The 55,652-nt window shown below is 68.7% G+C and carries 55 protein-coding genes and 1 tRNA gene (1 of these 56 running past the window's edge); 31 read left to right on the top strand and 25 right to left on the bottom strand.

What is annotated here, in order from left to right; all coding sequences use genetic code 11:
- Positions 1 to 1,635 (bottom strand): M3 family metallopeptidase (locus ACFE65_RS02560; protein ID WP_375380773.1); only part of this gene is annotated, 1,635 nt, incomplete at its 3' end.
- 180 nt (positions 1,636 to 1,815) lie between these two features.
- On the opposite strand from ACFE65_RS02560, the gene ACFE65_RS02565 reads away from it, so the two are divergent.
- A complete protein-coding gene (locus ACFE65_RS02565) occupies positions 1,816 to 2,937 on the top strand; it encodes an AI-2E family transporter (protein ID WP_375380774.1) in 1,122 nt (373 codons plus the stop codon).
- 90 nt (positions 2,938 to 3,027) lie between these two features.
- Here ACFE65_RS02565 and ACFE65_RS02570 read toward each other — a convergent pair whose 3' ends face one another.
- The 11 genes from ACFE65_RS02570 to ACFE65_RS02620 all read right to left on the bottom strand — a co-directional run bounded on the left by ACFE65_RS02570 (position 3,028) and on the right by ACFE65_RS02620 (position 15,417).
- Positions 3,028 to 3,591 (bottom strand): membrane integrity-associated transporter subunit PqiC, encoded by a 564-nt coding sequence (locus ACFE65_RS02570; protein WP_375380775.1) that lies wholly within the window; start codon positions 3,589 to 3,591, stop codon positions 3,028 to 3,030.
- A 2-nt stretch (positions 3,592 to 3,593) separates the two neighbouring features.
- On the bottom strand, positions 3,594 to 5,330 hold the full coding sequence (locus tag ACFE65_RS02575) for an intermembrane transport protein PqiB (protein WP_375380776.1): 1,737 nt from the start codon (positions 5,328 to 5,330) through the stop codon (positions 3,594 to 3,596).
- Positions 5,327 to 6,550 (bottom strand): paraquat-inducible protein A, encoded by a 1,224-nt coding sequence (locus ACFE65_RS02580; protein ID WP_375380777.1) that lies wholly within the window; start codon positions 6,548 to 6,550, stop codon positions 5,327 to 5,329. The genes ACFE65_RS02575 and ACFE65_RS02580 overlap by 4 nt, the downstream gene beginning before the upstream one ends.
- Positions 6,551 to 6,748: 198 nt before the next feature.
- Positions 6,749 to 8,611, bottom strand: coding sequence for an ABC-F family ATP-binding cassette domain-containing protein (locus ACFE65_RS02585; protein ID WP_375380778.1), 1,863 nt, complete (start codon positions 8,609 to 8,611; stop codon positions 6,749 to 6,751).
- 171 nt (positions 8,612 to 8,782) lie between these two features.
- Complete coding sequence (locus ACFE65_RS02590) at positions 8,783 to 9,871, bottom strand: anhydro-N-acetylmuramic acid kinase (protein WP_375380779.1); 1,089 nt, start codon at positions 9,869 to 9,871, stop codon at positions 8,783 to 8,785.
- A gap of 138 nt (positions 9,872 to 10,009) precedes the next feature.
- A complete protein-coding gene (locus ACFE65_RS02595) occupies positions 10,010 to 10,234 on the bottom strand; it encodes a hypothetical protein (protein ID WP_375380780.1) in 225 nt (74 codons plus the stop codon).
- 189 nt (positions 10,235 to 10,423) lie between these two features.
- Entirely contained in the window at positions 10,424 to 11,794 is a 1,371-nt protein-coding gene (locus ACFE65_RS02600) for a sensor histidine kinase (protein WP_375380781.1), read from the bottom strand.
- Positions 11,791 to 12,528 (bottom strand): response regulator, encoded by a 738-nt coding sequence (locus tag ACFE65_RS02605; protein ID WP_375380934.1) that lies wholly within the window; start codon positions 12,526 to 12,528, stop codon positions 11,791 to 11,793. The genes ACFE65_RS02600 and ACFE65_RS02605 overlap by 4 nt, the downstream gene beginning before the upstream one ends.
- A gap of 78 nt (positions 12,529 to 12,606) precedes the next feature.
- On the bottom strand, positions 12,607 to 13,203 hold the full coding sequence (locus ACFE65_RS02610; RefSeq protein ID WP_375380782.1) for a hypothetical protein: 597 nt from the start codon (positions 13,201 to 13,203) through the stop codon (positions 12,607 to 12,609).
- Between the two features lie 146 nt (positions 13,204 to 13,349).
- On the bottom strand, positions 13,350 to 14,126 hold the full coding sequence (locus tag ACFE65_RS02615) for a thioesterase family protein (RefSeq protein WP_375380783.1): 777 nt from the start codon (positions 14,124 to 14,126) through the stop codon (positions 13,350 to 13,352).
- Positions 14,127 to 14,202: 76 nt separating this feature from the next.
- Positions 14,203 to 15,417 carry an MFS transporter gene (locus tag ACFE65_RS02620; protein ID WP_375380784.1) on the bottom strand — a complete coding sequence of 405 codons (1,215 nt, stop codon included), beginning with the start codon at positions 15,415 to 15,417 and terminating at the stop codon, positions 14,203 to 14,205.
- A gap of 139 nt (positions 15,418 to 15,556) precedes the next feature.
- On the opposite strand from ACFE65_RS02620, the gene ACFE65_RS02625 reads away from it, so the two are divergent.
- The 3 genes from ACFE65_RS02625 to ACFE65_RS02635 all read left to right on the top strand — a co-directional run bounded on the left by ACFE65_RS02625 (position 15,557) and on the right by ACFE65_RS02635 (position 18,226).
- Positions 15,557 to 16,789, top strand: coding sequence for an acyl-CoA dehydrogenase family protein (locus tag ACFE65_RS02625; RefSeq protein ID WP_375380785.1), 1,233 nt, complete (start codon positions 15,557 to 15,559; stop codon positions 16,787 to 16,789).
- Positions 16,790 to 16,886: 97 nt separating this feature from the next.
- Entirely contained in the window at positions 16,887 to 17,954 is a 1,068-nt protein-coding gene (locus ACFE65_RS02630; RefSeq protein WP_375380786.1) for an acyl-CoA dehydrogenase family protein, read from the top strand.
- Between the two features lie 53 nt (positions 17,955 to 18,007).
- Positions 18,008 to 18,226, top strand: coding sequence for a hypothetical protein (locus ACFE65_RS02635; protein ID WP_375380787.1), 219 nt, complete (start codon positions 18,008 to 18,010; stop codon positions 18,224 to 18,226).
- 85 nt (positions 18,227 to 18,311) lie between these two features.
- On the opposite strand, the gene ACFE65_RS02640 is transcribed toward ACFE65_RS02635, so the two are convergent.
- Positions 18,312 to 19,571: a TetR/AcrR family transcriptional regulator gene (locus ACFE65_RS02640; protein ID WP_375380788.1), complete on the bottom strand. Its 1,260-nt coding sequence runs from the start codon at positions 19,569 to 19,571 to the stop codon at positions 18,312 to 18,314.
- Between the two features lie 130 nt (positions 19,572 to 19,701).
- Between ACFE65_RS02640 and ACFE65_RS02645 the strand changes: the two genes are divergently transcribed.
- The 5 genes from ACFE65_RS02645 (at position 19,702) to ACFE65_RS02665 (ending at position 24,962) form a co-directional block, all read left to right on the top strand.
- Positions 19,702 to 20,979: an acyl-CoA dehydrogenase family protein gene (locus ACFE65_RS02645; protein ID WP_375380789.1), complete on the top strand. Its 1,278-nt coding sequence runs from the start codon at positions 19,702 to 19,704 to the stop codon at positions 20,977 to 20,979.
- A 95-nt stretch (positions 20,980 to 21,074) separates the two neighbouring features.
- Positions 21,075 to 22,157: a Zn-dependent alcohol dehydrogenase gene (locus tag ACFE65_RS02650; RefSeq protein WP_375380790.1), complete on the top strand. Its 1,083-nt coding sequence runs from the start codon at positions 21,075 to 21,077 to the stop codon at positions 22,155 to 22,157.
- A complete protein-coding gene (locus ACFE65_RS02655; protein ID WP_375380791.1) occupies positions 22,157 to 23,200 on the top strand; it encodes a phosphotransferase family protein in 1,044 nt (347 codons plus the stop codon). Before ACFE65_RS02650 ends, ACFE65_RS02655 begins: the two co-directional genes overlap by 1 nt.
- A gap of 109 nt (positions 23,201 to 23,309) precedes the next feature.
- The gene (locus ACFE65_RS02660) at positions 23,310 to 24,074 is read left to right on the top strand and encodes an SDR family oxidoreductase (protein ID WP_375380792.1); all 765 of its coding nucleotides are present in this window, start codon (positions 23,310 to 23,312) and stop codon (positions 24,072 to 24,074) included.
- Between the two features lie 87 nt (positions 24,075 to 24,161).
- Positions 24,162 to 24,962, top strand: a complete 801-nt coding sequence (locus tag ACFE65_RS02665) for an SDR family NAD(P)-dependent oxidoreductase (RefSeq protein ID WP_375380793.1) — start codon at positions 24,162 to 24,164, stop codon at positions 24,960 to 24,962.
- A 9-nt stretch (positions 24,963 to 24,971) separates the two neighbouring features.
- Here the strand turns inward: ACFE65_RS02665 and ACFE65_RS02670 are convergent, their stop codons facing one another.
- The 5 genes from ACFE65_RS02670 to ACFE65_RS02690 form a co-directional block, all read right to left on the bottom strand.
- Positions 24,972 to 25,859 carry an acyl-CoA thioesterase gene (locus ACFE65_RS02670; RefSeq protein ID WP_375380794.1) on the bottom strand — a complete coding sequence of 296 codons (888 nt, stop codon included), beginning with the start codon at positions 25,857 to 25,859 and terminating at the stop codon, positions 24,972 to 24,974.
- 117 nt (positions 25,860 to 25,976) lie between these two features.
- A complete protein-coding gene (locus ACFE65_RS02675) occupies positions 25,977 to 27,104 on the bottom strand; it encodes an acyl-CoA dehydrogenase family protein (protein WP_375380795.1) in 1,128 nt (375 codons plus the stop codon).
- Positions 27,105 to 27,208: 104 nt separating this feature from the next.
- Positions 27,209 to 28,390 (bottom strand): acyl-CoA dehydrogenase family protein, encoded by a 1,182-nt coding sequence (locus ACFE65_RS02680; RefSeq protein WP_375380796.1) that lies wholly within the window; start codon positions 28,388 to 28,390, stop codon positions 27,209 to 27,211.
- A gap of 104 nt (positions 28,391 to 28,494) precedes the next feature.
- Complete coding sequence (locus ACFE65_RS02685; protein ID WP_375380797.1) at positions 28,495 to 30,537, bottom strand: 3-hydroxyacyl-CoA dehydrogenase NAD-binding domain-containing protein; 2,043 nt, start codon at positions 30,535 to 30,537, stop codon at positions 28,495 to 28,497.
- A gap of 31 nt (positions 30,538 to 30,568) precedes the next feature.
- Entirely contained in the window at positions 30,569 to 31,801 is a 1,233-nt protein-coding gene (locus ACFE65_RS02690) for a serine hydrolase domain-containing protein (RefSeq protein WP_375380798.1), read from the bottom strand.
- Positions 31,802 to 31,979: 178 nt separating this feature from the next.
- Here ACFE65_RS02690 and ACFE65_RS02695 point away from each other — a divergent pair, with 178 nt between their 5' ends.
- Positions 31,980 to 33,668 (top strand): class I adenylate-forming enzyme family protein, encoded by a 1,689-nt coding sequence (locus ACFE65_RS02695; protein WP_375380935.1) that lies wholly within the window; start codon positions 31,980 to 31,982, stop codon positions 33,666 to 33,668.
- Between the two features lie 110 nt (positions 33,669 to 33,778).
- On the opposite strand, the gene ACFE65_RS02700 is transcribed toward ACFE65_RS02695, so the two are convergent.
- Together ACFE65_RS02700 and gntA are read right to left on the bottom strand one after the other, a co-directional pair.
- Positions 33,779 to 34,375, bottom strand: a complete 597-nt coding sequence (locus tag ACFE65_RS02700; protein WP_375380799.1) for a DUF1989 domain-containing protein — start codon at positions 34,373 to 34,375, stop codon at positions 33,779 to 33,781.
- Positions 34,365 to 35,087 carry a guanitoxin biosynthesis heme-dependent pre-guanitoxin N-hydroxylase GntA gene (gene gntA / locus ACFE65_RS02705; protein WP_375380800.1) on the bottom strand — a complete coding sequence of 241 codons (723 nt, stop codon included), beginning with the start codon at positions 35,085 to 35,087 and terminating at the stop codon, positions 34,365 to 34,367. The genes ACFE65_RS02700 and gntA overlap by 11 nt, the downstream gene beginning before the upstream one ends.
- Positions 35,088 to 35,197: 110 nt before the next feature.
- Between gntA and ACFE65_RS02710 the strand changes: the two genes are divergently transcribed.
- The 3 genes from ACFE65_RS02710 to ACFE65_RS02720 all read left to right on the top strand — a co-directional run bounded on the left by ACFE65_RS02710 (position 35,198) and on the right by ACFE65_RS02720 (position 37,410).
- Complete coding sequence (locus tag ACFE65_RS02710; RefSeq protein ID WP_375380801.1) at positions 35,198 to 35,947, top strand: Crp/Fnr family transcriptional regulator; 750 nt, start codon at positions 35,198 to 35,200, stop codon at positions 35,945 to 35,947.
- 121 nt (positions 35,948 to 36,068) lie between these two features.
- Complete coding sequence (locus tag ACFE65_RS02715) at positions 36,069 to 37,262, top strand: AI-2E family transporter (protein ID WP_375380936.1); 1,194 nt, start codon at positions 36,069 to 36,071, stop codon at positions 37,260 to 37,262.
- 71 nt (positions 37,263 to 37,333) lie between these two features.
- Positions 37,334 to 37,410, top strand: a tRNA-Asp gene (locus ACFE65_RS02720).
- Positions 37,411 to 37,441: 31 nt separating this feature from the next.
- On the opposite strand, the gene ACFE65_RS02725 is transcribed toward ACFE65_RS02720, so the two are convergent.
- The 4 genes from ACFE65_RS02725 to ACFE65_RS02740 form a co-directional block, all read right to left on the bottom strand.
- Entirely contained in the window at positions 37,442 to 37,660 is a 219-nt protein-coding gene (locus tag ACFE65_RS02725; protein ID WP_375380802.1) for a DUF2842 domain-containing protein, read from the bottom strand.
- Entirely contained in the window at positions 37,648 to 38,190 is a 543-nt protein-coding gene (locus ACFE65_RS02730; protein WP_375380803.1) for a 5-formyltetrahydrofolate cyclo-ligase, read from the bottom strand. Before ACFE65_RS02730 ends, ACFE65_RS02725 begins: the two co-directional genes overlap by 13 nt.
- Positions 38,191 to 38,386: 196 nt before the next feature.
- A complete protein-coding gene (locus tag ACFE65_RS02735) occupies positions 38,387 to 38,695 on the bottom strand; it encodes a cell division protein ZapA (protein WP_375380804.1) in 309 nt (102 codons plus the stop codon).
- Positions 38,695 to 38,925 (bottom strand): hypothetical protein, encoded by a 231-nt coding sequence (locus ACFE65_RS02740; protein WP_375380805.1) that lies wholly within the window; start codon positions 38,923 to 38,925, stop codon positions 38,695 to 38,697. The genes ACFE65_RS02735 and ACFE65_RS02740 overlap by 1 nt, the downstream gene beginning before the upstream one ends.
- 151 nt (positions 38,926 to 39,076) lie before the next feature.
- Between ACFE65_RS02740 and gap the strand changes: the two genes are divergently transcribed.
- Genes gap through ACFE65_RS02755 form a run of 3 tightly spaced genes read left to right on the top strand, consistent with a single transcriptional unit; the run spans position 39,077 to position 41,825 of the window.
- Positions 39,077 to 40,087, top strand: a complete 1,011-nt coding sequence (gene gap, locus ACFE65_RS02745) for a type I glyceraldehyde-3-phosphate dehydrogenase (protein WP_375380806.1) — start codon at positions 39,077 to 39,079, stop codon at positions 40,085 to 40,087.
- Positions 40,087 to 40,638 carry an MOSC domain-containing protein gene (locus tag ACFE65_RS02750; protein ID WP_375380807.1) on the top strand — a complete coding sequence of 184 codons (552 nt, stop codon included), beginning with the start codon at positions 40,087 to 40,089 and terminating at the stop codon, positions 40,636 to 40,638. The genes gap and ACFE65_RS02750 overlap by 1 nt, the downstream gene beginning before the upstream one ends.
- On the top strand, positions 40,635 to 41,825 hold the full coding sequence (locus tag ACFE65_RS02755; protein WP_375380808.1) for a phosphoglycerate kinase: 1,191 nt from the start codon (positions 40,635 to 40,637) through the stop codon (positions 41,823 to 41,825). The genes ACFE65_RS02750 and ACFE65_RS02755 overlap by 4 nt, the downstream gene beginning before the upstream one ends.
- Before the next feature lie 133 nt (positions 41,826 to 41,958).
- Here ACFE65_RS02755 and ACFE65_RS02760 read toward each other — a convergent pair whose 3' ends face one another.
- The gene (locus tag ACFE65_RS02760; RefSeq protein ID WP_375380809.1) at positions 41,959 to 42,522 is read right to left on the bottom strand and encodes a TlpA family protein disulfide reductase; all 564 of its coding nucleotides are present in this window, start codon (positions 42,520 to 42,522) and stop codon (positions 41,959 to 41,961) included.
- A gap of 151 nt (positions 42,523 to 42,673) precedes the next feature.
- Between ACFE65_RS02760 and ACFE65_RS02765 the strand changes: the two genes are divergently transcribed.
- From ACFE65_RS02765 to nuoG, 15 genes are all read left to right on the top strand, one after another.
- Positions 42,674 to 43,585, top strand: coding sequence for a fructose bisphosphate aldolase (locus ACFE65_RS02765; protein WP_375380810.1), 912 nt, complete (start codon positions 42,674 to 42,676; stop codon positions 43,583 to 43,585).
- Entirely contained in the window at positions 43,582 to 44,289 is a 708-nt protein-coding gene (gene thiE / locus ACFE65_RS02770; protein ID WP_375380811.1) for a thiamine phosphate synthase, read from the top strand. Before ACFE65_RS02765 ends, thiE begins: the two co-directional genes overlap by 4 nt.
- 73 nt (positions 44,290 to 44,362) lie before the next feature.
- The gene (locus ACFE65_RS02775) at positions 44,363 to 45,433 is read left to right on the top strand and encodes a L,D-transpeptidase family protein (protein WP_375380812.1); all 1,071 of its coding nucleotides are present in this window, start codon (positions 44,363 to 44,365) and stop codon (positions 45,431 to 45,433) included.
- A 21-nt stretch (positions 45,434 to 45,454) separates the two neighbouring features.
- Positions 45,455 to 46,060, top strand: coding sequence for a M23 family metallopeptidase (locus ACFE65_RS02780; protein WP_375380813.1), 606 nt, complete (start codon positions 45,455 to 45,457; stop codon positions 46,058 to 46,060).
- Between the two features lie 130 nt (positions 46,061 to 46,190).
- Positions 46,191 to 46,754 (top strand): elongation factor P, encoded by a 564-nt coding sequence (efp, locus tag ACFE65_RS02785; RefSeq protein ID WP_375380814.1) that lies wholly within the window; start codon positions 46,191 to 46,193, stop codon positions 46,752 to 46,754.
- Between the two features lie 154 nt (positions 46,755 to 46,908).
- The gene (locus ACFE65_RS02790) at positions 46,909 to 47,721 is read left to right on the top strand and encodes an inositol monophosphatase family protein (RefSeq protein WP_375380815.1); all 813 of its coding nucleotides are present in this window, start codon (positions 46,909 to 46,911) and stop codon (positions 47,719 to 47,721) included.
- Positions 47,722 to 47,850: 129 nt separating this feature from the next.
- Complete coding sequence (ndhC, locus tag ACFE65_RS02795; protein ID WP_375380816.1) at positions 47,851 to 48,225, top strand: NADH-quinone oxidoreductase subunit A; 375 nt, start codon at positions 47,851 to 47,853, stop codon at positions 48,223 to 48,225.
- The gene (locus tag ACFE65_RS02800) at positions 48,216 to 48,764 is read left to right on the top strand and encodes a NuoB/complex I 20 kDa subunit family protein (RefSeq protein ID WP_375380817.1); all 549 of its coding nucleotides are present in this window, start codon (positions 48,216 to 48,218) and stop codon (positions 48,762 to 48,764) included. Before ndhC ends, ACFE65_RS02800 begins: the two co-directional genes overlap by 10 nt.
- A complete protein-coding gene (locus ACFE65_RS02805; RefSeq protein WP_375380818.1) occupies positions 48,761 to 49,621 on the top strand; it encodes an NADH-quinone oxidoreductase subunit C in 861 nt (286 codons plus the stop codon). The genes ACFE65_RS02800 and ACFE65_RS02805 overlap by 4 nt, the downstream gene beginning before the upstream one ends.
- Entirely contained in the window at positions 49,618 to 50,910 is a 1,293-nt protein-coding gene (locus ACFE65_RS02810) for an NADH-quinone oxidoreductase subunit D (RefSeq protein ID WP_375380819.1), read from the top strand. The genes ACFE65_RS02805 and ACFE65_RS02810 overlap by 4 nt, the downstream gene beginning before the upstream one ends.
- On the top strand, positions 50,907 to 51,137 hold the full coding sequence (locus ACFE65_RS02815) for a hypothetical protein (RefSeq protein ID WP_375380820.1): 231 nt from the start codon (positions 50,907 to 50,909) through the stop codon (positions 51,135 to 51,137). The genes ACFE65_RS02810 and ACFE65_RS02815 overlap by 4 nt, the downstream gene beginning before the upstream one ends.
- Positions 51,137 to 51,835: a complex I 24 kDa subunit family protein gene (locus tag ACFE65_RS02820; protein WP_375380821.1), complete on the top strand. Its 699-nt coding sequence runs from the start codon at positions 51,137 to 51,139 to the stop codon at positions 51,833 to 51,835. The genes ACFE65_RS02815 and ACFE65_RS02820 overlap by 1 nt, the downstream gene beginning before the upstream one ends.
- A complete protein-coding gene (gene nuoF, locus ACFE65_RS02825) occupies positions 51,835 to 53,142 on the top strand; it encodes an NADH-quinone oxidoreductase subunit NuoF (protein ID WP_375380822.1) in 1,308 nt (435 codons plus the stop codon). Before ACFE65_RS02820 ends, nuoF begins: the two co-directional genes overlap by 1 nt.
- Positions 53,143 to 53,285: 143 nt before the next feature.
- The gene (locus tag ACFE65_RS02830) at positions 53,286 to 53,786 is read left to right on the top strand and encodes a hypothetical protein (protein ID WP_375380823.1); all 501 of its coding nucleotides are present in this window, start codon (positions 53,286 to 53,288) and stop codon (positions 53,784 to 53,786) included.
- Positions 53,786 to 55,652, top strand: the 5' portion of a protein-coding gene (gene nuoG / locus ACFE65_RS02835) for an NADH-quinone oxidoreductase subunit NuoG (RefSeq protein WP_375380824.1). 143 nt of this gene lie beyond the right edge of the window; only the first 1,867 of its 2,010 coding nucleotides appear in the window; the start codon lies at positions 53,786 to 53,788; its stop codon lies off the right edge, out of view. The genes ACFE65_RS02830 and nuoG overlap by 1 nt, the downstream gene beginning before the upstream one ends.

A 55,652-nucleotide genomic window follows, 5' to 3' on the forward strand; every position in this document is an offset into this window, starting at 1 on the left:
ATCGAGCGCCCAATGCTCGTTGAACTGCGACGGGAACTCGACGAAGTCGCGCGCCGTGCCACCGAGCGAGGGATAGTCGATGGTCGAGAACAGCGCGTGCAGCGCATGGCCGAACTCGTGGAACATCGTCGTCACGTCGTCGAAGCTGATGAGCGCCGGCTGGCCGGCCGCGGGCTTGGGCAGGTTGGCGACGTTGTAGACGACCGGCGACGTCCCGAGCAGTGCCGACTGGCCGACGAAGCTGCTCATCCAGGCGCCGCCCTGCTTGTTGTCGCGCTTGAAGTAATCGCAATAGAACAGGCCGAGATGCTTGCCGTCGCGATCGAATACCTCGAACACGCGAACGTCGGGTTGATAGACGGGGATGTCGTGGCGTTCCTTGAACGTCACGCCGTAAAGCTGGGTGGCGGCGAAGAAGACGCCCTTTTCCAGCACCGCGTTCAGCTCGAAATACGGCTTCACCTGATTGGGATCGAGGTCGAAGCGCGCGTGGCGCACCTGTTCGGCGTAGCGGTCCCAATCCCACGGCTGGACGGTGAAGCCGCCGCCCCCGGTCTTGCTCTCCTGGGTCTTGATGACCGCGTCGATCGCCGCCGCCTCGCGCCGCTCCTGCGCGGCGGTGGCCGGGATCAGCTTGGCCATGAAGGCTTCCGCGGCGGCCGGGGTCTTCGCCATCTGGTCGGCGAGCACGTACGACGCCCAGTCGGGGAAGCCCAGCAGCGCGGCCTTGCGCGCGCGGAGCTGCGCGATGGTGGCCGCGGTGTCGCGCGTGTCGTTGGCGTCGCCGCGTTCGCTGCGCATCCAGCTCCGCTCGAACAGGCGCTCGCGCGTGGCCCGGTCGCTCAGCGACGCCAGCGCGGGCTGCTGCGTGGTGTTCTGCAGCGGCACGACCCACTTGCCGGGCAGCCCGCGCTGCCGGCCGGCCTCCGCCGCCGCCGCGATGCCACCGTCGCCCAGGCCGGCGAGCGCCGCCGGATCGTCGACGACGAGCGCGCCGGCCTTGGTCGCCGCCAGCAGTTTCTGGACGAACGCGGTCTGCAGCATCGACAACTGGCCATTGAGATCGCGCAACGTCGCCTTGTCCGCCGCCGACAGCTGCGCGCCCGCGCGGATGAAGCGCTGGTAGATGATGTCGAGCACCTGCCGCTGCTGCGGATCGAGGCCCGACGTCTCGCGCGCGTCGTACAGCCGCTTCACGCGCGCGAACAGCGCCGGGTCGAGGTAGATCGCGTCGTTGTGCGCGGCGAGCCTGGGCGCCATCGCCTTCTGCACCGCCTGCCGCGCCGGATTGGTGTCGGCCTGGTTGACCGCGCCGAACGCCGCCGAAACGCGGCGCAGGATCGCGCCGGACCGTTCCATCGCGGCGATCGTGTTGTCAAAGGTCGGCGCCGCGGGATCGGCGGCGATCCGGCGCATCTCGGCGAGCTGTTCGGCCATGCCCGCCTCGAACCCCGGCTGATAATCCGCGTCGGTGATCCGGTCGAACGGCGGCGCCTCGAACGGCAGCGTGCTGCGCGTCGCGAACGGACCATCGGACGCCGGCACCGGCGCCGCGCCGATCGTGGCCCCGATCGTAGCCAGGGCGGAAGCCACCAGGAACATCGACCGCTTCATCATCTGTTGCACATCCCTCATGCCGGCCGGTGCATGGTCACCGCCGTCGCGTCGATGGCAACGTGCATCGGTGGCGTCACCGCGTCCACCAGATAAGCGGGCGACCGACCTGTGCCGTTCGGGCGCGTTCCAATCCTCGCCAATGATCGCTACGGGAGCACCAAACTGCGGTAGGGGCCGCGATCGACAGAGGGCGACGACATGGATGATGCTGCAGCGGGTGGGGCCCCGATCACGCCGCACGACGAGGCGCGGGCGGTGCGCAACCGGCAATTGTGGCTGACGCTGTTGATCCTGGCGCTGGCCGGGTGGCTGGCGTCCGCGTTCCTGACGCCGATCGCCTGGGGCGCGGTGCTGGCGATCGCCGAATGGCCGCTGTTCCGCCGGGCGGCCGTGCGGATGCCGGGCCGGCCGGGCCTGCTCGCGACGGGCTTCACGCTCGCGACCGCGCTGCTGGTGATCCTGCCGCTGTCGTTCGCCGCCGTCACGCTCGCGCAGGAGAGCCAGGGCGCGATCGACTGGGTGCAGCATGTGCAGCGGTCGGGCCTGTCGCAGCCGTCGTGGCTGGCGGGCCTGCCGCTGGTCGGCAGCCGCGCCGCCGGCTGGTGGCAGGGGCATCTGGGCACGCCGCAGGGCGCCAATGCGCTGCTGGGGGGCCTCAGCGCCGGGTCGATCCTCGGCTGGACGCGGTCGATCGGCGGCGAGGTGGCACGGGGATCGGCGATGTTCCTCATCACGCTCTTGGCGCTCGTGTCGCTGCTCGCGCGGGGTGACGCGATCGCGGAGCAGGGCCGGCTGGTCGCGGTCCGCATGTTCGGCGCGTTCGGGGGCGATTTCCTTACCCGCATGACCGCGGCGGTGCGCGCGACCGTCAACGGCACGGTGCTGGTGTCGGTGGGTGAGGGCGCGCTGATCGGCGTGGGCTATGCGGTGGCCGGCGTGCCGCAGCCGCTGCTGTTCGCGACCTTCACCGTCGTGCTGGCGCTCGTGCCGTTCGGCGCCTGGCTGGCGTTCGGACTCGCGACGCTGATCCTGCTGGGCACCGCGCACCTGCTGGCGGCGGCGCTGCTGTTCGGGTTCGGCGCGGTGGTGATGACGATCGGCGACAACGTGATCCAGCCGAGCGTGATCGGCAGCGCGGTGGAACTGCCGTTCCTGCTCGCGATGATCGGTGCGTTCGGCGGGCTCGACGAGATGGGGCTGGTGGGCCTGTTCGTCGGCCCCGTGGTGATGGCCGCGCTGCTGCTGGTATGGCGCCAGTGGATGACGCCGCCGCAGGAGGCGACGGCGGTGCCGCAGGAGGCGACGGCGCCGGCCGCCTGACCCTCCCCGCCGTCATCCCAGCGAAGGCTGGGATCTCTTCGAGGCGGGTATTCTACGTCGCAGCGACCCCAGCGTTCGCTGGGGTGACGGTCAATGTGGCGCCGGCAGGTCCGTCACGATCCGGTCGGCGAGCTGCCCCACCAGCGCGCTCCACGCCTGCGCCGCAGCGACCGGCGTCGGCCCGGCGAGCGGTGCCTGAAGCTGGACGACGCGCGGCACGGGCGAGAGGCCGACACGGTAAGAGACGGTCATCGTCGCCGTGGTGCCCGCCGGCGTGAAGTCCAGCACCGTCGCCTGGACCATCACCTCCGGCTTGGCGGGCGCCGCGTCGGGCGCGAGCACCGATCCCGCGGGCAGCCGCTGGACGAGATCGCGGATCAGCGTGTCGCGCGCGAGCCGGCCGAGCGGCGCGGACCAGCGCGCGAAATCGTCGACCGCCAGCGTGCCCGCCGCCACCTGATGCACGAACTCGGGCCGGTCGAGCGTCGCCGGCACATGGACGAACGGCACCCTCAGCGGCGGGCCGGCATAGGCGGCGGACGCGCCGACGGCGGGCGGCGCGGGATCGATCGTCAGGAACGTCGCCGCCGGGCTATGGCCGCACCCGCTCAGGAGAAGCGCGCCCGCGACTGCGACAGGAAGAGCGTAGCGCACCGTCATTTCTCCTTCGCCCGTTCCTGGGTCTTGCCGCGCAGCAGCGCCTCCGGGTGCCGGCCGAGATAGTCGGTCAGCGCGCGGATCGAACGGCCCGCCTCCGTCATCTGGCGCACCGCCTCGGGCAGGCTCTCGTCCTGATTGGCGCCGCCGCCGCCAAGCATGTCCTTCGCAGCCGCGGCGGTCTGTTGCAGCTCAGCCGCCGTGTCGTTCAATTTGGCCATCAGCGGCCCGATCTGCGGCTGGGCCACCTTCGTGATGCCGTCGAGCTGCTTCAGCGTCGCGTCGAGATGGACCAGGCTGTCCTGCACCTGCGGCGATCCGGTGATCCGGCCGAGGTTCGCCGTCAGCGCGCGCACATTGTCGCCGATCTGCTCCAGCGGCATGCGGTTGACCTTGGCGAGCACCGCATTGGCCTGGTCCACCAGCCCGCCGACGTCACCCGGAGCCGGCGCGACCGGGATGACCGGATTGCCCGCGCCCGCCATCAGCGTCGCGGGGCCCTGTCGTCCCGCGACCTGAGCCAAGGTGATCGCATGGCCGCCCACCAGCGGGATCGTCTGCACCAGCGTCGCGCGATAGCCCTGCGTCAGCAGCCGCCGCACGGCGTCGTCGGTGGATCGGCGCCACGTCGCGTCGGGCGTCCCGTCCGGCTGCCGCACGTCGAGCTTGAGCGGATAGAGCGCGATCGTCGCGGCGGTGTAGGGCCGGCGCGATCCCGGCGCGAAAACGAGGCTGGCCGAGCGGACCTCGCCCACCTTATACCCCAGCAGCGACACGGGTGCGCCGTTGGTCAGGTCCCCGGCCGCGCCCTGCAGCACCAGGTCGTAGCGCTGTTCCGGCCCGGTCGGCCCGCTGCGGGCATCGCCTTCGCCGTCGTAGAGCGGGAACGACGTCCCCGCCGGCACGGGCGCGCCGCCGCGGGCGGCGGGGGGCAGGTCGAACTGGATCGATCCCTGGAACACGCTGGACGGCGAGGCGATCTGCGTCGACAGCCCGCCGCCGCCCAGCGACACCTTGAACGGACTGCCGCGCCAGAACAGCGCGCCGGGGCGCACGAGCTTCTGGAACGGACCGTTGATGAACAGCTGGATGCGGAACCGGTCGAGGCCGGCGAAGCCGGTGTTCGTCACCGTGCCGATGTTCTCGCCCTCGTACAGCACCGCCGCGCCCTGCTGCACGCCACCCAGCGTCTTGGTGTCGAGGTAGTAATATCCGCCCTTGACGCCCGGCATCACCGGCGGCGCGCGGTCGAGGCCCGCGAAATGGTGGCTGGGCGTGCCGCCGGTGCCGGGTGCGAGGCCCACGATCAGGCCCGCGATCGCGGCGCGGACTGATTGCAGGTCGGTGATCGACGGCTGCTCGCCGATCAGCCAGAAGCGCGACGCGGTGTTCAGCGCGGGCTCCGCTTGGCTGGTCATGCTGAGCGTCAGGACGACCTTGCCGTCGCCGGTCGGCGCGACGCGCGTGACGTGGCCGACCTCCACGCCGTTCTCCAGCACCTTGGTGTCGCCGGGCGTCACGCCCTCCGCGTCGGCGAACGTCACCGTCACCTCCGTGCCGCGCGTCGTCAGCCAGCGGATGCCGAGATAGGCGACGACCAGCAACGCCGCGAGCGGGATCGCCCAGACGAGCCCTGGCCAGCGGCGACGCACGCGGTGCGCGGTCGGCCAGTGGCGCCCCGCTTCGTGCCCGGCCTCGTCGTCGTGCGGGTCTGGGCCGGTTCGCTCGTCCGTCACTGCTTCCTCCTGCCCGCGTCCCACATCAGCCGCGGGTCGAACGTCCTGGCGCTGATGATGGTCAGGATCACCACCGCGGTAAAGGGCATGGCGGCGGGCTCTGCGCGGCCATAGATCAGCGCGTTGTAATGCATCACCGGCACGAAGCAGCCGATGACGAACGGATCGACCATCGACCAGCGGCCGATCTCCTCCACCACGCGATAGGCGCGCGTCTTGGGGACCAGGCGCTTGTCGGATCGGCGCAGCACCGACGTCACGCACCAGGCCAGCCCGGCGAGCTTCAACGCGGGGATCGCGAAGCTGGCGGTGAATACCAGCAGCGCCAGGCCCAGCAGATGCGCCTGGACGAGGTCGATCACGCCCTGCAGCACGGTGTATTTCACGGGGCGGAAGTTGATCGGCAGCGTCGCGAGCGGATAGAGGTTCGCCGGGATGTAGAGCAGCACCGCCGCGATCGTCAGCGCGAGCGTGCGGGGCAGGGACTCCTTCAGCCGCCGCCGCAACGTCCGGCCGCAGCGGCTGCACGGGTGGCGCGTGCGATCGGCGGGGTGCAACTGCTCGCAGGCGTGGCAGGAGACGCTCTGGACGTCGGGCGGGACGTCGGTGTCGGGCGCAATGCGGCGCCACACCTCCGCCTTGTCGAGCGTCGCGCGCACGAACAGCGAGAGCACGCCCGCGAAGATGTAACAGAGCGCGCCGGCGCCCAGATGGACGGCGATCGAGGCGTGCAGCCGCGCATAGGCGACCGCTAGCCCGATCAGGAACACGTCGGGCATCGCCCAGGTCTCGAGCGCGTTGGCCCACCGGAATGCGCGGCCGAGCCAGGGCGGGTTCGCGCCGCGCTCGATCAGGCCCAACACCAGCGTCAGCAGCGCGAACCGCACGATCGGGAACACGACCGCGAACAGCAGGATCGCCAGCGCGAGCAGCGGCCATCCGTCCCGGTACATCGCCGTGCCCGCCGACGCGACGACGCTGTGCCGCGACACGCCCAGCGCTTCGGTGACGAGGAATGTGCCGATATTGCCCGGGATCAGCAGGATCAGCGTCGCCGCCGAACAGGCGAGGGCGCCGGTCACGCTGCGCCCGTGCGTGCGCTCCAGGATGTTGCGGCAGGCGACGCACTCCGCGATGCTGTCCCGCGCGCGCGGCGGCAGCATCTGCCGCGTCCCGCAATCGACGCACGCGATCGTGCTGGCCGAGAGAGCGGCGGTCATGGGCGAGTAGGGCGCGATTTCGGCGGTGGGGTCAAGAGGACGGCGCAGCCGTGATCGTGGGCGCAAACCTAATCCTCCCCCGCAAGGGGGAGGGGGACCAGCGAAGCTGGTGGAGGGGGAGGACTGGCTGACGTTTGGGGTGCCTCCCCCTCCGTCCGGCTGCGCCGGCCACCTCCCTCTGGCGGGGGAGGATGAACTTTACGCCGTCACCAGTTCCAACTCCTCGGTCACCGCCAGCCACGCCGCCTCCGCCGCGTCGATCTGCGCCTGGAGGTCCGCGCGCCGCTTCATCAGCTCGGTCATCGTCAGCTTCGCGAGCTCCGGCGCCGCCGCCCTGGGATCGCCCATCGCGCGGTCGATCGCGGCCAGCCGGTCCTGCAGCTTGCCCAGCGCCGCCTCCGCGTCCTTCGCCTGCTTGCCTAGCGCCGCGCGCTGCTCGCGGGCCTTCGCCTCCCGCTTCTTGTCCTTCTTGCCCGATCCCTTGCCGCCGCCGCTCGCGCCATCGCCCTTTAGGATCAGCGCGATGTAATCGTCGAGGCTGCCGTCGAAGTCCTTGGCGGTGCCCTGGTCGACTAGCACCAGGCGGTCCGCCGTCATCTCCAGCATGTGCCGGTCGTGGCTGACGATCACCACCGCGCCCGTATAGGCGTTGAGCGCCTGGATCAGCGCCTCGCGCGCATCGACGTCGAGGTGGTTGGTCGGCTCGTCGAGGATCAGCATGTGCGGCGCATCGCGGGTGATGAGGCCCAAGGCCAGCCGCGCGCGCTCGCCGCCCGACAGCTTGCCGACGCGGGTCGTCGCCTTGTCGCCCGAGAAGCCGAACCGGCCGAGCTGGCCCCGGACTGCCGACTGGCTCGCGCCCTTCATCAGCCGGGTCATGTGCTCGAGCGGCGTGTCGTTGCGGTCGAGTTCCTCCACCTGATATTGGGTGAAATAGCCGACGCGCATCTTGCCCGACGCCGCCATGTCGCCCTCCATGGGGCTGAGCTGCGCCGCCAGCAGCCGGGCGAGCGTCGTCTTGCCGTTGCCGTTGCGGCCGAGCAGCGCGACGCGGTCGTCGGGATCGAGCCGGAAGTTCAGCCGCTTGAGGATCGGCGTCTGCGCATAGCCGACGCTCGCCATGTCGAGCGTGACGAGCGGCGGGCGCAGCTCGTCGGGGTTTGGGAACTGGAACGACAAGGACGGATCGTCAAGCACCGCCGCGATCGGCTGCATTCTGGCAAGTGCTTTCTGGCGCGACTGAGCCTGTTTGGCGGTGGAGGCGCGGGCGGAGTTGCGGGCGATATAGTCCTTGAGCTTGTCGACCTCGGCGAGCTGCTTGACGCGCGAGGCGGCTTGTTGCGCCTGCTGCTCGGCGCGCTGGCGCTCGAAGGCGTCGTAGCCGCCGGGATAGAGCGTCAGCTTGCCGCGATCGAGGTGGAGGATGTGGTCGACGACGTTGTTGAGGAAGTCCCGCTCGTGGCTGACGAGCAGGATCGTCGCGGGGTAGGACTTGAGGAAGTCCTCCAGCCACATCACTGCTTCGAGGTCGAGGTGGTTGGACGGCTCGTCGAGCAGCAGCACGTCGGGGGCGGAGAACAGCAGGGACGCGAGCGCGACGCGCATCTTCCACCCGCCCGAGAAGCTGTCGAGTGGGCGGCCCTGCATGTCCTCGTCGAAGCCCAGGCCGACGAGGATGCCCGCCGCGCGCGCCGGCGCGGTATAGGCGTCGATCGCGGCCAGCCGCTCGTAGAGGTCGCCGAGCCGATCGGGGTCCTCGCACGTCTCGCTCTCCGCCATCAGCGCCTCGCGCTCGGTGTCGGCGGCGAGCACCGTGTCGAACGGGGTGGCGATGCCGTGAGGGGCTTCCTGCTCCAGATAGCCGAGCCGGGTGCGGCGCGGCATCTCGGCGGTGCCGGTGTCGGGATCGAGCTGACCGGCGATCACGCGCACCAGCGTCGACTTGCCCGCACCGTTGCGGCCGATCAGCCCGACCCGGCTGCGCGGCGGCAACGCGGCGGACGCGCCGTCGAGGATCGTGCGGCCGCCGAGGCGCACGGTGATGTCGGACAGGGTGAGCATCCGGCGCCGTTAGCAGATGCAGCGAAAACGCCCAAGCCTCGCGGACCGACGCACCGTCCACACGGCACCAACCGTCACCCCAGCGCACGCTGGGGTCTCCCCGACGTAGTACCGAACCTCGCAGCGATCCCAGCTTTCGCTGGGATGACGGATGATGAGACCAGGGTGTCCTTACCTCGCCCCAAACACCTCACCCCCCGTCGTCGGCGCCGCTACCCCCGTCGTGCCCGGAAACGTAATCGGCAGCCCGCGCACCGATCGCGCTGCCAGGAAGGCGAACGCCTCCGCCTCCAGGAAATCGCCGCGCAAGCCCAGCGTGTCGGCGTCGTCCACCTGTCCCAGTCGCTCGCGCAACGCCGCCATCAGCACCGGATTGTGCCGGCCCCCGCCGCACACGATCCAGCGCCGGGGCGCGGCGGGCAGGTGGCGCACGCAGGCGGCGACGCTGGCGGCGGTGAAGGTGGTGAGCGTCGCGGCGGCGTCCTCGACTGACAGCGCGGCGACCGCGTCGAGCGAGAAATCGTAGCGGTCGAGCGACTTGGGGCCGGGCCGATCGAGATACGGGCTCGCCAGCATCGCGGCCAGCGCGCCCGCATCGACGCGCCCCGCCGCGGCGATCCGGCCGCCGTCGTCGTAGCGCTCGCCGGTGCGCTGCTGGAGCATCAGGTCGATCAGGCCGTTGCCGGGGCCAGTGTCGAACGCGACCAGTTCGCCAGCGGCCCCGATGAAGCTGACGTTCGCGACCCCGCCCACATTGAGGAACGCGACCGGCAGCTCCGCTCCGAGCCAGCCGGCGAGCGCCGCGTGGTACACCGGCACCAGCGGCGCGCCCTGGCCACCGGCGGCGAGGTCCCTCTGCCGCAACCGCGCCACCACCGGCACCCCCAGCGCCGCGGCGAGCGCGGCCGGGTCGCCGAGCTGGATCGACAGCCCGCGCTCGGGCCGGTGCAGGACGGTCTGGCCGTGGAAGCCGACCAGCTCGATCGTCCCCGCGTCAGGTCTCGCCAGCAGGGCACGGGCGGCGCGGACATGGGCGGCGATGATCGCGTCGCTCGCCTCGGCGAAGCTCGCCGGCCACGGCTCGGCGCCGTCGCCGGCCAGCGCATCGGCGGTGGCGCGCAACAGCAGCGCGCGCTCGGCGTCGGAGAAGGCGAGCAGCAGCGCCGGACCGAAGCCGGTCACGACCTCCCCATCCGTTTCTAGGATCGCCGCATCGACACCGTCGAGCGAGGTGCCGCTCATGAACCCCAGAACGCGCATGATGCCCTTCTCCTCCGAACTCTTCCAATCCCCAAGACCGTTCGTGTCGAGCGAAGTCGAGACACCTCTTCCGGTCGGTTCATGTCCCTCGACTTCGCTCGGGACGAACGGAATTGATATGCGAACCGATCGAAGTGCCTAGCCGACGATCGGATACCGCAGCCGCAACTCATCCGCGACGCGCTCCACCTCCGCGACCTCGTCGACCGTCCCCGTCGGCGCGATCGACCAGTTGCAGTGGGGATGCGTGGCGACGTCGTGCAGACGGACCGCGCCCAGCACCAGCCGCCACCGCCGCCGATTGCCACCCGCTACGCGCGCCAGTTGGGCGAGGAAACGATCGATCAGGTCGGCGTCGGTCATCGCCGCCGCTTGCGATGTTGGAACGACGATGACAAGCTTGCCAAGCTTCGCGTCGGGTCCTGGTCCGTCGCCCGCTCTTTCGATCGCCGAAACCTGTTCCTTGCTGGCGGTATCCGCGCCTCCGGCCAAATGCGTTTTGGTGTTACCTACTGTTACCTACTTTTTCCGGGATGCTTGGCCCGCGACCGCTCAAGCCTCCATCCGCGACCGGCGCGGCAGGACGATCGTGGCGTCGAGCCCGCCGCCCGCCCGGTTCGCCAGCCGCACGTCGCCGCCCGCGTCGCGAACGATCGCCTGCGCGAGCGCCAGGCCAAGCCCGATGCCGCCGGTGTCGCGGTTGCGCGATCCCTCCAGCCGGGTGAACGGGTCGAACACGGCCGCGATCCGGTCCTCGGGGATGCCGGGCCCGGCATCGGCCACCACGATCGACACCGCGTCCGTGCCCGGCACGAGCGTCACCGTCGCAGCCTCGCCGTATTTGACGGCGTTCTCGATCAGGTTGCGGACCGCGCGCCGCATCAGCGACGGGCGCAGCCGCATCGTCAGCCGGTTCGCCAGCGGATCCGGGGGGACGAACGTCACTTCGCACCCCAGATCGCGGAAATCCTCCACCACCGCATCGACCAGCGCCGCAAGGTCGACGTCGGTCATCGGCTCGCTCGGGTGGCCGACGCGGGCGAGCGACAGGATGTCGTCGAGCGTCCGGCTCATCTCCGCGATCGTGTCGGCCATGCGCGCGCGGTCGGTCTCGTCCTCCACCGACTCGATCCGGACGCGCAGCGCGGCGAGTGGCGTGCGCAGGTCGTGGCCGATCGCGCCGAGCATCCGGTCCTTCTCCTCCAGCATCGCGGTGACGCGCAGGCGCAGCGCGTTGAACGCGGCGATCAGCGCGCGCACGTCGGGCGGCCCCGCCTCGCCGAGCGGCTCCGCCCGACCGCCGGGCGCGAACGCGCGGGCGGCGTCGGCGAGATCGCGCAGCGGCCGGGCGATGCCGCGCGCGATCCACAGCATCGGCAGCAGCACGACGATGTAGAGGATCAGCGTCTGGCCCGCGAGCCGCCAGATCAGCCCGCCGTCGAACCGGGTCCACGGCGCGCTCTGCACCAGCCAGCCGCGGCCGGGCTGTTCCACCGCGATCTGGATCTCGGAGCCGTAGCGCAGCAACCGTTCACGCTGCGGCGGCGGGATGCGGATCAGCCACGGTTCCGCAGGGTCGATCGGTCGCACGCCCGTGTCGATCCGGCCGGGGTGGAAGCCGGCCTCCGCCAGCGCGCGCGCGATGCCGGCGGCGACTTCCGGCCGTCGCGGCAGTCCGGCGGCGATCGGGTCGGCGGCTAGGCGACGGATGCGGCCGCGATCGGCGCGGATCGGCCGGCCGGCGGCCTCGCGCTCCACCGCATCGGTCAACCGCGTCACCGCGGGGCCGACGGCCTGCTCCAGCCGCTGCGCGCGGCGCTCGCCCAGCAGCAGGGTGAAGTTGATCGCCTGCGCCACGAACAGCGCGGTCGCGACCAGCAGCAGTAACTGACCGGTCAGGCTGCGTGGTGCCGGCAGCCTCAAAGTCGGGTGACTTCCGCCGCCAGCGTGTAGCCGCCGCCCCAGACCGTCTTGATGATCTCCGGCAACTTGGGATCCGCCTCGATCTTGCGGCGCAGGCGGCTGACCTGGTTGTCGATCGCGCGATCGAACGCCGCCGCCTCGCGCCCCTGCGTCAGGTCGAGCAGCTGGTCGCGGGTCAGCACCTGGCGCGGGCGGGTGACCAGCGCGAGCAGCAGATTATACTCGCCCGTCGACAGCGGCACCGACACGCCCTCCCGGTCGACCAGCGCGCGCTCGCCCGACTTGAGCACCCAGCCCGCGAAGCCATAGGAGTTCGCCTCGGGCGCATGCTGGCGCGTGCCGCCGGTGGCCGCCCGGCGCAGGATCGCCTTCACCCGCGCCGCCAGTTCGCGCGGCGAGAACGGCTTGGTGACGTAATCGTCCGCGCCCATCTCCAGGCCCAGGATGCGGTCGGTCTCCTCCGTCCGCGCGGTCAGCAGGATGACGGGCAGGTCGCCGGTCGCGCGGATGTGGCGGGCGAGGCTCAAGCCGTCCTCGCCCGGCATCATGATGTCGAGGATGACGAGGTCGATCGCATAGGCCGCGAGCCGGGTGCGCGCGGCGGCCGCGTCGCCGACCTGCGTCACGCGAAGCCCCTGGCGGGTCAGGTACTGCGCCAAGGGCTCGCGGATCGATCGTTCGTCGTCGACGAGCAGGATGTGCGGTACGTCACCCACGGCGTCGACGCCTAGCATGGATCGCACGACCGGACAGCGGGCCAGGAGGCGGCCGATGCGATGGGAGAGGCGCCCGTCACGATCGGCCGCCGTCGATCACTGGCCGGCGGGCGGCGGCGCGTCGCCCATCCCGCCGCGCATCGGCCGCCCCGGCGGCGGCGCCGCCATCTCCGCCTGATCGATCCGCCCGTCATGGTTGGTGTCCATCCGGTCGAAGCGCCGCATCGCCGCCGCGCGATACTGGTCGCGCGTCTCGGGCGGGCGACCGGCGGTATAGGCCGGAGCCGGCGGGGTGCCGGTCGCCTGCGGCGACAGGGCGTTGGGCGGCGGCGGGGGGGGCGCATCGGCGCCGCCCTGACCGCCACGCCCGCCACGCCATTCGCCGCGCGCGGGCATCTCGTCGGGCGACAGGACACCGTCGTGGTTCCGGTCCATCCGGTCGAAGCGCGCGTCGACCGCAGCCGTATATTCCGCGCGCGTGACGATGCCGTCGCCGTTGGCGTCCGCCATCCGCATCATCCCCGCTCCGCCGCCCCCGCCACCACCGCCGCCGCGCCCGGGGCCGCGCATCGGCGCGCCAGTGGGCGTGGCACCGGTCTGCGCCGCCGGATCGGGGTAGGGGCTGGCCTGCTGCGCCAGCGCGGGCAGCGCGACGAGGCTCGACAAAAGGGCTGCGACGGCGATCCGGTTCATCATGCAACGCGCTCCATGACAGTGGTGGCAGACCCGAGTCCTGAAGGCCGGGTGTCGCGCCATTATGTCGCCGGTCGCGCACGACTGTCGCAAGATGTCGCAACGCGTGCCCGTATGTAGCGACGCCCGCCCCGACGCGCCGCCGATCAGACGAACACGGCGATCCCCTGCGTCTGCTCCGCGATCGGCTGCCCGTCCGCGTTCCAGATCGCCATCGTCTGGCTCGAAAAACCGCCGCGCGCGTGATCGCTCGTCGCGCGCAGCAGCCACCAGCCGTCGCGCGTCACCGGCGGCGCGAGCACGTTCATCAGCCAGGTCATCGAGCTCACCGGCGCCACGCGACCGACGATCCGAAGCGCCGACGGCGGCAGTGCGTCGGCGATCGCGATCAGCTCCACTTCCGGGTCGAGCCCCTCACGCTCGCGGAGGCGGCCCCAGCGCAGCCATTCGCCGACGGGGCGATCGGGATCGCGACGCTCGACGAACGCGAAGTTCTGCGCGAACGCCACCCCCGGCGGCGCGCGGACCGACGTCGCGTCCGGGGCAGGCACGGGGAAGTCCGGCGCCGTCCCGGTGCTGTGGTCCACCTCCGAGGCGAGCGGCGCCATGAAGACGAACGTCGCGCGCAAGCCCAGGCCCGCCTCGCTCGCCACGTCCGCCTGGATAAAGGCGGCGTTGCGCCCGCGTCGCAGCCGCTGCGCGGTGACGGTGATCGCGCGCGCCAACGGCCCGACGAACGCCACCTGCGCGGAGCGGAGCGGCGGCAGGTCGGCGTCCGACATCTTGGCCGCATGAAGCGCCAGCGCCGCCGAGAAGCCGCCATAGGCGGTGCGGCCCTGCAGCCAGTTGTCGGGCACGCTGCCCCGCCAGCCGCCGCCGTCCAGCGGCTCCAGCGCCGCCAATGCCTGACCCAACGTCGTCATGACCCCTCCCGCCGAGCGAACGCGCCCCGCTGGCTACGGCAGGCGCAGGACGAACGCCATACGGGATGTTCGAAACTCAGAGAGCGTCAACGTGATCGACGATGCTCGCCGGGACGAGCGTCGCGATGATCGCGAGCGCGGCCGCCAGCAACGCCGCCGCCAGCACGAACGCGAGGCCGTCGAACCCATGACTTGCCCCAATAGCCAGGCTCTGCGCGGCCAGCAGCGGCCCGAGGATGGAGGCGACCGAATTGGATGCACCGATCCCGCCCTGAAGCGCGCCCTGATGACGCTCGTCCACCAACCGCGACAGCAGCCCGTTGAGCGCGGGCCAGGCGAGCGCCGTCAGCGACCCGACGAGGAAGAAGGCATAGACCTGCCACGGGTGGGTGGTGAAGGCATAGGCGAGCAGGCAGGCGGCGCCGCAGCCCAGCCCCAGCATCGCCGCGCGCCGCTCGCCCAGCCTCGCGATCACGCGTTTGGTCAGCCCGACCTGGACCACCGCCATCATGAACCCGACCCAGGTGAGCGAGAAGCCGATCTCGCGTCCCGACCAGCCGAAGCGCAACGTCGCCCAGAACGCCCAGACGGAGGGATAGACGACGCCGCCGACCTGCCACAGGAAGTTGGCGGCCAGCAGCGGTGTCGCGCGGCCGGCGGTGAACAGCGGGCGGAACGATCCGAGCACGGTCGCGTCGCGCCAGCGGAACGGGCGCCGCCCCTCGGGCGGCAGCGTTTCGGGCAGCAGGAACACCATGACGATCGCGTTGGCGCCCGCGAGCGCCGACGACACGAGGAACGGCACGCGCGGCCCCAACGTGCCCGCGAGGCCGCCGAGCGCCGGGCCGAGGATGAAGCCCGCGCCGAATGCCGCGCCGATCAGCCCGAAGGCGGCGGCGCGGTCGGCGGGTTTGGTCAGGTCCGCGATCACCGCGCCCGCCGGGCCGGTCACCGATCCCGTCAGCCCGGCGATCGCCCGGCCGAGGAACAACCACCACAGGCTCGGTGCGGCCGCCATCACCGCATAGTCGACCGCGAAGGTCGCCATCGACGCGATCAGCACCGGGCGCCGCCCGAACCGGTCGCCCAGCGCGCCAAGGATCGGCCCGGAGACGAACTGCGCCGCGGAGTAGCTGACGAGCAGCCACCCGCCGATCCGGGTGGCGTCCGCGAGGCCGAGATGGCCCAGCCGGGTGATGAGCGTCGGCAGCACCGGCAGGACGATGCCATAGCCGATCGTGTCGATCAGCACCGCGGCGAGGACGATGGGAATGGCGCGGTGCGAAAACATCGGGGCTCCAGCGGGATAGCTTCAAGTAACGGCAGCGGCGGATTTGTCGACGGCGGGCGGTTCCGACTTGGCGGCCGATCGGTTCTATGGCATGGCGCGCGCCGTACCCGATCTTCGAACCGCCGATCCGGAGCCGAGCATGGCCACTATCGCCGATACCGCCGCCGAGCAGGAGCGCCCGCTCGCCGACCCGACGGACGCCTTCCGCGCCGAGGTGCGCGACTGGCTGGCCGCGAACTTCCCCGCCTCGCTGCGCGGCAACGACAACGGCATGTCGGCGATCGAGGGACCGAGCGAGCCGAGCGCCGACGAGGAGGCCTGGCGTCAAGCGATCGGCGCGAAGGGCTGGGGCGTCCCGACCTGGCCCAGGGAGTATGGCGGCGGCGGGCTGTCGCGCGCCGAGGCTCGGGTGCTCCAGGACGAGATGGCGCGGGCCGGCGCCTGGAACCCGATCGGCGGCATGGGCGTGATGATGTTCGGGCCGACACTGCTCGAATATGGCACGGAAGCGCAGAAGCGCGAGCACATCCCCGCCATCGCGCGCGGCGAGGTCCGCTGGTGCCAGGGCTATTCGGAGCCGGGCGCGGGGTCCGACCTCGCGAGCCTCCAGTGCTTCGCCGAGGATCGCGGAGACCACTATCTGGTCAACGGCCAGAAGACCTGGACGAGCGGTGGCCAGTGGGCGGACAAATGCTTCGCGCTCGTCCGTACCGATCGGACGAAGAAGCATGAAGGCATCAGCTTCCTGCTGATCGACATGAAGTCGCCCGGCGTGGAGGTGAAGCCGATCCGACTGATCTCCGGTTCCTCGCCGTTCTGCGAGACGTTCTTCACCGACGTGCGCGTGCCCAAGGGCAATCTGGTCGGCCGCGAGGGCGAGGGCTGGACGATCGGCAAGCGGCTGCTCCAGCACGAGCGGTCGAGCCTGTCGGGCGGTGGCAGTTCGAGCAAGCTGCTTGGCGGCCGGCCGGTGAGCGAGACCGCCAAGGCGTATCGCGGCGTCGACGGCGAGGGCCGGGTCGCCGATCCCGATTTGCGCATGCGGATCGTCCGGCACGAGATGGACAGCCGCGCCTTCGCGCTGACGCTGCGCCGCGCGGCGCTGGAGTCGAAATCGAACCAGGGGCCGTCGGCGGCGTCGTCGATCATGAAGAACGTCGGCGCGCGCGTGGTCCAGGATCGCGCCGAACTCGGCATCGAGATCATGGGCATGAACGGCCTGGGCTGGGAAGGCGAGGGCTTCTCGGAAGAGGAGCTGCACCAGACGCGCGCATGGCTGTGGGGCAAGGCCGTGTCGATCTATGGCGGGTCCAGCGAGATCCAGAACAACGTGATCGCCAAGCGCATCCTGGGGATGCTGGATCACCAATAGTTCGAACATCCGGTTTGGAGAGGGGTGAGAGCGGGAGGACGGCCTGAGGCATGGGCCCGGCCGGACCTCCCGCCAACCTTATCAGGGACTTGAGACGATGGCGGTGCTGAACGACGAACAGGTGATGCTGCGCGACATGGCGCGCGAATGGGCGAACAATGAGTCGCCGGTCACCGCCTTCCGCCGCCTGCGCGCTGCGGCGCCGCCCGAGCGGTTCGACGCCGACGCCTGGAGCGCGATCGGCCAGATGGGCTGGGCGGGGATCGTCGTGCCCGAGGAGCATGGCGGCTCGGCGTTCGGCTGGCTGTCGCTGGGGCTGGTGCTGGAACAGCTCGGCCGCACGCTGACCGCCTCGCCGCTCGCCTCGACGGCCAGCGCGGCGGCGGCGATCGCGATGGGCACGTCCGAGGAGGCCAAGGCCGAGTGGCTCCCCCGCATCGCCGCCGGCGAGATCGTGGCGACGCTCGCGGTCGACGAGGGCCCGGTACATGCGACGATGGTCATGAAGACGCGCGTCGCCGACGGGCGGCTGACCGGCGAGAAGGCGTTCGTCGCCGAGGGCGATTCGGCGCAGGCGTTCGTGGTCGCAGCCGACGACGGATTGTATCTGGTTGCAGGCGCGGAAGGCGTGACCCGCTCGCCGCGACAGATGGCCGATTCGCGCAGCCACGCGGCCGTGCGGTTCGACGCGGCACCGGCGCTGCGGCTCGGCGGGCCCGAGCTGACGGCGGCGGTGGTCGACCGCGCGACCGCGGCGCTGACCGCCGAGATGCTGGGCATGGCCGAGGCGGCGTTCGCGCAGACCAACGACTTTCTCAAGACGCGCGTCCAGTTCGGGCAGCAACTTTCCACCTTCCAAGCGTTGCAGCATCGTATGGCGAAGATGTTCACCGAGCTGGAGCTGATGCGGTCCGTCGTGGAGGGCGCGCTGGAGGCGATCGACGCGGGTCGCTCCGACATCGACCAGGCGGTGAGCCTCGCCAAGGCGACCGCGAGCGACACGCTGAAGCTCGTGACGCGCGAGATGGTGCAGCTGCATGGCGGCATCGGCGTGACGGATGAATATGACGCCGGTTTCTACATCAAGCGCGCCGCGGTACTGGAGACGATGTGGGGCAGTGCCGCCTACCATCGCGACCGGTTCGCGCGCCTGAACGGATATTGATGCTGGGCGGCGCTCCCGGACTGGTGCTGGCTCCTGCGGATCTTAGGCCGCAGATGCCGAGCCGCCTGGCCGGGCCGTCAGGCGATCTCGTGCTGTCCTTTTTCCGGGGCGGGTGGCCACGGCCCGAGGACTCGGCGGAGCCGGTCCGTCGCCCGCCATCGCCGCAAGCCACCTTTTGGTCGTGGGTCGCAGTCGCCATGCTGATCGCCGCGCTGATCCTGCCCTTCTCGCTCGCGGCGTTGGTCGACATGGTGCGGTATCTGTCGAGGTAGAATCCGTCACCAGCGGCCGCTGTCGATGCCGCAGTGTCAGGTGTAGCTGGTGACGAACGAGCTCAAGCCGGGTTCAAGTGATAACTCACTCCGCAGCCCGATCGTCGAACATCCCGAACAGCAATGTCGACGCGTACATCGCAATCGCCCGCTCGCGTGGCATCGTGCCCGCCCACTTGCGCATGTCGAACGCCGCGTTCTGGAGCGCCATCAGCGCCTGAGACGCGACCAGCGGGTCGACCGCGCGCATCGATCCTTCCGCAATTCCGTCGCTGATCGTCCCGGCGTAGCGGCGCGCGATGCGGTTGGAGCGGGCGACCATCGCGTCGCGCATCGCGGGCTCCAGCCCGCTTAGCGCGGTCGAGCGCAACAGGGGTCCGCGTTCGCCGAATTGCACGTCGAGCAAGGTCGCGATCACGTCGGACAGTCGCTGCCACTGCGATCCCCCGCGCGCATCCGCAACCCGCTGCGCCTCCGCGATCGCCTCGAAGCTGCGCCCGTAGCAGGCGATCACGAGATCGTCCTTGGCGTCGAGATGGTGGTAGAAGCTGCCCTTTGTGACGTTAAGTTCCGACGCGATCCGCTGGACCGACGCGCCATGATAACCGAGCTCGTTGATAAGCCGCGTCGCCGCCAGCAGGAACGCCTCGCGCGCCGGCACCGCATCATGGGTCAGCTCGATCGGCTCGGGCGCCCACGCGTCCGACGGGCGCGCGATGCCGCTCGCCAGCACGTCCATCAGCCGGTCGCCGACGCGGGGATATTGGTCGAGGTCGTAACGCGCGACCCAGATCGGCAGCCAGAAGGTATTCTCCAGCAGGACGTGCGCGCGCGCGCCGTGCAGGTCGGTCAGCGTGCGGGTCTTGGCCTGACCCCACAGAAGACGGGTGGTGCGGAACACGCGCTGCCATCCCGCCATCAACCGGCTGCGGACCGCGCCCTCCGTCGCGCGCAGATCGGACAGGATCGCGAAGGGCTGCGTGTCTCCGGCCTCGATCCGGGTAAGGCGCTCCATGTTGAGCGCGATGTAGTGCGCGACCCGCTCCCGCGGCGTCGGCCGGGTCAGCGCCTCGTCGAGCATCACCTGCAACTCGCCCAGCGTGTGCTCGAAACAAGCGGCGGCCAGGTCTTCCTTGCGCTTGAAATAATAGGTGACGCTGGTGGTGTTGAGTCCGACGCGGCGGGCGACGTCGGCGAAGGTCATGCCCTTTGCGCCCTGCTCGTTGATCGCCTGCGCCGCGGCGGCGAGGATCGCCTCGCGCTTTTCCCGGAACCGCGTCGTCCCCGCGCCCCGTACGGGATCGTGGCCCCGTTTCCCTTTCGCTGACGTTTCTTCCCGCACCATCCCACTAGTCTATCAACTTCGATTCGAACACCTAGTCCCTTTTTTGCAGGGGGTGCTGGCGATGCCGAGAGACTTTACCGAAGATCGGGTACGGTCTAAGCAGCACGCAAACGCGACAGAGAGACGACCGATGGACTTCACCTTCAGCGAGCGCGAGACCTATTTCCGGGATCGCGTCCGGCGCTTCATCGACGACGAGATCCGCCCGCGCCAGGCCGATTACGACCGCCAGCAGCACGAAGGCGAGCGCTGGAAGGTGCTTCCGGTCATCGAGGAGGTGAAGGTGAAGGCCAAGGCCGCCGGCCTCTGGAACTTCTTCATGCCGCCCCGCTCTGGCCGTGCGCATGTCGACGACAGTTTCGAGTTTGAGGGGACGCAGCTCGGCAACCTCGAATACGCGCTGTGCGCCGAGGAGATGGGCAGGGTCGGCTGGGCGAGCGAGTGTTTCAACTGCTCCGCGCCCGATACCGGCAACATGGAGGTGTTCTTCCGCTACGGCACCGCCGAGCAGAAGGAGCGTTGGCTCCGGCCGCTGATGAATGGCGAGATCCGGTCCGCCTTCCTGATGACGGAGCCGGCGGTCGCCTCCTCCGACGCGACCAATATCCAGACGCGCATGGAGCGGCGCGGCGACGTGTACGTCGTCAACGGTCGCAAATGGTGGTCGTCGGGCGTCGGCGATCCGCGCTGCAAGGTTGCGATCCTGATGGGCAAGACCGATCCGGAACAGAGCCGGCATACCCAGCAGTCGATGATGATCCTCGACATGGACACGCCGGGCGTGACGATCGAGCGGATGCTGTCCGTCTATGGCTATGACCATGCGCCGCACGGGCATGGCGACGTGATCCTCGACAACGTCGAGGTGCCCGCCGAGAACGTGTTGCTGGGCGAGGGGCGCGGGTTCGAGATCGCGCAGGGCCGGCTGGGGCCGGGGCGCATCCACCATTGCATGCGCACGATCGGCGTCGCCGAGACCGCGATCGAGGCGATGGCCAAGCGGCTGCTGACCCGCGTCGCGTTCGGCAAGCGGATCGCCGACCAGAGCGTGTGGGAGCAGCGGATCGCCAAGGCGCGGATCGACATCGAGATGACACGGCTGCTGTGCCTCAAGGCCGCCGACATGATGGACAAGGCCGGCAACAAGGCCGCTCAGCTTGAGATCGCGATGGTGAAGGTCGCCGCGCCGGCGATGGCGCTGCAGATCCTCGATGACGCGATCCAGGCCCATGGTGGCGGCGGCGTCTGCCAGGATTTCCACCTTGCGCACGACTGGGCGGCGATGCGGACGCTGCGGTTCGCGGACGGGCCCGACGAGGTCCACAACCGAGCCATCGCGCGCAACGAGTTCGGCAAATATGCCGACCTGCCCGCGGCGATCGACGCCAAGGCGGCGGTGCGGCGGTAACACGCCGTCACCCCAGCGGAAGCTGGGGTCGCTCGCGACGAGGTCATGCCCGCCAATGACGAGACCCCAGCCTTCGCTGGGGTGACGAGGTGAAGATGAAAGCAGCCGTCCTGTTCGAGGCGAAGCAGCCGTTGTCGGTCGAGGAGGTCACGATCGACAAGCCGGGCCCGCGCGAGGTGCTGATCCGCACCGCCGCGTGCGGCGTCTGCCGGTCCGATCTGCACTTCGTTGACGGCGCCTACCCGCACCCGCTGCCCGGCATTCCCGGCCACGAGGCAGCCGGCGTGGTGGAGGCGGTGGGGAGCGAGGTCGCGACGGTGAAGGTCGGCGATCATGTCGTCACCTGCCTGTCGGTGTTCTGCGGCCACTGCGAGTTTTGCGTCACCGGCCGGATGTCGCTGTGCATCGACCGGTCGGTAAAGCGTCCACGCGGCGCGCCGCCCCGGCTGACGTTGAACGGCAAGCCGATCGCGCAGATGCTCGACCTGTCCGCCTATGCCGAGCAGATGCTGGTCCACGAACACGCCTGCGTCGCGATCGACCGCGACATGCCGCTCGACCGCGCCGCGCTGATCGGCTGCGCGGTGACGACGGGCGCGGGCGCGGTGTTCAACGCGGCGAAGCTGGTGCCGGGCGAGACGGTGTGCATCGTCGGCTGCGGCGGCATCGGCTTGGCGGCGGTCAACGCGGCCAGGATCGCCGGCGCGGGCAAGATCATCGCGCTCGATCCGGTGCCGGAAAAACGCGCGGCGGCCGAGAAGCTGGGCGCCACGCACAGCATCGACGCGATGAGCCCGACCGCCGTTGACGAGGTGGTGGAGATCAGCCGCGGCGGCGTCCACCACGCGATCGAGGCGGTGGGTCGGCCGCAGTCGGCGGCGACGGCGGTGAAGGTGCTGCGGCGCGGCGGCACCGCCACGATCCTGGGCATGCTGCCGCCGAGCGATAGCGTCGGCCTGTCGGCGATGGACCTGCTCGCCGACAAGAAACTCCAGGGCGCGCTGATGGGGCGCAACCACTTCCCCGTCGACATCCCGCGGCTGGTAGATTTCTACCAGCGCGGCCTGCTCGACCTCGACACTATCATCGCCGATCGGATGCCGCTGGAGCGGATCAACGATGCATTCGACGAGCTGCGTCGCGGCGATACGACGCGCAGCGTGATCGTGTTCGGCTGATGACCACGACCATCACCGTGGAGGGCAAGGTCCGGCTGGACGAGGCGCGGCTCGCCGAGTGGATGCAGGCGAACGTCGCCGGCTTCCAAGGGCCATTGACCTACGCCAAGTTCGCGGGCGGGCAATCGAACCCGACGTACCGCATCGACGCCGCCTCGGGCGCCTACGTCTTGCGCCGCAAGCCGTTCGGATCGCTGCTGCCCAGCGCGCACGCGGTGGATCGCGAGTTCCGGCTGATCGACGGACTGTATCCCACCGGCTTCCCGGTCGCGCGTCCTTATGGGCTCTGCATCGACGAGAGCGTGATCGGGTCGATGTTCTACGTCATGGAGCTCGCCGACGGGCGCAACCTGTGGGACGGGACGCTGCCCGACTATGCGCCCACCGAGCGCACCGGCATCTACCATGCGATGGTCGACACGCTGGCCGCGCTCCACCGGACCGATTACCAGGCGGCAGGGCTGGGCGATTTCGGCAAGCCTGGCAATTACTTCGAGCGACAGGTGGCGCGCTGGACGAAGCAATATCGCGCCAGCGAGACCGAGACGATGCCCGAGATCGAGCGGCTGATCGAGTGGCTGCCGCGCACGATCCCTGCGCAGACGCGGACGAGCATCGTCCATGGCGATTACCGGATCGACAACATGATCTTCGCCGCGCAGGAGCCACGCGTCATCGCGGTGCTTGACTGGGAGCTGTCGACGCTGGGCGATCCGCTTGCCGACTTCAGCTACTTCCTGATGAGCTGGGTGACGCAGCCCGAAGGACGGTCGGGGGTGATGGGCCGTACCGGGCCGGACACGGGCATCCCGACGCTGGAGGCGATCACCGACCGCTATTGCGCCGCCACCGGCCGCGATGGAGTGCCCGACCTCAACTGGTATTTCAGCTACAATCTGTTCCGGCTGACCGGCATCGTCCAGGGCATCAAGAAGCGGATCGTCGAGGGCACCGCGTCGAGCGCGCAGGCCGAGAAGTCGGCCGCGCAGGTGTACCGGCTGGCGAGCGCAAGCTGGGACTTCGCGGTCAAGGCGGGGGCGTGACATCATACCCGTCATGCCAGCGAACGCTGGCATCTTTTCGTTTGGGGTAAGCCGCCAGCACCAAGCGATCCCAGCTTCCGCTGGGATGACGAGCGGGAGAGGAGACGGCGTGAAACTGTTCGACCTGACCGGCAAGGTCGCCATCGTCACCGGATCGTCGCGTGGGATCGGGCGCGCGTCGGCCGAAGCGCTGGCCGCGCATGGCGCGCGCGTCGTCATCTCCAGCCGCAAACAAGATGCGTGCGAGGAGGTCGCGGCGGCGATCAACGGCCGCCATGGTGAGGGACGGGCGATCGCGATCGCCGCCAGCATCTCCGACAAGGGGGCGCTGGACCATCTGGTGCGTGAAACGGTGGCGCGGCTGGGCGCGGTCGACGTGCTGGTCTGCAACGCCGCATCCAATCCTTATTACGGCCCGCTGGCCGGGATCGCCGACGAGCAGTTCCGCAAGATCCTCGACAACAACGTGCTGTCCAACCATTGGCTGATCCAGCTCGTCGCGCCGGGCATGCGCGGACGGCGGTCGGGGTCGATCGTCATCGTCTCGTCGATCGGCGGGCTGCGCGGGTCGCCGGTGATCGGGGCGTACAACGTCAGCAAGGCAGCCGACTTCCAGCTCGCGCGCAACTACGCGGTCGAATACGGGCCCGACAACGTGCGCGTGAACTGCATTGCGCCCGGCCTGATCCGCACCGACTTCGCCCGTGCGCTGTGGGAGGACCCCGACCGCATCCGCGCCGCCAACGAGAGCGTGCCGCTGCGCCGCATCGGCGAGGCGGACGAGATCGCAGGCGCGGTCGTGTACCTCGCCAGTCCCGCCAGCGCGTTCATGACCGGGCAGGCGATGGTGATCGATGGCGGCGTCACGATCTGACTGCGCATCCGTCACCCAGCAGGCTCGGGTCTGCCCGAGATCGCGGGAGATGCCAGCTTACGCTGGCATGACGAGGAGGAGAGTGGGATGAACAGGTTTCAGGGCAAGTCGATCATCGTCACCGGCGCAGGCTCCGGCATCGGCCGCGCCGCCGCCCGGCTGTTCGCCGCCGAGGGTGGGCAGGTGATCGTTGCGGACCTGACGGAAGGCGCGGACGAGACCGCGGCAATGATTCGCGAGGCGGGCGGCACGGCCGAGGCGATCCGGATCGATGCGGGCGCGGAGCCTGACGTCGAACGCGTGGTGGCCCTTGCGGTCGAGCGGTTCGGCGGCCTCGACGTCATGTTCGCCAACGCCGGCATCTCGGGCGGCCTCGCCACCATCTTCGACACGTCGGTCGCGCTCCTCACCGAGGTGCTACGCGTCAACCTGATCGGGCCGTTCCTCGCGGTGAAGCACGCGGGCCCGCGGATCGCGGAGCAAGGCGGCGGCGCCGTGGTCTTGACCGCCAGTGTCGCCGGCATCCGTTCGGGCGCAGGGTCGCCGGCCTATTCGGCGTCAAAGGCTGGCGTCATCAACCTGGCGCAGGTGTCGGCGCAGCAGCTGTCGGGCTCCAACGTCCGCGTCAATGCGCTCTGCCCGGGCCTGACCGAGACGGGCATGACCAAGCCGACGTTCGACTATGCGCGCGACGCCGGCAAGACGGACCGGGTCGGCCGGCTCAACCCGCTGCGCCGCGGTGCGCAGGCCGAGGAACTGGCCAGGGTCGCGCTGTTCCTCGCTTCCAACGACGCGAGCTACGTCAACGGCCAGGCGATCGCCGTCGACGGCGGCTTGTCGTCGAGCCATCCTGTGACGCGGCAGGAGTACGGCAAGACGGCGGTGTGAGCCGGCAGATCACGTTGTCGGGCGGGGCTCCCGTTGCCGCATCAGCCCCTCCTGCGCAACGCTCGCGACCAGGCGACCGTCGCGGGTGAATATCTGCCCACGGTTGAAACCGCGGGCGTGCCCCGCCCAGGGACTGTCGCAGGCGTAGAGTAGCCATTCGTCGGCGCGGAACGGCTCGTGCAGCCACAGCGCGTGATCGAGGCTGGCGACCTGCATCGTCTCGGTCAGCCAGTTGACGCCATGCGGCAGCATCGCCGTGCCCAGCAGCGCCATATCCGACGCATAGGCCAGCACCGCGCGGTGCAGGACCGGATCGTCGCCGATCGGCGCGGCAAGCCTTAGCCAGATCGCGTGGGCGGGATCGCCGGGCCGCGGCTCGAACCAGCTACGGGGCTGGCAGGGGCGGATCTCGATCGCGCGCGGGCGCAGGAAGAAGCGTTTGCCGCGTTCGGGCAGTCGATCGGCGATCGCGGCACGCAGCTCCATCTCGGTGCGCAGCATCTCGGGCGGCGGCACGTCGGGCATGGTCGCCTGATGTGCCAGGCCCTCTTCGGGCCGCTGGAACGAGGCGGCCATGTTGAGGATCGGCTGCCCTTGCTGGCTCGCGATCACGCGGCGGGTGGCGAAGCTGCCGCCGTCGAAGTCGCGCACGACACGCAGGACGATCGGATGCTCCTCGTTCCCTGCGCGCATGAAATAGGCGTGGAGCGAGTGGGCCTGCTTGCCCTCCACCGAGCGCTGCGCCGCCTGCAGCGCCTGCGCGATCACCTGCCCGCCGAACACCCGCCCGATACCGCCGGGCTGCCGCGCGCCGCGGTAGAGGTCGCGGTCGATCTCCTCGACGTCGAGGAGCGCGATGAGGTCGGCAACGAGGGTGGCGGGGGTGGGGGTGTCCATAGTTTCTCCTCGTCACCCCGGCCTCGCACCCGAGTCCGACTTCTTCCTGCAGCTCTTGGCCCAAGAAGAAGCGGGACCCCGGGTCGAGCCCGGAGTGACGTACATCTAGGTCGCAGATCAATACCCCGCGGCGAGCGCCAGCCGGTCGGCGTGGAAGTTCGCGTCGCCGAACAGCTCGGCGAGCACGCGCGCGCGCTTCATGTAGAAGCCGATGTCGTACTCGTCCGTCATGCCGATGCCGCCGTGCATCTGGATGCCCTCCTGCACGGACAAGGTGGTGGCCATCGTCGTCATCGCCTTGGCGACCGAGACCGCGGCATCGGCGCGCGCATCGCCCGCGTCGAGCAGTTGCTGCGCCTTGAGGACGGCGGCGCGCGCGACTTCCATCTCGCCGTACAGATGCGCGGCGCGGTGCTGGAGCGCCTGGAAACTGCCGATCGGCACGCCGAACTGCTTGCGTTCCTTGAGGTACGCGGTGGTCAGGTCCGCCGCGCCGCCGCCGACGCCCAGCAACTCCGCCGCCGCGCCGGTGCGCCCTGCCGCCAGCAGCCGCCCGAGCGGATCGCGGCCCGCATCCACTTCGCCGATCACTGCGTCGGCATCGACTTCCACCCCGTCGAAGGTCAGCCGCGACGCGAGGCTGGCGTCGGCCAGCCGCTCAGGCGCCGCGTCCAAGCCGGCGGATTCGCGCGGCACCGCGAACAGCGTGACGCCGTCGACGTCGTCGGGCGAGCCCGAGGTGCGCGCGGCGACGATCAGCAGGTCGGCGACATGGCCGTGGGTGACGAACCGCTTGGCGCCGGTCAGGCGGAAGCCGTTGCCCGACCGCTCGGCGCGCATCGCGACCGCCGGGCCATGTTTGGCACGCTCGTCGATCGCCAGCGCCGCCACCGTGTCCCCTGCGACGATGCCGGGAAACCAGCGCTCGGCATGGTTCGTGCCCTTCAGCGCGGCGACCGCGGCGACGGCGGTGGACAGGAACGGGGAGGCGGACAAGTTGCGCCCGATCTCCTCCAGCACCACGCCCGCCTCGACATGCCCGAGGCCCAAGCCGCCCTGATCCTCGCCGATCAGGATGCCGGTGAACCCCATCTCCGCGAACCGCTTCCACAGGTCGCGCGAGAAGCCGGTCGCATCGTTGGCATTGCGCAAGGACCGCATGTGGCTGATTGGCGCGGCGTCGGCGACGAAGTCGCGGATCGTCTCCTTCAGCGCGGTCTGATCGTCGTCGAGGTAGAGGGGCATGTCAATCTCCGTCATCCCAGCGAAAGCTGGGATCGCGTGGGTCGAGCGGATCGCCTTCAGTCGGGGCGACCCCAGGTTTCGCTGGGGTGACGATATCCTGGCGGCTAGGCCGGCAGCTCCAGTATCCGCTTCGCCACGATGTTGAGCTGCACCTCGCTGGTGCCGCCCTCGATCGAATTGGCCTTCGTGCGCAGCCAGGCGCGTGGGGTCGCGCCGCCGGCGCTCGCCTCGCTCTCCCATTCGAGCGCGTCGGAGCCGCCCGCCGCCATCATCAGCTCGTAGCGGCTCTTGTTGAGCTCGGTCCCGTAATATTTCATCATCGACGGCTGGGCAGGATGCGCTTGGCCCGCCTTCAACTCGTCGATGAACCGCTCCGTCATGGCGGTGAATGCCTTGGCGCGTACCTCGAACAGAGCGATCTGCGCGCGCAGCAGCGGGTCGGCCAGGCGACCGTCCGCATCCAGGCCGATCGTCGCGATCGCGCCCTCGATCAGCGGGTTGCCGCCCGTGTGCGACAGCCCCATCCCCGAGATCATCTCCCGCTCGTGGCCGAGCAGGTATTTGGCGACGTCCCAGCCCTTGTTCTCGTCGTGGACGCGGTTCGCCTTGGGCACCTTCACATTGTCCATGAAGGTCTCACAGAACGGCGAGTAGCCGCTGATGAGCAGGATCGGCTTGGTCGAGACGCCGGGGCTGGCCATGTCGAACAGCACGAAGCTGATGCCGCCCTGTTTCGATGCCTTGCTGGTGCGCACCAGGCAGAAGATCCAGTCGGCCTTGTCGGCGTAGCTGGTCCACACCTTCTGGCCGTTGACGATGTAGTGATCGCCAGCATCTTCAGCGTTCGCCGCCAGGCCGGCAAGGTCGGAGCCGGCATTCGGTTCCGAATAGCCCTGGCACCAGCGGATCTCGCCGCGTGCGATCTTGGGCAGGTGTTCGAGCTTCTGCGCTTCCGTGCCGTATTTCAGCAGCGCCGGCCCGAGCATCGAGATGCCGAACGAGTTGAGCGGGTTGCGCGCGCGGATCGCGGCCATTTCCTCGCGCAACACCTTGGTTTCCGCCGGTGACAGCCCGCCGCCGCCATAGGCGCGGGGCCAGTCGGGCACCGTCCAACCCTTCGCGCCCATTGCGTCCATCCATGCCTTCTGCGCCGGCGTCAGAATCGACTGATCGCGCCCGCCCCAGCACGCGTCCTTGTCGGAGCGGACCGGTTCGCGCATCTCGGGCGGGCAGTTGGCCTCCAGCCAGGCGCGGGTCTCGGCGCGGAAGGTGTCGAGGTCGGTCATGGTTTCTCTCCTCTCCATCGTTCACCCTGAGCTTGTCGAAGGACTGTCCTTCTTCCAACGTCCAAGAGAAGTGCAGTGCTTCGACGGGCTCAGCATGAACAGGATTAGTGAACGGCTTCCGGCGTCTTCACCTTGGCCTTCAGCGACTCCGCCGGCTCGAACCCGTGCTTATCCAGTCCGGCGACAATCTTGTCCCAGCCTTCGCTCTCGCCCCAGAACATCGGGCCGCCGCGATAGACCGGCCAGCCATAGCCGTAGATCCACACCACATCGATGTCGCTGGCCCGCTGGGCATAACCGCCCTCCAGGATCAGTGCGCCCTCGTTGACGAGCGGGTACAACGTCCGCTCGATGATCTCCTGGTCGCTGATCTGACGCGGGGCCGGAGCGCCGGACTTCTGGCGGAACTCCTCGATGATCTCGGCGACGCGCGGAGAGGGCGAGGGCTGACGCTTCTCGTCATAGTCGTAGAAGCCCGCGCTCTTCTTCTGGCCCCAGCGACCCTCGGCGGCGAGCGCGTCGCGGATGCTCTCGATCCGGGTGGGATCGCGGTGCCAGCCGATGTCAACGCCGGCGAGGTCACCCATCTGGAACGGGCCCATCGGCATGCCGAACGCGACATGGACCTTGTCGACCTGCTCAGGCGTCGCGCCCTCCATCAGCAGTTTCATCGCCTCGACCTGGCGCGGCATCAGCATGCGGTTGCCGATGAAGCCATAGGTGACGCCGGCGACGACCGCGACCTTGCGGATCTTCTTGGCGAGCGCCATCACCGTCGCCAGCACGTCGGGCGCCGTCTTGGCGCCGCGCACGACCTCCAGCAGCTTCATGACGTTGGCGGGCGAGAAGAAGTGCATGCCGACGACGTCCTGCGGACGCTTGGTGCAGGCGGCGATCGCGTCGATGTCGAGGTAGCTGGTGTTGCTCGCCAAGATCGCGCCCGGCTTGCAGATCGCGTCGAGCCTTGTGAAGATGTCCTTCTTCACTTCCATCGTCTCGTACACCGCCTCGATCACCAGGTCGCAATCGGCGAGTGCGTCGAACGACAGCGTCGGCGCGAGCGCGCCCATCGCGGCCTCGACTTGTTCCGGCTTCATCCGGCCCTTGGCGGCGGTCGCCTCGTAGTTCTTGCGGATGGTGCCGGTGCCGCGGTCGAGCGCGTCCTGCTGCATCTCGACGATCGTCACCGGGATGCCGGCCGACAGGAAGTTCATCGCGATACCGCCGCCCATCGTGCCCGCGCCGATGATGCCGACCTTGTTGACCGGCCGCAACGCGACATCGTCGCCGATGCCGTCGATCTTGGCCGCCTTGCGCTCGGCGAAGAAGATGTGACGTTGCGCCGCGGACTGGGTGCCCATCATCAGCTTCATGAAGCTCTGCCGCTCGAACGCGATACCTTCGGCGAAGGACGAGCCGTCGGTCGCCTTCTCGATGCAGGCGATGTTCGCTTCGGGTGCCTCGAACCCGCGGAACTTGCGCGCATTGGCCTTGCGAAACGCGGCGACCGCCTCGGGATCGGCCTTGGCCTCCTTCTCGCTCGCGCGGGGCAGCGGGCGCTTGGCCGCGATCTCGCGTGCGTAAGCGATGGCGTCGGCTTCCAGGGAGCTTTCGCTCCCCTCGCCGACGATCCTGTCGATCAGGCCGGCCTCCGCCGCCTTCTTGGCCGGGATCGGATCGCCGAGCGCGGTCATCTGCAGCGCCAGCGGAACGCCCGCCAGCCGCGGCAGCCGCTGCGTCCCGCCCGCGCCGGGCAGCAGGCCGAGCTTCACCTCCGGCGTGCCGAGCTTCGCGCTTGCCACAGCGACGCGATAGTGACAGCCGAGCGCCACCTCGCACCCGCCGCCCAGCGCCGTGCCGTGGATAGCGGCGACAACGGGCTTGCTCGACGCCTCGATCGTGTCGACCACTTCGGGCAGTTGCGGACCGATCGGCGGCTTCCCGAACTCCGTGATGTCCGCGCCCGCGAAGAAGGTGCGCCCGTCGCACCGGATCACCATCGCCACGACGGTCGCGTCCGCGACGCCTTGCTTGATCGCCGCCTCCAGTCCCTGGCGCACACCCGCGCCCAGCGCGTTGACGGGCGGATTGTCAGAGATGATGACGAGCACGTCGTCATGGCGTTCGATACGGATCGGGGAGGTCATTGGGTCGGGTCTCCAGTCAATTTCGATTGGGTTATTTCAACGCCGCGTAGATCATCGTCTTGAGTTCGCGGCGGATCGTGAAAGCGGTCGACGGGCTCACCTGCGTCATGAACACCATCGAGATGCGCTCGACGGGATCGACGAAGAAGGCGGTCGAGAACATGCCGCCCCAGTAATATTCGCCAACCGAGCCGGGGATCATCGAGCGCGCGACGTCGATCGTGACCGCGAAGCCGAGTCCGAAACCGGTGCCGGCGTTGGTCGCCTCGCTGAACAGCGACTTGGACATGCGCGACAGGTCCGACCCGCCGGGCAGGTGGTTCATCGTCATGAGCTCGATCGTCTTGCGCGATACGAGCCGGACGCCGTCCAGCTCCCCGCCGTTGAGGCACATCGAGCAGAAGCGGTTGTAGTCGAGCGCGGAGGACACGAGCCCGCCGCCGCCCGACAGCATCGTCGGCGGCTGTGCCCAGACGCTCTCGGCCCCGCGATCGTACCTCACGCGCTTGCCCGCCCCCTTGTTGCCTGGCGCGAGCGCCCAGCAGTCGGTCAGCCGGTCGAGCTTGCCCGCCGGCACGTCGAAGCCGGTGTCGTGCATCCCAAGCGGCGCGAAGATGCGGTCGCGGAAGAAGGCGTCGAGCGACTGGCCGGACACGCGCTCGATCACCGCGCCGAGCACGTCGGTCGCGACCGAATAGTTCCATGCATCGCCCGGCGCGAACTCGAGCGGCAGCTCGCCCAGCGCGGCGATGAGGCCCTGGAGGTCGAGGCCGCCGTGCCAACGCTCAGTCTCTCGCTCACGATAGGCGGCGTCGATGTTGGAGCGTCGCTGGAAGCCGTAAGTCAGCCCGGCGGTATGGCGTAGCAGGTCCACCATACGCATCGGCTCGGGGGCGGGACGGGCGGCGAACGGCACGCCTCCGCCACCGCCCGTATAGACGCCGACGTTCGCCAGTTCGGGCAGCACCTTCGCGACCGGCGTGTCGAGCGCGACACGCGCCTCCTCGACCAGCATCATGAAGGCGAGGCTGGTGATCGGCTTCGTCATCGACGCGATGCGGAACAGCGAACCCTCGTCCACGGCCGCGCCACCCTCGCGCGCGGCGCCCATCGAGGAGAAATGCGCGACTTGGCCCTCATGCGCCAACAGCAGCTGGGCATGCGGCAGGATGCCACTATCGACGTACCGCTCGCGCAAGAATGCGTCGATCCGGGCGAGCCGGCCGACGTCGAAGGCGTGGGAGCCCGGGCGGGCGGTCAACATCGGCTCGTCCATACCAAGGGTTCGAAAGTTGCGCCTCTATCGGCTTGAGCGGCGCTCGAATCAACAGTAACATTGGCTGTACCGGGAACCGATATCCGGCAATACCCGATCCGGGAGAGGAACAGGCTTGGGCAGCGATATCGCCGTGTCACCAGCTTCGGGCTGGCCCGCATTGTCGATGGCGGAGGTGGATCGGCGGCTGACCGCGCCGGGTGCGACGTTCGAGATGGACGAGGTCGTGATCCGCGGCATCCCGACCCGCGTGTGGAAGAACGCGCCGTCGTCGCTGCGTTGGCTGGCGGAGGCGTCGCGCGGCCATGGCGAGCGGCTGGCGATCATCCACGAGGACGAGCGGGTCAGCTACGCGGCGCAGTTCCGGGCGATCGCGGCGCTGGCGCATACGATCGTGGCGATGGGCGTCGGAAAGGGCGACCGGGTGGCGATCGCGATGCGCAACCTGCCCGAGTGGCCGGTGGCGTTCTTCGCGACGACCGCGATCGGGGCGGTGGCGGTGCCGCTCAATGCTTGGTGGACGGGCGCGGAGCTCGACTACGGCCTTCGAGACTCGGGTGCGCGAGTGCTGATCGTCGATGGCGAGCGCCATGAGCGGCTCGTGCAGCATTATCCGGGCTTGCCGGCGCTCGAGCGGGTACTGGTGTCCCGGGCCGAAGCACCGTCGACGGGAGTGGCGGAGCGCCTTGAGGCGGTGATCGGAACGCCGCACGACTGGGCGGCGCTGCCCGAGGTCGACCTGCCGCCGGCTATGATCGACACGGACGATCCCGCGACGATCTTCTACACCAGCGGCACCACGGGCGCCCCCAAGGGAGCGCTGGGCACGCACCGCAACCTCGTCACCAACATCCTGTCGACCGCCTGCAACGGCGCGCGCCCGTACCTCCGCCGCGGCGAGGCGCCGCCGGAGCCAACCCCCCGCATCGGCTTGCTCGTCATCCCGCTGTTCCACGTCACCGCGTGCAGCGCGACGCTGATGGGGGTGGTCGCAAGTGGCGGCACGCTGGTGCTGATGCGACGGTGGGAGACGGTGAAGGCGATGGAGATCATCGAGCGCGAACGGGTGAACGCGACCGGCGGGGTGCCGACGATCGCCTGGCAGTTGCTGGAACATCCCAAGCGCAGCCGCTTCGACCTGTCGTCGCTGGAGACGATCACCTATGGCGGCGCGCCCGCCGCGCCCGACCTCGCACCCCGCCTGCGGGCCGAGTTCGGCGTCCAGCCCGGCAACGGCTGGGGCATGACGGAGACGATGGCGACCGTCACCGGCCTGTTGGCGGAGGATTACCTGCACCGCCCGGCGAGCTGCGGCGCGCCCGTGCCCGTGGCCGACCTCAAGATCATGGACGTCGACGCGAGCCATGTGCTGCCGACCGGTGAGATCGGCGAGCTATGGGCGAGGGGGCCGATGGTGGTCGCGGGTTACTGGAACAAGCCAGAGGCGACCGCCGCCACCTTCGTGGACGGCTGGGTCCGCACCGGCGACCTTGCGCGGCTGGACGACGAGGGCTTCTGCTATATCGTCGATCGCGCCAAGGACATGGTCATCCGCGGCGGCGAGAACATCTATTCGATCGAGGTCGAGAATGCGCTGTTCTCGCATCCGGCGGTGATGGATGCAGCCGTCATCGGCCTACCGCACCGGGTGCTGGGCGAGGAACCGGCGGCGGTGGTCCACCTCGCACCGGGCGAGGCCGTCACGGAAGCGGGGCTGCAGGCGTGGGTGCGCACGCAACTGGCCGGTTTCAAGGTGCCGGTCGCGATCCGCTTCGTGCCCGGAATGCTGCCCCGCAACGCCAACGGCAAGATCCTGAAACGCGAGCTGGCCGTGCTGTTCGACGATCGGGTCTGATGTCCTCGCGGCCAAAGTAGGTAACAGTAGGTAATACCGACGCTGATGTGCCCCAACGTCAGGACCCGCGCGCTATCCTATCTGATACAGTCACTTAGACCGGTTTGCTATCAAACGACCTCATACTCGATCGGCTTGAAGCTGCCGTTGTTCGACTGAAGCGCCGAGCAGGCGGTGAGGCCGATCACGAGGTCCGCCTTCGCCTCGAACACGATCCGATCGCCCGCGCGGCTAAGCGGCGGCTCGACGCGGAGCGCCCCGGTGGTGCCGTCTACGGGGACGTTCATGAAGCAGTTGAACGCGATCGGGATCATGTCCTCCGTCACGCCGAACGGCGCGAGCGCAGCGGCCAGATTGCCGAAACAGCCGCGGTGCGGGTCCTGATCGCCGTAGATGATCCGGAATGTGTCCTTGCTGCACGGCGTCAACAGGAAGTCATGCCGCCCGACCGTGTCCTCGACGATCTCCAGCAGGATGTTGGAGCGGTTGGAGTAGATCGGGTCACCCGTAGTGAGGTACAGCCGGCTCGCGTAATCGAGCGTGCGTCCGGATGAAATCACCTCCCGAACGTCGGCGCGATTGAACGCCAGGAGGTCCGCCACCTGCTCGCCGCACGGGTCGATCACCGTCAGTCGTTGACCCGCATCGAGCGGGAACGCCACGCCCGATCGAGGCGCGATCACCTGGCGGATCGCCTCAGGCCGCATCCGATGCCGCCCCGAAGTCGCGACGGCCAGCGAACGGGCACTGCCAGCCATCCTCCACCGCGCGCCCGGAATATTGCCGCGCCTCCGAGACCGACCCGTGGCGCGCGAGCATCGGGTTGAGCGATCCGGCCAGCGCCACATCGCGGTCAAGGATCGAGTCGCGCAGCTTCTCGTACCGGCCCTGCTCGCGCAACTGCTCGAACTGGTCGTGCAGGTTGAACACCATCGCCGGCACTTCGAACCGCCGCGCGGGCCTGCTCGCCTGCGGATGGATGCCGACGACGAAGAATGCCTCGCCCGCGAAGCTCAGCGAGAAATGCGGGTCGTCCGGGTTCTCGCTTACCCGCGGATCGGGCTTCTGCCCCAGCCATACGTCCTTGTCGGACAGCGACTGGATGCGGTTCCACAGATGGCCCTCATACTCGGGCTCGTCCATGTCGCCGGACTGTGCAAACAGCACCACCAGCGTCTGGAAGAGCTGCGGATCGGCGCGATAGCGGTCGGCGAGGCTGGACAGCGCGGGATAGATCGCCATGTCGTCCCAGCCCGAGCGGATGTCGCGCGCCGTCATGATCGTCATCGTTCCTCGCGACAGCGCCGCCTTGGCGCCCACGCAGGGAAAGGTCGGATGTTTCACGAAATCGCGGAAACGTTGAGCGAGGTCGGCGTCGGTATCACGGTCGACGTCAATGTGTTGGTCGGTGATGAACATGCCGCGACAACCGGCGGACATGGCCTTCGTTGCATGGCGTACGTCGGCTTGACGCAGATCAGACTCAATCGATAGGCGATCGCAGAGCGAGGAATGGCGGGGCAACGACGATGGGTACGACTGGGGAGCAGGACCAGACCCGCCGCTTTCTGCAGGGGCGACGTCGGCGCGAACTGACGCGGGAAGAACGGGCGGCGCTCGCTGCGGTCATGTCGCCGCCGGTTCCGATCCCGGCGCGGCGGACGATCATCCGTCGCGGGGAGGAGGTGCGGCAGAGCACGCTGCTCGTCTCGGGGTTCCTATGTCGATACATGGATGCGCGTGACGGATATCGCCAGCTCGTGTCGGTGCAGGTCCCGGGCGACTTCGTCGATCTTCATGGCTATCCGCTGCGGCGGCTGGATCACGATGTCGCGACGCTGACGGACGTGACGGTGTCGACCGTCTCGCACGACGATCTGACGGTGCTGGTGGAGCGCTTTCCCCACCTCGCCCGGATGCTATGGTTCTCGACCCTGCTTGATGCGGCGATGCATCGCGAGTGGATCTTCCGCCTGGGCCGGCTGGAGGCGGTCGGCCGGCTGGCGCACTTCCTGTGCGAGACGTACGAGCGGCTGCGCGTCGTCGGGCTCGCGGCCGACGGCCGGTTCGATTTCGCGCTGACCCAGCAGGACATCGGCGAGGCGTGCGGCCTTACCAGCGTCCACGTCAACCGGACGCTCCGGCGGCTGCGCGAGGCGGGGCTCGCCGAGATGTCGTCGCGCGAGGTGCGCATCCTGAACATCCCTGCTCTCGCAGCGCTGGGCGAGTTCGAGCCGGACTATCTGTACCTGGACGACGGGGAACCCGCACCCGCCTGACATGCAAGGCCGGCTGGCACGCTCCGCTGGCAGGAACGGCGGCGTCGCGCTATCGAAACCGGCGAGGCGCTCGCCGTGAGCGCCGACGGAGACGGGCGTGGCGGACAGGATTGCCGACAGCATCGCCGTTCGGGGCAGCGGCGGCGGGTTTGGCCCTTCCGAGGCCTCGAACGAAGTGCCGGCGGTCACGCTCCGGCGCGACCGGTTGCTGGCGGCGTTGACGCTGACCGCCGGGATCGGCGTCGTGCTCGGCGTGCCGTTCGCGTTGAAGGCGGGAGCGGAGTTCTTCCTGCCGACGGTGGCGGCACTGGTGATCGCGATCGCGCTGGTGCCGGTGCTCGAATGGTTCGAACGGCGCGGATTGCCTTCGCCGGTCGCGGCGATGGTGTGCGTGCTCGGGTTCCTGGTCGTCGCCAACGTCGCACTGGCGGCGATCGTGGTGCCGGCGGTCGCCTTCTTCCGCCTGCTACCGGAACGGATCACGCGCATTCAGCACAATCTGGCGCCGCTGGTCGAGCTGTACGGTACGCTGGAGCGCAATGCGAACCGCACGCTCAGCAAACTTGCCAGCATCCCCGTCACCAGCACGACCCACACCACTCCCGTCGCGCCGCCCAGCTCGATCGTCGAACTCGCCGCCACCTCGGCGCCCGGGGTGATCCTGCAGCTGTTCTTCGGCGTGCTGGTGGTGTTCTTCTTCCTGTCGGGATGGACCCGCCTGCGGCGTCAGGCGATCGTCAACCGCGCGAGCTTCGGCGGCGCGATGGCCACGGCCCGCGTGATCCAGACGATGGTGGACGACGTCTCGGCCTATCTCGGCACCATCACGCTCATCAACATTACGCTGGGCGCGATCGTCGCGGGCGCCTTCTATCTGCTGGGCATGCCGTTCCCGCTGATGTGGGGCGGCATCGTCGCGATGCTCAACTATGTGCCATATCTTGGCCCCATCCTCGCGGCGTTCCTGATGGCGCTGGGCGGGCTGATGACGTTCTCGGACCTGTGGTACGCGCTGCTGCCCTCGCTCGTGATGGTCGGCTGCCATCTCGTCGAGGCGAACGTGGTGACGCCGCTGATCATAGGGCACCGGCTGACGATCAACCCGGTGCTGATCCTGATCTCGCTCAGTTTCTGGGGATGGGTGTGGGGCACGGGCGGCGTGCTGCTGGCGGTGCCGCTGCTCATCATCATCCAGGTCGTCGTGGGGGCGGCGGGCAAGCCCGACATCGCCGGTTTCCTGTTCGAGCGCGGCGCGCTGCTGCGCCAGGCGGACGAGGATGCCGGGCCGCTGCCCGGCGCGTCGCCCAAAGCATGAGGCCCAAAGCGCGGCGGGCCGATCGAGCGGTTGACAGCCCAACGGGCCTCGCATAGGCGCGTCGCTCCCGAGCGGGTGTAGCTCAGTTGGTTAGAGCGCCGGCCTGTCACGCCGGAGGTCGCGGGTTCAAGTCCCGTCACTCGCGCCATCCCCGGACGGGATGGCCGCTCCCCTCGGGATCAGCGCCAGCGGCCCGTCTCCATCCAGCGCAACAGCGGCTTCAGCGGCGCGATCCACATGATCCCGGTGACGAGATAGAACACCGGCTGCAGCCAGCCCGGCCAGCGTCCGATCGCGCCTGAAAAGCTCGCGATCAGCACGCACCAGGACAGCGCCAGCGCGCAGATACCGAGTGCGCCCAGCGGCTTCCTCAGGGTCGGTTGCTCTACGGGGTCCACCAGTCCGTCTCCGTTATGATCGCGTGAAGGGGTACGTCCCAGATGTCCGCCGGCAGGGTCTCGACGTGCTGAGCCGACCAGGCGACGCCCAGCCGCCAGGCGCCGGGATGACGGACGAACGCGCGGTCGTAATGACCCGCGCCCTGGCCGAGCCGATGGAGCGCGGCGTCGAACGCCAACAGCGGCGTCAGCACCACGTCCGGTGCCACCTCTTCCCAGTCCGCCTGCGGATTGGCGAGGCCGAACGGGCCGGCCGCCAGCGGCTCGCCCGCGGGCCAGGCGAGAAAGCGCAGCGGCGTGGCTCGGTCGACGACAAGCGGCAAGGCAAGGTAGCAGCCACGGTCGCGAGCCGCCGCCTCCAGCAGCCAAGGATCGACTTCGCTCCCGACCGGCGCATAGCTCGCGACCACGGTGCCGGGCGCCAGGCGTTCGAGGAACCGAGGATCGGCTCCCACGGGACCGGGCCGCGTCGCCACGAACGCATCACGGCGGGCGCGGGCGATGGCGCGCAGGGCCCGCTTGTCGCTCACCGGTCGGCTCCGGTCGGAAAAGGGCGGGTGACGGGACCGCCGTAGCCGTGTGCTGGATAATCCACCGACGCCTGGAACGTCAGATAGGGGCCATATACGACAGACCAGGATCTGCGCAGGGACAGCCCCCTTGGATGATGAATAGCCTCAGGGATGTCTCTATGCTCGTACCGGGCAGTACCCGTCAGCACGGTAGTTAAGCGTTCGCGGGGCTCTGCTCAAGGGCGGCGGCGAGGGTTTCGAGCCGGTCGGCGATCGTCGCGAGCATCGGCGGGCTCGCGGCGCCGGGTTCGGGCGGCCGGTTCTCCGATTCCTGCAGCGCGTCGGCGAGCATCAGCGCGACGAACAGCATCGCCCGCTCGCCCGACAGGCCGCCCGCCGCGCGGTTGGCGGCGGCCCAGCGCCGGTCGACCTGCTCGCCGAGCAGGCGCACCTGCGCCTCCTCGCCGTCGCGGCAGGCGACCGTGTGACGGCGATCGCCGATCTGGAGCACGACCTCGGCCATCAGCCTGCCGTCCCGCGCGCGATGACGTCGTCCAGCGCCGCCACCGCCTCCGCCATCCGCGATTTCAGCGCCGCATGCCGGTGCGCGAGCGCGTCTCCGGCCCGCGTGCGCGCCGCCACCGCCTGTTCGATCCGGGCGATCGCCAGATCGATGCGGTCGAGCGCGCTCGGCTGTCCTTGATCGGATTGGGCTTGATCGGATTGGGTCTGATCGGATTGGTCGTCGGCCATCGGCGCTGGATTAGCATGGGCGGGGACGTCGGCAAGCCGTTTCGGATCGCGGAGCCGGTCGACGCCCGGAGTTGACGCGAACGGGATCGCCCCGCAAAGACGCGCCCGGGCATCCCCGCCGGCCGACTGCGCGGGGCGAGGGGAGATTCGCATGACGGTTAAGGTGGCGATCAACGGCTTCGGTCGGATCGGACGACTGGTGGCGCGCGCCATCCTGGAACAGGGCGACAGCGACCTCGATCTGGTCACGATCAACGATCTGGCAGACGCGAAGTCCAATGCGTGGCTGTTCAGCCGCGATTCGATCCATGGCCGCTGGCCTGGGGACGTAGCGGCCGAGGGCAGCGATCTGGTGATTGACGGCAAGCGCATCCGCGTCACCGCCGAGCGCGATCCCGCCAACCTGCCGCATGCGGAGCTGGGCGTCGACATCGTGCTGGAGTGCACGGGCTTCTTCACCGACGACAAGTCGTGCCAGAAGCACATCGACGCGGGCGCCAAGAAGGTGCTGATCTCCGCGCCGGGCAAGAACGTCGACCTGACGGTGGTCTATGGCGTCAACCACGACCGGCTGACGGCCGAGCACAGGATCGTCTCCAACGCGTCGTGCACCACCAACTGCCTGGCGCCGGTCGCCAAGGTGCTGAACGATGCGATCGGCATCGAACGGGGGCTGATGACGACGATCCACGCCTATACCAACGACCAGAAGATCCTCGACCAGATCCACAGCGATCCGCGCCGCGCACGTGCCGCCGGCATGTCGATGATCCCGACGACGACGGGTGCGGCCCGCGCGGTGGGCGAGGTGCTGCCCGAGCTCAAGGGCAAGCTCGACGGCTCGGCGATCCGCGTGCCGGTGCCCGACGGCAGCCTGGTCGACCTGACGTTCACGCCCAAGCGCGACACGACGCGCGACGAGGTGAACGCGCTGTTGAAGGCGGCGTCGGAGAGCGGTCCGTTGAAGGGCGTGCTCTATTATTCCGACGAGCCGCTGGTCTCGATCGACATCGTCCACACGCCCGCCTCGTCGACCGTCGACAGCCTGGAGACGGCGGTGATCGACGGCAAGCTGGTGCGCGTCGTCAGCTGGTACGACAACGAATGGGGCTTCTCCAACCGGATGGTCGACACCGCGAAGGCGATGGCGGCGTTCATCTGATGCACGAAACCGTCGTGCCGGCGACCGCCGGCATCTCTCCACGTCCGGGAGACTCCAGCGTCCGCTGGGGCGACGATCAAGTGAGCATCACGGCGGGCGTGATCGCCGGCCTTGCCCGCCACGGTCGGCGCAAGGGGCCGATCGAGGTGATCGAGCGGGCGGAGATCAGCGTGGCGGGCGGCATCGCCGGCGATTGGCGCGGCGAGCGGCAGCCGGGCTCGTCGGGCAAGCGGCAGGTGACGCTGATGGAGCGCGGCGACTGGGACGCGGCGACCGCCGAGCTCGGGCTCGCGATCCCGTGGTGGGAGCGGCGGTGCAACATGCTGGTTGACGGGTTCGACCTGCCGCAGGTGCCGGGCACGCGGCTGTCGCTGGGCTCGACGGTGATGGTCGAGGTCACCGTCGAGACCAAGCCGTGCAAGCGGATGGAGGCACTGGCGCCCGGCCTGTTCGCGGCGCTGGAGCGGGACTGGCGAGGCGGCGTGTGCGTGCGCGTGCTGCAGGGAGGAACCGTCGCGATCGGCGACGTCATCAGGATCACAGGATTATGACGAAACCCTATCGAACGCTTGACGACATGGGCGACGTGACCGGCAAGCGCGTGCTGGTGCGCGAGGATCTGAACGTGCCGATGGCTGACGGGCAGGTCAGCGACGACACGCGGCTGCGCGCCACCGTCCCCACGATCGCTGAGCTCGCCGATCGCGGCGCGATCGTGCTGGTGCTCGCGCATTTCGGACGCCCCAAGGGGAAGCGCGATCCGAACTTGTCGCTCGCGCTGCTGACGCGGCCCTATGCCGAGGTGCTGGGCCGGCCGGTGCGCTTTATCGACTGGGACGGCGCCGCCGACTCCGTCGCGACCCTGCGGCCGGGCGAGATCGCGATGCTGGAGAACACGCGCTTCTTCGCGGGCGAGGAGAAGAACGACGGCCAAGTCGTCGAGACGATGGCGGCGCTTGGCGATCTCTACGTCAACGATGCCTTCTCCGCGGCGCATCGCGCGCATGCCTCCACCGAGGGGCTGGCGCATGCGTTGCCGGCGTTCGCAGGGCGACAGATGGAGGCGGAGCTCGACGCGCTGGAAAAGGCGCTGGGCAAGCCCGAGCATCCGGTCGCGGCGGTCGTCGGCGGCGCGAAGGTATCGACCAAGCTCGACGTGCTGAAGCATCTGGTCGCGCGGGTCGACCATCTCATCATCGGCGGTGGGATGGCCAACACCTTCCTCGCCGCGCGTGGAGTCAACGTCGGCAAGTCACTGTGCGAGCACGACCTTGCCGAAACGGCCGACGAGATAATGGCGGCGGCGGAGCGCGCCGGCTGCACCGTCCACCTGCCGTACGATGTGGTGGTCGCGACCGAGTTCCGGCCCAATCCGCCGACGCGCACCGTCAACGTCCATGAGGTCGCCGGCGACGAGATGATCCTCGATGTCGGCCCCGCCGCGGTCGAGGCGCTGGGCGATGTGCTCAAGAACTGCCGCACGCTCGTCTGGAACGGCCCGATGGGCGCGTTCGAGACACCGCCGTTCGACGCCGCGACCGTCGCACTCGCGCGCACCGCCGCCGCACTGACCGGCGACGGCAGCCTCGTCTCGGTCGCGGGCGGCGGCGACACGGTCGCGGCGCTCAACCAGGCGGGGGTGGCCGATCGGTTCACCTTCGTCTCGACGGCGGGCGGCGCGTTCCTGGAGTGGATGGAGGGTCGCGAGCTCCCTGGCGTGGCTGCGCTGGCGAGGTAGCGTAGCTCCGTCGCTACTTGCTCTGACTTCCCTACTTCCGTTCAGGCTGAGCTTGTCGAAGCCCTGTCCTTCCTCGTTGAAGAAAGGCAGCCCTTCGACAAGCTCAGGGTGAACGTGGGAGGGAGTAGTGAACCTATCCCCCCGCCGCCGTCGGCGCCGGTTCCTTCAGCAGCGGCACCAGTTCGCGGTTGAGGTCTTCCAGATCGAAAGCCGCCGCCTTGGCGTAGCGCACCACGCCCGCACGATCGATCACGTAGTTCGTCGGCACCGCGTTCAGGTCGCCGTAAGGACCCTTGATGCCCTTGATCGGCGTGATCGCCATCGCCGCGAACAGGTTCTTGAGCGCGTAATTGGGGACCGATCCCTCGGTCGTGATCGCGAACACGCGCAGGCCATGGTCCTTCTGCGCGCGGTAGTAGGCGTCTAGCAGCGGCAGCTCGCGCTTGCACGGCCCGCACCATGTCGCCCAGAAGTTGAGCACGACGACCTGGCCCTTGAGGTCGGCGAGCGACACCTTGGTGCCGTCCAGCAGCTTGACTTGGAAGGCTGGCGCGGGCTGGCCGATCACGGGCGCCTTGGCCGTGGCGGGAACGGCGATCGCCAGCAGCGCGCCCAATCCGACCGTCGCGGTCCTCGCCCGGGCGAGCGTTCCTCCGTACGGCCTCCTCAAAACCACCGCCGCCGATCTGCCCGTCATGCCACGTCCCCCTGTATCGGCAGGATGGTGGCGCGACAGGGCCTCGTGCGTCAAGACGGCACGACCACCGCGTCTTGACGGATCGGCCGAACGGCGGGAATGGCTCCTCCAACCGTCGCGCGACCGGGCGCGGCCCAAGGGGGACAAGCAGATGCCGACCGATCGTGACGTGATGATGGCGCAGATGGTGAGCGGGGCGGGGTTCATCGCGGCGCTCGATCAATCGGGCGGCTCCACCCCCGGCGCGCTCAAGGCCTATGGCTATGCCGACGGCGACTGGTCCGGCGACGAGGCGATGTATGACCTGATTCACCAGATGCGCGTCCGCATCGTCACCGCGCCCTCCTTCTCGGGCAAGAAGGTGCTGGGCGCGATCCTGTTCGAGCGGACGATGGACGGCGAAGCGGATGGTCTGTCGCTGCCGGCGGCGCTGTGGAAGCGCGGCGTGGTGCCGTTCCTGAAGATCGACAAGGGGCTGGAGGACGAGGCCGACGGCGTCCAGATGATGAAGCCGATGCCGGGTCTGGACGCGCTGCTGGCGCGCGCCAAGGGGCTGGGCGTGTTCGGCACCAAGGAGCGGTCGGTCGTCAAGGCGGCGTCGCGCACCGGCATCGCCGCGATCGTGAAGCAGCAGTTCGAGGTGGGCGAGCAGGTCAATGCCGCCGGCCTGATGCCGATCCTGGAACCCGAGATCTCGCTGAAGGCGCCCGATCGCGCGGCGGCTGAGGCGATCATGACGGAGGAGATCGCCAAGGAGCTCGACAAGCTCAGCGGCGATCGGCGCGTGATGCTGAAGCTGACGATCCCGGTCGAGCCCGACACCTATGCGGCGCTGATCGGCCACCACCGCGTCGCGCGCGTCGTCGCGCTGTCGGGCGGGTACAGCCGCGACGAGGCCTGCCGCGAGCTCGCCAAGGACCATGGCATGATCGCCAGCTTCTCGCGCGCGCTGCTGGAGGAACTGCGCCACGATCAGGACGACGCGGCGTTCGATAAGGTGCTGGGCACCGCGATCGACGCGATCTACACGGCGTCGGTGACGAAAGTCGTGGCGGAGGCATGACCGGGACGACGGCCGCTGACGATCCCCCCAAGGACCCATTGGGCCCGCTCGATCCGGACTTCGCCGTCCGGTTCCAGCGCGACACGAAGCGGCCGCCGTGCCAATTGTACCTCGTCTCGCCGCTTGATGTGACCGGCGGCTTTCCCGATCGGCTCGCCCGCGCGCTCGACGCCGGGCCGGTGGCGGCGTTCCAGTTCCGGGTGAAGGATGTCGACCAGCACGAGGCGGCGCGGCTGGCGGAGCCGCTGCAGGCGATCTGCGCCGCACGCGACGTCGCGTTCCTCGTCAACGACTCGATCAGCCTCGCCAAGCGGCTGGGCGCGGACGGCGTCCATCTGGGCCAGAGTGACGGCGACGCGCGCGATGCGCGTAGCGTGCTGGGGCCCTCCGCGCAGATCGGCGTGACCTGCCACGACAGTCGGCATCTGGCGATGGAGGCGGGCGAGGCGGGCGCTGATTACGTCGCGTTCGGCGCCTTCTTCCCGACGACCACCAAGGAAACGAGCTATCAGCCCGACCCGGTGATCCTGTCGTGGTGGTCGGCGGTGTTCGAAATACCCTGCGTCGCGATCGGCGGCATCACCCCCGCTAACGCCGCGCCGCTGGTGACGGCCGGGGCCGATTTTCTGGCCGTGTCCGGCGCCGTGTGGGGCGGGGACGAAGCGGCGGCGGTGCGCGCGTTTGCCGACGTGTTGGCCAGTTGACCGGGACCGGCTTTTCGGGTCCGTATCGCCGATGCGCGTTCCGCCGTCCGGCGGCGCATCGGGGAGAATATCTGTGAAGCGTATCGGGTTCGCGACCGTGCTGGTCGCCACCGCAGCCTTGGGCACGGCCCTTGCCGCCCAACCCACCAAGACGCCGACGAAGGCGCCGGCCCCGGTGACGGCACCGGCCGCTGCACCAGCGGGCGCGCCCGCCAAGCCGGCGCTGGTGATCGACCGTAACCTCCTGAAGGTCCAGGTGATCCTAGACCATCTCGGCTTCTCGCCCGGCATCCTCGACGGGCAGCGGGGCATGAGCCTGACGGCGGCGATCAAGGGCTTTCAGGAGAGCCGCGGCCTGCCCGCGACGGGCGATGTCGACCAGGCGACCGCGCAGGCGTTGAAGCCCTATGCGGCGATGGAGGCGACAAAGACGCTGACCCTCAACGCCGCCACGCTGACCTACAATTACACCAACCCGATCCCGCACGGCGAGGACGAGCAGGCGAAACTGCCCGCGCTCAACTACAAGACGCCGATCGAGAAGCTGGCCGAACAGTTCCATACCACGCCCGAGGTGCTGACCGCGCTCAACGGCCCGCAGCTCACCATCGCGGCGGGGACGAAGATGGTGTTCCCCAACGCGCTGCCGACCTCGCGCGCCTATGATCCCAAGCTGCCGGCCGACTGGCGCCAGACGCTCGCCATGCTCAACGTCGACGCCAACCAGCCGCAGGCGGCGAAGGTGGTGGTGTCGAAGCACGACAAGGTGCTGCGGGCGTATGATGCCGCTGGCAAGCTGATCGCGCAGTTCCAGGTGACGACGGGCAGCACGCACGATCCGCTGCCGATCGGCACGTGGAAGATCTACGGCGCGGACTACAACCCGAAGTTCCGGTACAATCCGGCGTTGTTCTGGGACGCGAAGAAGAGCGACGTGAAGGCGATGCTCCCGTCCGGCCCCAACGGCCCGGTCGGTGTCGTATGGCTGACGCTGTCGAAGGAGCATTACGGCATCCACGGCACGCCTGCGCCCGAGCTGATCGGCCGCACGGAAAGCCATGGCTGCGTGCGGCTGGCGAACTGGAACGCCGCGCGGCTGGCGATGATGGTGAAGCCGGGGACGCCGGCGATCTTCCAGGAATAGCTTCGTGGCCCGGCCGATTTCGTGACCAGAACCGGCTGGACGATGCTGGCGATCATCGTGGCGGTGGCGGTGGCCTTTGCGTCGATGGTGCGGGTCGGCGGGCCGTTGCCGATGGGTCGTCCGGTCCGGGGCCAGTCGTGGGTGCGGCCGATCCCGGCCGTGGGACCCGCTTCGGCTCCCGCCGGGCTGCTGGCGGTTCCGGTGCCCGGCGTCGACCGCGGGACGATCCGGGACAGCTGGGGCGAGGCACGAGACGGTGGTGCGCGTGCGCATCATGGCACGGACATCATGGCGCCGGGTGGTAGCCCGGTCGTGGCCGCCGCACCCGGGACGATCGAGAAGCTGTTCCAGAGCGCGCAGGGGGGCGTGACGCTGTACGAGCGGTCGACTGATCGGCGCTGGCTTTATTACTATGCGCATCTCGCCGGCTATGCGCCGGGGGTTCACGAGGGGCAGGCGGTGCGTCCAGGTGATCCGCTAGGCTTCGTAGGCGATACCGGCGATGCGGGGCCGGGCAATTACCACCTCCATTTCGGCCTCAGCCGCGTCGCGCCCGACGATCATTGGTGGCAGGGCGAGGACGTCGATCCGTTCCCGCTGCTTGCCGGACGGCCTGCGCCCCGCTAGATCGCGGTCAATTCCACACCCACCGTCTACCCTGAGCGTGTCGAAGGGCTGTCTTTCTGTTCGCTGGCGCAGAAGAAGGGCAGGGCTTCGACAAGCTCAGCCTGAACGGTTCTAGGCTAGGTTCGAGACCATGAAGATCAGCGGCGTCGACATCCGTCCCGGCAACATCATCGAATATGAAGGCGGTATCTGGCGCGCGGTGAAGATCCAGCACACCCAGCCCGGCAAGGGCGGCGCGTACATGCAGGTCGAGCTCAAGAACCTGATCGACGGGCGCAAGAACAACGTCCGCTTCCGCTCCGCCGAGAGCGTGGAGCGCGTGCGGCTCGACACCACCGACTTCCAGTTCCTGTTCCGCGACGGCGCGCAGCTGACGTTCATGGACAAGGTGAACTACGAGCAGATCACGCTCGACGCCGACATCCTGGGCGACGCCGCGGCATTCCTTCAGGACGGGATGGACGTGGTGATGGAGCTGTACGACGAGCGGCCGATCAGCGTGAAGATGCCCGACACGATCGAGGCGACGATCGTCGAGGCGGACGCGGTGGTGAAGGGGCAGACCGCCTCGTCGAGCTACAAGCCCGCGATCCTCGACAACGGCGTCCGCGTGATGGTGCCTCCGCACATCGCGGCGGGCACGAAGATCGTGGTGGATGTGTACGAACAGACGTATGTACGGCGGGCAGATTGATCCTGCGATAGTAAGGGGTTCGTGCCGCGCACCCACATCCCGTCCATGCTGAGCTCGTCGAAGCACTGTCCTTCTTGCCAGGTTGGAGAAGCAAGGCAGCCCTTCGACAGGCTCAGGGTAGACGGGATTTCTCAGAACCGAGCGGGATAAGATCATGCCTTCCCATTCCGGCCTCCTCACCGTCATGGACCGCGCCGCGCGCAAGGCGGCGCCGCGGTTGCGGCGTGACTTCAACGAGGTCCAGCAGCTGCAGGTCAGTCGCAAGGGGCCGGCCGATTTCGTCAGCCAGGCCGACCAGCGCGCCGAGCAGACGATCTATGAGGAACTCAGCAAGGCGCGACCCGACTGGGGCTTCCTGATGGAGGAGCGCGGCGAGGTTGCGGGCGATCCGTCGAAGCCGCGCTTCATCGTCGATCCGCTCGACGGCACCACCAACTTCCTCCACGGCGTGCCACACTTCTGCATCTCGATCGCGGTCGAGGAACTGTTGCTGAGCGGAAAGCGCGAGATCACCGCCGCGCTGACCTATCAGCCGCTGACGGACGAGAGCTTCTGGGCCGAGAAGGGACGCGGCGCCTGGCTCCAAGACCAGCGGCTGCGCGTGTCGGCCCGCCGCGACCTGTCGGAGGCGCTGATCGGTACCGGCATCCCGTTCCTGGGCCATGGCGACTTCGTCCAGTGGAGCCGCATCTTCGGCGCGGTTGCCCCGCAGGTGGCGGGCATCCGCCGGAACGGCGCGGCCGCGCTCGATTTCGCCTGGGTCGCGGCGGGGCGGCTGGACGGGTTCTGGGAGTCCGACCTCAAGCCCTGGGACTATGCGGCGGGACTGTTGCTGGTGAAGGAAGCGGGCGGCTTCGTGACCGACTATCGCGGCGGCGATCGGCCGGGCGAGCGCTGTGAGTTCCTCGCAGCCAACGACGGGCTGCATTCCCGCCTGCACAAGCTGGTGGCGGGCGCGCTGCGCTGATCGGCGCCGGATGATCCGCGCAGGAGTGATCGGGGGCAACTGCGAGCGATTCTCACCGGCCGGTAGCCTTGCTCCGCTATCCCGCCACGCCTAGAGCGAGAGCATCCGTTCGCATGTGCGAGAAGCGCCTTGGTCGACCTGCTGCAATATCTGCCGATCCTGATGTTCCTGGGCATCGCACTCGTGCTGTCCAGCGCGTTCGTCTTCCTGCCGATGGTCGTTTCGCGGCTGACGGGCTCGCACAAGCCCGATCCTGAGAAGCTGTCGGAATATGAGTGCGGTTTCCCCGCGTTCGAGGATCCGCGCAGCCAGTTCGACGTCCGCTTTTATCTCGTCGCCATCCTGTTCATCGTCTTCGATCTCGAGGCGGCCTTCCTATTTCCTTGGGCAGTATCGGTTTTTTCGCTGGGCTGGACCGCGTGGGGCGCGATGATGGTGTTCATCGCGGAACTTGCGCTGGGTCTGGTCTATGCCTGGAAGAAGGGAGCTCTCGATTGGGAGTAGAACTCAAGCCCGCGCCGGATGCCGGCTTGGCGGTCGTGCCGCCGGACACGGGCTATTTCGACAGCCTAAACGGCGAGCTGACCGACAAGGGCTTCCTCGTCACGACGACGGAGGACCTGTTTAGCTGGGCGCGCACGGGCTCGCTGTGGTGGATGACGTTCGGCCTCGCCTGCTGCGCGGTAGAGATGATCCACGTCAACATGCCGCGCTACGACCTGGAGCGGTTCGGCGCTGCCCCGCGTGCGAGCCCGCGGCAAAGCGACGTGATGATCGTCGCCGGCACATTGTGCAACAAGATGGCCCCGGCGCTCCGCAAGGTCTATGACCAGATGAGTAACCCGAAATACGTCATCTCGATGGGCTCGTGCGCCAACGGCGGTGGCTATTACCACTATAGCTATTCGGTCGTCCGGGGCTGCGACCGGGTCGTGCCGGTCGACATCTACGTCCCCGGCTGCCCGCCGACCGCCGAGGCGTTGCTGTATGGGATCATGCAGCTCCAGCGGAAGATCAGGCGTTCGGGGAGCATCGAACGGTGAGGGCACCGGCCCCCGCCTATGCCGCTGACCTGAACGGCGCGACGATCGACGCGGCGCACGAAGTGCTCGGTGACCTACTGGTCCATTCGCAAGACAAGGTCGGCGAAGTGTCGCTGTTCGTTCGCCGCGATGAGGTCGTTGAGGCGATGGAGCGGCTGCGTGACACGCCGGGGCTTGAGTACCAGCAGTTGATGGAGATCGCCGGCGTCGATTATCCCGAGCGGCCGGAGCGGTTCGAGATCGTCTACATGCTGCTGTCGCTGACGCGCAACCACCGCATCCAGGTGCGCGTGTCGACCGACGAGGAGCAGCCGGTGCCGTCGGTCACGGGCCTTTGGCCGGTCGCGGGCTGGCTGGAGCGCGAGGTGTACGATCTGTTCGGCGTGCTGTTCACGGGCAACGACGATCTGCGGCGCATCCTGACCGACTATGGCTTCCGCGGCCATCCGCTGCGCAAGGACTTCCCGATGACAGGCTATGTTGAGTTGCGCTATTCGGAAGAAGCCAAGCGCGTGGTGTACGAGCCCGTCAGCCTGGCGCAGGATTTCCGCAATTTCGACTTCCTGTCGCCCTGGGAGGGCGCGGGATACACGCTGCCCGGCGACGAGAAGGGCGGCATGCTGCCCGAAGCGAAGGGCGGCTATACGCCGCTGTCCGCCGACACGATCCAGAAGGCCGGCGCGGCCGTTTCGCCCAGCAAGGCGCCGGAGGGCAGCAGCGGCAGCTATGCCGCGGGCGGCAACACGCCGGGCCAGGCGTCCGGGTCGGGTGCCGGCGGCGGGTCCGGTAACAGCGCAAGCGAGAAGCCGGTGGACTCGGACGTCAGGCCCAGCAAGGGCGGAGGACAGAACCAGTGAGCGACACCATGCTCGATCACGTGACGGCCGACGAGGCCAACGACCAGACGCCGCTCGATCCCTATACGGTGGAGGTGACGGGTCACCAGACCGCGGCGCGTCCGACGCCGGGCGACACGACGATCGCCAACTACACGATCAACTTCGGCCCGCAGCATCCGGCCGCGCACGGCGTGCTCCGCCTGGTCATGGAGCTCGACGGCGAGCTGATTGAGCGGATCGATCCTCATGTCGGCCTGCTCCATCGCGGCACGGAGAAGCTGATCGAGGCCAAGACGTACATGCAGGCGCTGCCCTACATGGACCGGCTCGATTACTGCTCGCCGATGTGCATGGAGCATAGCTATGTACTCGCGGTCGAGAAGCTGCTCGACCTGGAGGTGCCGCTGCGCGCACAATATCTGCGCGTGTTCTTCGCCGAGCTGACGCGCATCATGAACCATACGCTCAACCTCGGCAGCCATGTCATGGATGTGGGCGCAATGACGCCGAACCTGTGGCTGTTCGAGCTGCGCGAAGACCTGATGGGCTTCTACGAGCGCGCATCGGGCGCGCGGATGCACGCCAATTACTTCCGCGTCGGCGGGGTGCATCAGGACGTGCCGCTGAAGCTGCTGACCGACATCGCCGACTGGCTCGACACGCGCCTGCCGCGACTGTTCGAGGATGCGCTGAGCCTGGTCGTCGACAACCGCATCTTCAAGCAGCGCAACGTCGATATCGGCACGGTCAGCCGCGACGACGCGATCAGATGGGGATTCTCCGGCCCGATGATCCGGGCGGCCGGGCTGCCGTGGGACATCCGCAAGTCGCAGCCTTACGACGTCTATGCCCGGATGAAGTTCGACGTGCCGGTGGGCACGCAGGGTGACTGCTATGACCGGTTCATGGTGCGCGTGGAGGAGGTCCGCCAGTCGGCGCGGATCATGAAACAGTGCCTGAACGAGATGCCGGAAGGGCCGATCTCCAGCCTGGATCGCAAGGTGGTGCCGCCCAAGCGCGCCGAGATGAAGCGTTCGATGGAGGCGCTGATCCATCACTTCAAGCTGTACACCGAAGGCTTCCACGTGCCCGCGGGCGAGGTCTATGTCGCGACCGAGAGCCCCAAGGGCGAGTTCGGGATCTACATGGTGTCGGACGGCACCAACAAGCCGTACCGCGTGAAGATCAGGCCGACCGCGTTCAGCCACCTGCAGGCGATGGACTTCATGAGCCGCGGGCACATGCTGGCGGACACGACGGCGATCCTGGGGGCGATGGACATCGTGTTCGGGGAGTGCGACCGGTGAGCGAGGCCGTTACGAACGATCTGATCTACTCGGTCCTCCAGAAGCTTCAGGCCGACATGTCCGAGATCAAGTTCGACACCCGTGACCTCAAGGTACGGATGACAATGGTGGAGGAGCATCTGGGTAGCTCGATCATTGCGATCTCGGGCGTCAACGCTCGGCTCGATCGGTTGAACGACCGCGTCGAGCGGATCGAGAACCGTCTTGACCTGCGGGACCACGCCTGATGGCTGAGGCAAAGCAAATCCCGGATGAGGCCGAAGTCCGTGCCCGCTGGGGCGACTTCGCCTGGACGGCCGACAATGCCGAGCAGGTAAAGGCCGTCCTTGCCCGCTATCCGGCGGACCGCGCGCAGTCAGGCTCGTTGCCGTTGCTCGACCTCGCCCAGCGGCAGGTCGGCGCCGAGACGCAGACGCAGGGCTGGCTGCCGGTGCCGGTGATCGAATATGTCGCGAGGGCCATCGGCGTGGCGTATATGCGCGTGTACGAGGTCGCGACCTTCTACACGATGTTCAACCTGGCGCCGGTCGGCCGCTATCATGTCCAGGTATGCGGCACGACGCCGTGCATGCTGGCGGGCAGCGACGACGTGCTCGCCGCCTGCAAGAACCGTGGCATGGTAAAGGGGCGGACGACGCCCGATGGCCTGTTCACGCTGACCGAGGTCGAGTGCCTGGGCACCTGCGCCAACGCGCCGATGGTGCAGATCAACGACGACAATTACGAGGACCTCGACTACGACCGCACGATCGCGGTGCTGGAGGCGCTGGCGAACGGAGAGAAGCCGAATCCCGGCTCCACGATCGGCCGCCGCGACAGTTGCCCAGCGGGAGGCCCGACGACCCTGCGCGAGATGGTGGACGCGAACCACGATTACCGCGACCAATGGAACAAGCCGGAACCGGCTAAGGCGGAGGCTAGCTGATGCTTGCTGACAAGGACCGCATCTTCACCAATCTCTATGGCTTCCAGTCGTGGAAGCTCGACGCGGCGCGGATGCGCGGCGATTGGGACGACACCGCCGCACTGATCGCGCGCGGACAGGATGTGATCATCGACACGATGAAGGCGTCCGGGCTTCGTGGCCGTGGCGGCGCAGGGTTTCCGACCGGCACCAAATGGAGCTTCATGCCCAAGGCGCCGACGCCCGAGCGGCCGAGTTTCCTGGTCATCAACGCCGATGAGAGCGAGCCCGGATCGTGCAAGGATCGCGAGATCATGCGCCATGATCCGCATAAGCTGATCGAGGGCGCACTGGTCGCGGGTTTCGCGATCCGTGCGCGCGCCGCCTATATCTACATCCGCGGCGAGTACATCCAGGAGGCACGCGTCCTCGAAGCGGCGGTTCGCGAGGCGTATGAGGCCGGGCTGATCGGCAAGAACGCCTGCGGATCGGGTTATGACTTCGATGTGGTCGTCCATCGCGGCGCGGGCGCGTACATCTGCGGCGAAGAGACCGCGATGCTCGAAAGCCTGGAGGGCAAGAAGGGCCAGCCGCGCCTGAAGCCGCCGTTCCCCGCCGGCGCGGGCCTCTACGGTTGCCCGACGACCGTGAACAACGTCGAGTCGATCGCGGTCGCGCCGACCATCCTGCGGCGCGGCGCGGCTTGGTTCGCGGGCATCGGGCGCGACAAGAACCAAGGCACCAAGCTGTTCCAGATCAGCGGCCATGTGAACAGACCCTGCGTCGTCGAGGATGCGATGGGCATCACCTTCCGCGAGCTGATCGAGACGCATTGCGGCGGCATCCGTGGCGGCTGGGACAATCTGCTCGCGGTGATCCCGGGCGGATCGTCGGTGCCGCTGGTGCCGGCGTCCCAAATCATGGACGCGCCGATGGATTTCGACGGGCTGAAGGACGTCGGTTCCGGGCTCGGCACCGCGGCGGTGATCGTCATGGACAAGTCCACCGACATCGTCCGCGCGATCAGCCGGATCAGCTATTTCTACAAGCACGAGAGTTGCGGCCAGTGCACGCCGTGTCGCGAGGGCACCGGCTGGATGTGGCGGATGATGGAGCGGCTGCGCACCGGCGATGCCGAGGTCGGCGACATCGACATGCTAAGCCAGGTGACCAAGCAGGTCGAGGGCCACTCGATCTGCGCACTGGGCGATGCAGCCGCGTGGCCGATCCAGGGCCTAATTAAACATTTCCGCCCGGAGCTGGAGCGGCGGATCAGGGCCAAGGGCGGCGACGACACGCTGGCGCCGATGATGGAGGCGGCGGAATGAGGGGACGCCAGGGTTCGCTCAAGATCGCTGAGGCGTTCGCCGCTGCGATAATTGCTTGCACCGTGATCATGCCTAGGCCCACTCAGGCGGCGACGGACGTTCCCGCACCGATCCGTAGCCACCTTCGCCACTTCGCCGATTGCATGGCCGACGTACAGGGTGCGCAGGTGTACCGTTACTTGTCGCTGCCGCCGGGTAGCGAAGCCAATACGCTTGCGCGAAAAATGATCGACGATCATCGCGGTTGCATCAACTTGAATGGCACCACCGTGATCCATGGCGAGGCATTTCGGGGCTCGTTGGCGAACGCCACGCTGCGCCGGCGGCCAGCGTTGCTGGACGCCGTTGCGGCAAGACCGACTTCCGAGCCGCGCCGGGTCCCGAAGGGCTTGGGCGAGATCGCGTTCATGGGCGCGTTCGCCACCTGCCTGGTCGATGCTGAGCCGGCCAAGGCCGTCGCCGTGATCCGGACGACCGAAATGTCCGAGGAAGAGCGAACCGCTATTATGGCCCTTGGGGAGGGGATGAAGGGCTGCATCGCGAGCGACACAGCCTATCACCTCAACTATGGTGACCTGCGCACGTTTCTGGCGACAGCGATATTCAACAGCGCCGTAGGCGGCGCGCTCGGGAACCGGTCGTAATGCCCAAACTCAAGGTCGACGGGATCGAAGTCGAAGTCCCTCAGGGAGCCACGGTGCTCCAGGCATGCGAGGCCGCAGGCAAGGAAATCCCGCGCTTCTGCTATCACGAGCGGCTGAGCATCGCCGGCAATTGCCGCATGTGCCTGGTCGAGGTGAAGCCCGGGCCGCCCAAGCCGCAGGCGTCGTGCGCGTTGCCGGCGGCGGACAATCAGGAGGTGTTCACCACCAGCGCGATGACCAAACATGCTCGCGAGGGCATGATGGAGTTCCTGCTCATCAATCACCCGCTCGACTGCCCGATCTGCGATCAGGGCGGCGAGTGCGACCTGCAGGACCAGGCGGTCGCTTATGGCCGCGGCCAGTCGCGGTACGACGAGAACAAACGCGCGGTCACCGAGAAGTACATGGGGCCGATCGTCAAGACGGTCATGACCCGCTGCATCCAGTGCACGCGCTGCATCCGTTTCGCCGAGGAAGTGGCGGGGATCGAGGAGATCGGCGCGATCTATCGCGGCGAGGACATGCAGATCACGTCCTACCTCGAACAGGCGGTGACGAGCGAGTTGAGCGGCAACGTCGTCGATCTGTGCCCGGTCGGGGCGCTCACCTCTAAGCCCTATTCGTTCGAGGCGCGGCCGTGGGAGCTCAAGAAGACGCTGGCCATCGACGTGATGGATGCGGTCGGCACCAACATCCGCCTCGATAGCCGCGGCCGCCAGGTGCTGCGCTGCATTCCGCGCGTCAACGAGGACGTCAACGAGGAGTGGGCGACCGACAAGACGCGCCACGCGATCGACGGCCTGGTGCGGCGGCGCCTCGACCGGCCGTTCGTGCGTGTAAACGGCAAGCTGCAACCGGCGAGCTGGGACGAGGCGTTTAGCGCGCTCGCGGCCGTCCGGCATGGCGGCAGCGTCGCCGCGCTGGCGGGCGACCTCGTCGATTGCGAGACGATGTTCGCGGCCAAGTCGCTGGTGACGGCGCTCGGCGGATCGCTGCTGGAGGGCCGGCAGACCGGCATGGCTTACGACACCTCCAGTCTGGCGGCGGTGAACTTCAACACCACGATCGCCGGCGTTGAGCGCGCGGACGCGATCCTGCTTGTGGGCACCGACCTGCGGCATGAGGCGTCCCTGGTGAACACGCGCGTGCGCAAGGCGATCAAGCGCGGCGCCAAGGTGTTCGCGATCGGGCCGAAGACCGACCTGACGTACCGCGTCGATTGGCTGGGCGACGACCTGTCGCTGCTCGGCGCGCTGCCCGACGCCGTCGCGGAGGCGTTCGGCAAGGCGAAGATGCCGATGGTTATCGTCGGCGGCGCGGCGTTGAAGGTTGGCCATGGCGCGGCGCTGGCGCTGGCGGGGTCGCTAAACCTCGTGCGGACGCTGGAGGACGGCACGGTCTGGAACGGCTTCAACGTCGTCCACATGGCCGCGTCGCGCATGGGCGGGCTGATGCTCGGCTATGCCAGCAAGGGAGGCATCGCCGATCTGGCCGACGCGAAGCTCATGTTCCTGCTCGGCGCGGACGAGGCGGACTTCGGCAAGCTTACCGGGTTCAAGGTGTACATTGGCCACCACGGGGACCGCGGCGCCGCCGCGGCGGACGTGGTGCTGCCGGGCGCCGCCTATGCCGAGAAGTCGGGAACCTGGGTGAACCTGGAAGGCCGGGTGCAGCGCGGAGATCGCGCGGTGTTCCCGATCGGCGACGCGCGCGAGGACTGGACCATCCTGCGGGCGTTGTCGGAGAAGCTGGGCGTGACGCTGGCGTTCGACACGCTGGACGAACTGCGCGCGGGCATGGCGCTCGACGTGCCGGCGCTGGCGCAGCCGGGGCTCGCGACGTTCGAGTGGAACCCGCCGTCGCTGC

This window comes from uncultured Sphingomonas sp. (assembly GCF_964237335.1).
Classification (GTDB): Bacteria; Pseudomonadota; Alphaproteobacteria; order Sphingomonadales; family Sphingomonadaceae; genus Sphingomonas.

Excerpts from the sequence above, each read along its gene's own strand:
- ACFE65_RS02675 (WP_375380795.1), bottom strand. The coding sequence starts at position 27,104 with ATGCCCCTCTACCTCGACGACGATCAGACCGCGCTGAAGGAGACGATC.
- ACFE65_RS02655 (WP_375380791.1), top strand. The coding sequence starts at position 22,157 with ATGACCACGACCATCACCGTGGAGGGCAAGGTCCGGCTGGACGAGGCG.
- ACFE65_RS02735 (WP_375380804.1), bottom strand. The coding sequence starts at position 38,695 with ATGGCCGAGGTCGTGCTCCAGATCGGCGATCGCCGTCACACGGTCGCC.
- ACFE65_RS02710 (WP_375380801.1), top strand. The coding sequence starts at position 35,198 with ATGGGTACGACTGGGGAGCAGGACCAGACCCGCCGCTTTCTGCAGGGG.
- ACFE65_RS02635 (WP_375380787.1), top strand. The coding sequence starts at position 18,008 with ATGCCGAGCCGCCTGGCCGGGCCGTCAGGCGATCTCGTGCTGTCCTTT.
- nuoF (WP_375380822.1), top strand. The coding sequence starts at position 51,835 with ATGCTTGCTGACAAGGACCGCATCTTCACCAATCTCTATGGCTTCCAG.
- ACFE65_RS02700 (WP_375380799.1), bottom strand. The coding sequence starts at position 34,375 with ATGCGGCCTGAGGCGATCCGCCAGGTGATCGCGCCTCGATCGGGCGTG.
- ACFE65_RS02565 (WP_375380774.1), top strand. The coding sequence starts at position 1,816 with ATGGATGATGCTGCAGCGGGTGGGGCCCCGATCACGCCGCACGACGAG.
- ACFE65_RS02755 (WP_375380808.1), top strand. The coding sequence starts at position 40,635 with ATGACGAAACCCTATCGAACGCTTGACGACATGGGCGACGTGACCGGC.
- ACFE65_RS02645 (WP_375380789.1), top strand. The coding sequence starts at position 19,702 with ATGGACTTCACCTTCAGCGAGCGCGAGACCTATTTCCGGGATCGCGTC.
- ACFE65_RS02790 (WP_375380815.1), top strand. The coding sequence starts at position 46,909 with ATGCCTTCCCATTCCGGCCTCCTCACCGTCATGGACCGCGCCGCGCGC.
- ACFE65_RS02640 (WP_375380788.1), bottom strand. The coding sequence starts at position 19,571 with ATGGTGCGGGAAGAAACGTCAGCGAAAGGGAAACGGGGCCACGATCCC.
- ACFE65_RS02615 (WP_375380783.1), bottom strand. The coding sequence starts at position 14,126 with ATGACGACGTTGGGTCAGGCATTGGCGGCGCTGGAGCCGCTGGACGGC.
- ACFE65_RS02585 (WP_375380778.1), bottom strand. The coding sequence starts at position 8,611 with ATGCTCACCCTGTCCGACATCACCGTGCGCCTCGGCGGCCGCACGATC.
- ACFE65_RS02765 (WP_375380810.1), top strand. The coding sequence starts at position 42,674 with ATGCCGACCGATCGTGACGTGATGATGGCGCAGATGGTGAGCGGGGCG.
- ACFE65_RS02695 (WP_375380935.1), top strand. The coding sequence starts at position 31,980 with ATGGCGGAGGTGGATCGGCGGCTGACCGCGCCGGGTGCGACGTTCGAG.
- ACFE65_RS02590 (WP_375380779.1), bottom strand. The coding sequence starts at position 9,871 with ATGCGCGTTCTGGGGTTCATGAGCGGCACCTCGCTCGACGGTGTCGAT.
- ACFE65_RS02830 (WP_375380823.1), top strand. The coding sequence starts at position 53,286 with ATGGCCGACGTACAGGGTGCGCAGGTGTACCGTTACTTGTCGCTGCCG.
- ACFE65_RS02760 (WP_375380809.1), bottom strand. The coding sequence starts at position 42,522 with ATGACGGGCAGATCGGCGGCGGTGGTTTTGAGGAGGCCGTACGGAGGA.
- ACFE65_RS02650 (WP_375380790.1), top strand. The coding sequence starts at position 21,075 with ATGAAAGCAGCCGTCCTGTTCGAGGCGAAGCAGCCGTTGTCGGTCGAG.
- ACFE65_RS02595 (WP_375380780.1), bottom strand. The coding sequence starts at position 10,234 with ATGACCGACGCCGACCTGATCGATCGTTTCCTCGCCCAACTGGCGCGC.
- ACFE65_RS02740 (WP_375380805.1), bottom strand. The coding sequence starts at position 38,925 with ATGGCCGACGACCAATCCGATCAGACCCAATCCGATCAAGCCCAATCC.
- gntA (WP_375380800.1), bottom strand. The coding sequence starts at position 35,087 with ATGTTCATCACCGACCAACACATTGACGTCGACCGTGATACCGACGCC.
- ACFE65_RS02605 (WP_375380934.1), bottom strand. The coding sequence starts at position 12,528 with ATGCTAGGCGTCGACGCCGTGGGTGACGTACCGCACATCCTGCTCGTC.
- thiE (WP_375380811.1), top strand. The coding sequence starts at position 43,582 with ATGACCGGGACGACGGCCGCTGACGATCCCCCCAAGGACCCATTGGGC.
- ACFE65_RS02625 (WP_375380785.1), top strand. The coding sequence starts at position 15,557 with ATGGCCACTATCGCCGATACCGCCGCCGAGCAGGAGCGCCCGCTCGCC.
- ACFE65_RS02665 (WP_375380793.1), top strand. The coding sequence starts at position 24,162 with ATGAACAGGTTTCAGGGCAAGTCGATCATCGTCACCGGCGCAGGCTCC.
- efp (WP_375380814.1), top strand. The coding sequence starts at position 46,191 with ATGAAGATCAGCGGCGTCGACATCCGTCCCGGCAACATCATCGAATAT.
- ACFE65_RS02620 (WP_375380784.1), bottom strand. The coding sequence starts at position 15,417 with ATGTTTTCGCACCGCGCCATTCCCATCGTCCTCGCCGCGGTGCTGATC.
- gap (WP_375380806.1), top strand. The coding sequence starts at position 39,077 with ATGACGGTTAAGGTGGCGATCAACGGCTTCGGTCGGATCGGACGACTG.
- ACFE65_RS02680 (WP_375380796.1), bottom strand. The coding sequence starts at position 28,390 with ATGACCGACCTCGACACCTTCCGCGCCGAGACCCGCGCCTGGCTGGAG.
- ACFE65_RS02610 (WP_375380782.1), bottom strand. The coding sequence starts at position 13,203 with ATGAACCGGATCGCCGTCGCAGCCCTTTTGTCGAGCCTCGTCGCGCTG.
- ACFE65_RS02820 (WP_375380821.1), top strand. The coding sequence starts at position 51,137 with ATGGCTGAGGCAAAGCAAATCCCGGATGAGGCCGAAGTCCGTGCCCGC.
- ACFE65_RS02685 (WP_375380797.1), bottom strand. The coding sequence starts at position 30,537 with ATGACCTCCCCGATCCGTATCGAACGCCATGACGACGTGCTCGTCATC.
- ACFE65_RS02750 (WP_375380807.1), top strand. The coding sequence starts at position 40,087 with ATGCACGAAACCGTCGTGCCGGCGACCGCCGGCATCTCTCCACGTCCG.
- ACFE65_RS02580 (WP_375380777.1), bottom strand. The coding sequence starts at position 6,550 with ATGACCGCCGCTCTCTCGGCCAGCACGATCGCGTGCGTCGATTGCGGG.
- ACFE65_RS02670 (WP_375380794.1), bottom strand. The coding sequence starts at position 25,859 with ATGGACACCCCCACCCCCGCCACCCTCGTTGCCGACCTCATCGCGCTC.
- ACFE65_RS02630 (WP_375380786.1), top strand. The coding sequence starts at position 16,887 with ATGGCGGTGCTGAACGACGAACAGGTGATGCTGCGCGACATGGCGCGC.
- ACFE65_RS02690 (WP_375380798.1), bottom strand. The coding sequence starts at position 31,801 with ATGTTGACCGCCCGCCCGGGCTCCCACGCCTTCGACGTCGGCCGGCTC.